This window comes from Lactobacillus sp. XV13L, assembly GCF_059900875.1.
Genome location: NZ_JBWXGD010000001.1, coordinates 115,343 through 172,257 on the forward strand (window position 1 = coordinate 115,343; position 56,915 = coordinate 172,257).

56 protein-coding genes and 1 other RNA gene (2 of these 57 running past the window's edge) are annotated in these 56,915 nt (G+C 51.6%); 12 read left to right on the plus strand and 45 right to left on the minus strand.

The features are described 5' to 3' along the window. The 7 genes from AC2JF6_RS00550 to AC2JF6_RS00580 form a co-directional block, all read right to left on the minus strand. On the minus strand, nt 1-208 hold the 5' end (the start) of the coding sequence (locus AC2JF6_RS00550) for a formate--tetrahydrofolate ligase (protein ID WP_500728794.1). The gene continues 1,469 nt to the left of window position 1, outside the view; the window shows 208 of its 1,677 coding nt (coding positions 1-208); it begins with the start codon at nt 206-208; the stop codon falls past the left edge of the window. Nucleotides 209-478: 270 nt separating this feature from the next. After that, on the minus strand, nt 479-811 hold the full coding sequence (locus AC2JF6_RS00555; RefSeq protein ID WP_500728795.1) for an acyltransferase: 333 nt from the start codon (nt 809-811) through the stop codon (nt 479-481). A 10-nt stretch (nt 812-821) separates the two neighbouring features. Beyond that, nucleotides 822-2,051 carry a metallophosphoesterase family protein gene (locus tag AC2JF6_RS00560; protein ID WP_500728796.1) on the minus strand — a complete coding sequence of 410 codons (1,230 nt, stop codon included), beginning with the start codon at nt 2,049-2,051 and terminating at the stop codon, nt 822-824. Beyond that, complete coding sequence (locus AC2JF6_RS00565) at nt 2,032-3,174, minus strand: THUMP domain-containing class I SAM-dependent RNA methyltransferase (protein ID WP_500728797.1); 1,143 nt, start codon at nt 3,172-3,174, stop codon at nt 2,032-2,034. The genes AC2JF6_RS00560 and AC2JF6_RS00565 overlap by 20 nt, the downstream gene beginning before the upstream one ends. A gap of 65 nt (nt 3,175-3,239) precedes the next feature. Beyond that, nucleotides 3,240-3,606: RNase P RNA component class B (gene rnpB, locus AC2JF6_RS00570), an RNA gene on the minus strand. 26 nt (nt 3,607-3,632) lie between these two features. Further along, a complete protein-coding gene (locus AC2JF6_RS00575) occupies nt 3,633-4,067 on the minus strand; it encodes a DivIVA domain-containing protein (protein ID WP_500728798.1) in 435 nt (144 codons plus the stop codon). A gap of 94 nt (nt 4,068-4,161) precedes the next feature. Next, the gene (locus AC2JF6_RS00580; RefSeq protein ID WP_500728799.1) at nt 4,162-4,728 is read right to left on the minus strand and encodes an SLOG family protein; all 567 of its coding nucleotides are present in this window, start codon (nt 4,726-4,728) and stop codon (nt 4,162-4,164) included. A 69-nt stretch (nt 4,729-4,797) separates the two neighbouring features. Between AC2JF6_RS00580 and recU the strand changes: the two genes are divergently transcribed. After that, the gene (gene recU / locus AC2JF6_RS00585) at nt 4,798-5,430 is read left to right on the plus strand and encodes a Holliday junction resolvase RecU (RefSeq protein WP_500728800.1); all 633 of its coding nucleotides are present in this window, start codon (nt 4,798-4,800) and stop codon (nt 5,428-5,430) included. Then, entirely contained in the window at nt 5,420-7,726 is a 2,307-nt protein-coding gene (locus tag AC2JF6_RS00590; protein ID WP_500728801.1) for a transglycosylase domain-containing protein, read from the plus strand. Before recU ends, AC2JF6_RS00590 begins: the two co-directional genes overlap by 11 nt. Before the next feature lie 73 nt (nt 7,727-7,799). Here the strand turns inward: AC2JF6_RS00590 and nth are convergent, their stop codons facing one another. The 7 genes from nth to AC2JF6_RS00625 form a co-directional block, all read right to left on the minus strand. Then, nucleotides 7,800-8,429: an endonuclease III gene (nth, locus tag AC2JF6_RS00595; RefSeq protein WP_500728802.1), complete on the minus strand. Its 630-nt coding sequence runs from the start codon at nt 8,427-8,429 to the stop codon at nt 7,800-7,802. Next, complete coding sequence (locus tag AC2JF6_RS00600) at nt 8,429-9,073, minus strand: DnaD domain protein (RefSeq protein ID WP_500728803.1); 645 nt, start codon at nt 9,071-9,073, stop codon at nt 8,429-8,431. The genes nth and AC2JF6_RS00600 overlap by 1 nt, the downstream gene beginning before the upstream one ends. A 79-nt stretch (nt 9,074-9,152) precedes the next feature. Beyond that, on the minus strand, nt 9,153-10,451 hold the full coding sequence (gene asnS, locus AC2JF6_RS00605; protein ID WP_500728804.1) for an asparagine--tRNA ligase: 1,299 nt from the start codon (nt 10,449-10,451) through the stop codon (nt 9,153-9,155). A 53-nt stretch (nt 10,452-10,504) separates the two neighbouring features. Further along, nucleotides 10,505-10,999 carry a hypothetical protein gene (locus tag AC2JF6_RS00610; protein WP_500728805.1) on the minus strand — a complete coding sequence of 165 codons (495 nt, stop codon included), beginning with the start codon at nt 10,997-10,999 and terminating at the stop codon, nt 10,505-10,507. Continuing rightward, nucleotides 10,986-13,778, minus strand: coding sequence for a helicase C-terminal domain-containing protein (locus tag AC2JF6_RS00615; RefSeq protein ID WP_500728806.1), 2,793 nt, complete (start codon nt 13,776-13,778; stop codon nt 10,986-10,988). Before AC2JF6_RS00615 ends, AC2JF6_RS00610 begins: the two co-directional genes overlap by 14 nt. Before the next feature lie 14 nt (nt 13,779-13,792). Then, nucleotides 13,793-17,395, minus strand: a complete 3,603-nt coding sequence (gene addA, locus AC2JF6_RS00620; RefSeq protein ID WP_500728807.1) for a helicase-exonuclease AddAB subunit AddA — start codon at nt 17,393-17,395, stop codon at nt 13,793-13,795. Then, on the minus strand, nt 17,395-20,865 hold the full coding sequence (locus AC2JF6_RS00625; RefSeq protein ID WP_500728808.1) for a PD-(D/E)XK nuclease family protein: 3,471 nt from the start codon (nt 20,863-20,865) through the stop codon (nt 17,395-17,397). Before AC2JF6_RS00625 ends, addA begins: the two co-directional genes overlap by 1 nt. A 76-nt stretch (nt 20,866-20,941) precedes the next feature. Between AC2JF6_RS00625 and mvk the strand changes: the two genes are divergently transcribed. Genes mvk through fni form a run of 4 tightly spaced genes read left to right on the plus strand, consistent with a single transcriptional unit; the run spans nt 20,942 to nt 24,952 of the window. Then, entirely contained in the window at nt 20,942-21,850 is a 909-nt protein-coding gene (gene mvk, locus AC2JF6_RS00630; RefSeq protein ID WP_500728809.1) for a mevalonate kinase, read from the plus strand. Further along, the gene (gene mvaD, locus AC2JF6_RS00635; protein WP_500728810.1) at nt 21,850-22,809 is read left to right on the plus strand and encodes a diphosphomevalonate decarboxylase; all 960 of its coding nucleotides are present in this window, start codon (nt 21,850-21,852) and stop codon (nt 22,807-22,809) included. Before mvk ends, mvaD begins: the two co-directional genes overlap by 1 nt. Nucleotides 22,810-22,843: 34 nt before the next feature. Next, nucleotides 22,844-23,926 carry a phosphomevalonate kinase gene (locus AC2JF6_RS00640; RefSeq protein WP_500728811.1) on the plus strand — a complete coding sequence of 361 codons (1,083 nt, stop codon included), beginning with the start codon at nt 22,844-22,846 and terminating at the stop codon, nt 23,924-23,926. Between the two features lie 9 nt (nt 23,927-23,935). Next, entirely contained in the window at nt 23,936-24,952 is a 1,017-nt protein-coding gene (gene fni, locus AC2JF6_RS00645; protein ID WP_500728812.1) for a type 2 isopentenyl-diphosphate Delta-isomerase, read from the plus strand. Between the two features lie 71 nt (nt 24,953-25,023). On the opposite strand, the gene AC2JF6_RS00650 is transcribed toward fni, so the two are convergent. The 4 genes from AC2JF6_RS00650 to AC2JF6_RS00665 are packed head-to-tail and all read right to left on the minus strand — an operon-like array spanning nt 25,024 to nt 28,908. Further along, nucleotides 25,024-25,812, minus strand: coding sequence for a Cof-type HAD-IIB family hydrolase (locus AC2JF6_RS00650; RefSeq protein WP_500728813.1), 789 nt, complete (start codon nt 25,810-25,812; stop codon nt 25,024-25,026). 10 nt (nt 25,813-25,822) lie between these two features. Beyond that, nucleotides 25,823-27,211, minus strand: a complete 1,389-nt coding sequence (locus AC2JF6_RS00655; protein WP_500728814.1) for an RsmB/NOP family class I SAM-dependent RNA methyltransferase — start codon at nt 27,209-27,211, stop codon at nt 25,823-25,825. Next, nucleotides 27,204-28,169, minus strand: coding sequence for a hypothetical protein (locus AC2JF6_RS00660; protein ID WP_500728815.1), 966 nt, complete (start codon nt 28,167-28,169; stop codon nt 27,204-27,206). Before AC2JF6_RS00660 ends, AC2JF6_RS00655 begins: the two co-directional genes overlap by 8 nt. Next, complete coding sequence (locus tag AC2JF6_RS00665; protein WP_500728816.1) at nt 28,159-28,908, minus strand: SAM-dependent methyltransferase; 750 nt, start codon at nt 28,906-28,908, stop codon at nt 28,159-28,161. The genes AC2JF6_RS00660 and AC2JF6_RS00665 overlap by 11 nt, the downstream gene beginning before the upstream one ends. An 82-nt stretch (nt 28,909-28,990) precedes the next feature. On the opposite strand from AC2JF6_RS00665, the gene lepB reads away from it, so the two are divergent. Continuing rightward, the gene (gene lepB, locus AC2JF6_RS00670; protein WP_500728817.1) at nt 28,991-29,569 is read left to right on the plus strand and encodes a signal peptidase I; all 579 of its coding nucleotides are present in this window, start codon (nt 28,991-28,993) and stop codon (nt 29,567-29,569) included. Between the two features lie 62 nt (nt 29,570-29,631). Further along, nucleotides 29,632-29,823, plus strand: coding sequence for an LBP_cg2779 family protein (locus AC2JF6_RS00675; protein WP_500728818.1), 192 nt, complete (start codon nt 29,632-29,634; stop codon nt 29,821-29,823). A 104-nt stretch (nt 29,824-29,927) separates the two neighbouring features. On the opposite strand, the gene AC2JF6_RS00680 is transcribed toward AC2JF6_RS00675, so the two are convergent. The 8 genes from AC2JF6_RS00680 to AC2JF6_RS00715 all read right to left on the minus strand — a co-directional run bounded on the left by AC2JF6_RS00680 (nt 29,928) and on the right by AC2JF6_RS00715 (nt 36,889). Beyond that, nucleotides 29,928-30,776, minus strand: coding sequence for a hypothetical protein (locus tag AC2JF6_RS00680; RefSeq protein ID WP_500728819.1), 849 nt, complete (start codon nt 30,774-30,776; stop codon nt 29,928-29,930). Nucleotides 30,777-30,897: 121 nt separating this feature from the next. Continuing rightward, nucleotides 30,898-31,749, minus strand: a complete 852-nt coding sequence (locus tag AC2JF6_RS00685) for a hypothetical protein (protein ID WP_500728820.1) — start codon at nt 31,747-31,749, stop codon at nt 30,898-30,900. A gap of 147 nt (nt 31,750-31,896) precedes the next feature. Next, nucleotides 31,897-32,742 (minus strand): hypothetical protein, encoded by an 846-nt coding sequence (locus tag AC2JF6_RS00690; protein ID WP_500728821.1) that lies wholly within the window; start codon nt 32,740-32,742, stop codon nt 31,897-31,899. Nucleotides 32,743-32,744: 2 nt separating this feature from the next. Then, nucleotides 32,745-33,449 (minus strand): ABC transporter ATP-binding protein, encoded by a 705-nt coding sequence (locus AC2JF6_RS00695; protein ID WP_500728822.1) that lies wholly within the window; start codon nt 33,447-33,449, stop codon nt 32,745-32,747. Nucleotides 33,450-33,459: 10 nt separating this feature from the next. Continuing rightward, the gene (locus tag AC2JF6_RS00700; protein WP_500728823.1) at nt 33,460-33,813 is read right to left on the minus strand and encodes a GntR family transcriptional regulator; all 354 of its coding nucleotides are present in this window, start codon (nt 33,811-33,813) and stop codon (nt 33,460-33,462) included. A gap of 347 nt (nt 33,814-34,160) precedes the next feature. Next, on the minus strand, nt 34,161-35,405 hold the full coding sequence (pepT, locus tag AC2JF6_RS00705; RefSeq protein WP_500728824.1) for a peptidase T: 1,245 nt from the start codon (nt 35,403-35,405) through the stop codon (nt 34,161-34,163). 10 nt (nt 35,406-35,415) lie between these two features. Further along, a complete protein-coding gene (locus AC2JF6_RS00710; RefSeq protein WP_500728825.1) occupies nt 35,416-36,213 on the minus strand; it encodes a Nif3-like dinuclear metal center hexameric protein in 798 nt (265 codons plus the stop codon). Further along, nucleotides 36,206-36,889, minus strand: a complete 684-nt coding sequence (locus tag AC2JF6_RS00715; RefSeq protein WP_500728826.1) for a tRNA (adenine(22)-N(1))-methyltransferase — start codon at nt 36,887-36,889, stop codon at nt 36,206-36,208. Before AC2JF6_RS00715 ends, AC2JF6_RS00710 begins: the two co-directional genes overlap by 8 nt. Nucleotides 36,890-37,019: 130 nt before the next feature. Between AC2JF6_RS00715 and AC2JF6_RS00720 the strand changes: the two genes are divergently transcribed. Beyond that, nucleotides 37,020-37,460, plus strand: a complete 441-nt coding sequence (locus AC2JF6_RS00720) for an 8-oxo-dGTP diphosphatase (RefSeq protein ID WP_500728827.1) — start codon at nt 37,020-37,022, stop codon at nt 37,458-37,460. A gap of 114 nt (nt 37,461-37,574) precedes the next feature. Here AC2JF6_RS00720 and AC2JF6_RS00725 read toward each other — a convergent pair whose 3' ends face one another. The 18 genes from AC2JF6_RS00725 to rpsU form a co-directional block, all read right to left on the minus strand. Further along, nucleotides 37,575-38,075 carry a hypothetical protein gene (locus tag AC2JF6_RS00725; RefSeq protein ID WP_500728828.1) on the minus strand — a complete coding sequence of 167 codons (501 nt, stop codon included), beginning with the start codon at nt 38,073-38,075 and terminating at the stop codon, nt 37,575-37,577. After that, nucleotides 38,068-38,667, minus strand: coding sequence for an ATP-binding cassette domain-containing protein (locus tag AC2JF6_RS00730; RefSeq protein WP_500728830.1), 600 nt, complete (start codon nt 38,665-38,667; stop codon nt 38,068-38,070). Before AC2JF6_RS00730 ends, AC2JF6_RS00725 begins: the two co-directional genes overlap by 8 nt. Nucleotides 38,668-38,679: 12 nt before the next feature. Continuing rightward, complete coding sequence (locus AC2JF6_RS00735; protein WP_500728831.1) at nt 38,680-39,264, minus strand: hypothetical protein; 585 nt, start codon at nt 39,262-39,264, stop codon at nt 38,680-38,682. Nucleotides 39,265-39,267: 3 nt separating this feature from the next. Then, nucleotides 39,268-40,119, minus strand: a complete 852-nt coding sequence (locus tag AC2JF6_RS00740) for a hypothetical protein (RefSeq protein ID WP_500728832.1) — start codon at nt 40,117-40,119, stop codon at nt 39,268-39,270. A gap of 155 nt (nt 40,120-40,274) precedes the next feature. After that, nucleotides 40,275-40,820 (minus strand): hypothetical protein, encoded by a 546-nt coding sequence (locus AC2JF6_RS00745; RefSeq protein WP_500728833.1) that lies wholly within the window; start codon nt 40,818-40,820, stop codon nt 40,275-40,277. 2 nt (nt 40,821-40,822) lie between these two features. Beyond that, a complete protein-coding gene (locus tag AC2JF6_RS00750; RefSeq protein WP_500728834.1) occupies nt 40,823-41,650 on the minus strand; it encodes a hypothetical protein in 828 nt (275 codons plus the stop codon). A gap of 112 nt (nt 41,651-41,762) precedes the next feature. After that, nucleotides 41,763-42,359 (minus strand): hypothetical protein, encoded by a 597-nt coding sequence (locus AC2JF6_RS00755; protein WP_500728835.1) that lies wholly within the window; start codon nt 42,357-42,359, stop codon nt 41,763-41,765. Nucleotides 42,360-42,431: 72 nt separating this feature from the next. Further along, nucleotides 42,432-43,298, minus strand: coding sequence for a helix-turn-helix domain-containing protein (locus AC2JF6_RS00760; protein WP_500728836.1), 867 nt, complete (start codon nt 43,296-43,298; stop codon nt 42,432-42,434). A gap of 519 nt (nt 43,299-43,817) precedes the next feature. Next, the gene (gene rpoD, locus AC2JF6_RS00765; protein WP_500728837.1) at nt 43,818-44,936 is read right to left on the minus strand and encodes an RNA polymerase sigma factor RpoD; all 1,119 of its coding nucleotides are present in this window, start codon (nt 44,934-44,936) and stop codon (nt 43,818-43,820) included. A gap of 13 nt (nt 44,937-44,949) precedes the next feature. Then, the gene (dnaG, locus tag AC2JF6_RS00770; protein ID WP_500728838.1) at nt 44,950-46,764 is read right to left on the minus strand and encodes a DNA primase; all 1,815 of its coding nucleotides are present in this window, start codon (nt 46,762-46,764) and stop codon (nt 44,950-44,952) included. Nucleotides 46,765-46,786: 22 nt separating this feature from the next. Further along, complete coding sequence (gene glyS / locus AC2JF6_RS00775) at nt 46,787-48,853, minus strand: glycine--tRNA ligase subunit beta (RefSeq protein ID WP_500728839.1); 2,067 nt, start codon at nt 48,851-48,853, stop codon at nt 46,787-46,789. Further along, complete coding sequence (glyQ, locus tag AC2JF6_RS00780; protein WP_500728840.1) at nt 48,846-49,763, minus strand: glycine--tRNA ligase subunit alpha; 918 nt, start codon at nt 49,761-49,763, stop codon at nt 48,846-48,848. The genes glyS and glyQ overlap by 8 nt, the downstream gene beginning before the upstream one ends. Before the next feature lie 240 nt (nt 49,764-50,003). Further along, complete coding sequence (gene recO / locus AC2JF6_RS00785; protein WP_500728841.1) at nt 50,004-50,759, minus strand: DNA repair protein RecO; 756 nt, start codon at nt 50,757-50,759, stop codon at nt 50,004-50,006. A 2-nt stretch (nt 50,760-50,761) separates the two neighbouring features. Continuing rightward, nucleotides 50,762-51,670 carry a GTPase Era gene (era, locus tag AC2JF6_RS00790; RefSeq protein ID WP_500728842.1) on the minus strand — a complete coding sequence of 303 codons (909 nt, stop codon included), beginning with the start codon at nt 51,668-51,670 and terminating at the stop codon, nt 50,762-50,764. Further along, complete coding sequence (gene ybeY, locus AC2JF6_RS00795) at nt 51,670-52,194, minus strand: rRNA maturation RNase YbeY (RefSeq protein WP_500728843.1); 525 nt, start codon at nt 52,192-52,194, stop codon at nt 51,670-51,672. Before ybeY ends, era begins: the two co-directional genes overlap by 1 nt. After that, complete coding sequence (locus tag AC2JF6_RS00800) at nt 52,194-53,150, minus strand: PhoH family protein (RefSeq protein WP_500728844.1); 957 nt, start codon at nt 53,148-53,150, stop codon at nt 52,194-52,196. The genes ybeY and AC2JF6_RS00800 overlap by 1 nt, the downstream gene beginning before the upstream one ends. A gap of 21 nt (nt 53,151-53,171) precedes the next feature. Further along, complete coding sequence (locus tag AC2JF6_RS00805) at nt 53,172-53,615, minus strand: GatB/YqeY domain-containing protein (protein WP_500728845.1); 444 nt, start codon at nt 53,613-53,615, stop codon at nt 53,172-53,174. Between the two features lie 140 nt (nt 53,616-53,755). After that, nucleotides 53,756-53,932 carry a 30S ribosomal protein S21 gene (gene rpsU / locus AC2JF6_RS00810; protein ID WP_046306945.1) on the minus strand — a complete coding sequence of 59 codons (177 nt, stop codon included), beginning with the start codon at nt 53,930-53,932 and terminating at the stop codon, nt 53,756-53,758. Between the two features lie 178 nt (nt 53,933-54,110). On the opposite strand from rpsU, the gene AC2JF6_RS00815 reads away from it, so the two are divergent. From AC2JF6_RS00815 to AC2JF6_RS00825, 3 genes are all read left to right on the plus strand, one after another. Then, entirely contained in the window at nt 54,111-54,941 is an 831-nt protein-coding gene (locus AC2JF6_RS00815; RefSeq protein WP_500728846.1) for a pyruvate, water dikinase regulatory protein, read from the plus strand. Between the two features lie 45 nt (nt 54,942-54,986). Next, nucleotides 54,987-55,529 carry a peptide-methionine (S)-S-oxide reductase MsrA gene (gene msrA, locus AC2JF6_RS00820; RefSeq protein WP_500728847.1) on the plus strand — a complete coding sequence of 181 codons (543 nt, stop codon included), beginning with the start codon at nt 54,987-54,989 and terminating at the stop codon, nt 55,527-55,529. A gap of 152 nt (nt 55,530-55,681) precedes the next feature. After that, nucleotides 55,682-56,560: a YitT family protein gene (locus AC2JF6_RS00825; protein ID WP_500728848.1), complete on the plus strand. Its 879-nt coding sequence runs from the start codon at nt 55,682-55,684 to the stop codon at nt 56,558-56,560. A 293-nt stretch (nt 56,561-56,853) separates the two neighbouring features. Here the strand turns inward: AC2JF6_RS00825 and msrB are convergent, their stop codons facing one another. After that, nucleotides 56,854-56,915 carry the 3' portion of a peptide-methionine (R)-S-oxide reductase MsrB gene (gene msrB / locus AC2JF6_RS00830; RefSeq protein WP_500728849.1) on the minus strand. 370 nt of this gene lie beyond the right edge of the window, so 62 of the gene's 432 nt are visible here — the last part of the coding sequence; its start codon lies off the right edge, out of view — the gene reads right to left on this strand; its stop codon occupies nt 56,854-56,856.

The following is a 56,915-nucleotide window of genomic DNA, read 5'->3' on the forward strand; positions in this document are numbered from 1 at the left end:
CGCCGGCCGGAGTGGGCGAGATTGACGTGACCAGGATCAGCTTGCCTAAGTGCCCGTTGGCAAGGGTCGACTTGATCGCTTGCCAGTTCACCTTGGCCTTGTCCCGGCCATAGGGTTCAATGTCGCTTTCACTCAAACCCACCGCTTTTGCTATTTCATTAATCGGTAATGCGTGTGCTTTCTGTGCAATTTTAATATCTGTTTTCATTGCGCATGCCTCTTTCTGTATAAATCTAAACTACCATTTTAACCATTGTCCTTTTCAATTTAGAATTTAGGTGCCACCCTTTCATTAACTACAGTTTCTATGGCTATTATAGCAAAGATTGACCAAGATTCACTCTTTCCTGATTAGTTAAAACAAAAGAAAAGGCCACGACGCGAAATCAGTCATGACCCTTCTTAATTATGATTTGCCGCGCAGAAAGTGTTTGCGCAAAAGTCAGCACTGGTCAAAGCTTGCCCACCACGGCTGCCACTACTTTTCAATCCTTAGCAAGTAATATTTTTGCGGTTCAAGTCCCTGCACCTCGTACACGCAAAACCGGCGCCAGCGACATGTGCGTTTTGGGGCCCGCTTAAGTGCGCGCTTGGCCCTGAAGGGCAGCTTCAGCGTGTCCTTACTCCAGTACGAATTCACGTACGTGTAGACAGCCAACAACACAAACAAGATTCCGCACCCGATTGCCGGCCAGTTAAAGCTGCTGGTGCCCTCATATGCGATAATCAGACTGGTGAAGAGGACAATCAAAAGCCAACTAAAATAGATTAGGCCAACCCGGCCCCAAACGACGTAGTGCTTCTTAGCCATCTGTTTCTCCTTAATAAGTGATCTGAAGCGCCAAGTTGCTGTGGCTGCTTATATCATACAGCGTCTCGAGGTAGCTGCTAAAACGCGGATTCTGTGCAACCAGCGTCTTGTATTCCACAGACGAGTATAAGCGGCTAAGCGTCTTTTTGCTAATGTGGTTATGCCCGGTAAAGTAGTTGTAGTTCATCTCAATGAATAAGCGGTTGACTTTATGAACAAGCGGTGATTCGGCCTCCCCTGCGGGCTCGTTTACGCTTGAATTGGTGGCCAGGTTGCGCAGCTGGATGTTCTTGAGGTAATCATGAAAATGGGCCAACGTGTGATTTTGGCGTTCTGCTTCGGTCAGGTACGGCGTCATATTGAACGTGTGGCGCTTGTACTTAAGCGTATCTGCCCCTACTTCCACAATGCCGTAGGCCTGGTCGTACGAACAGAAGCTTGATGTGACCACTTCTGTTGTTGGCGTGCACTTCTGGGGCTCCATGATGTTCTGGGCGTGAATGTGACCCGAAAAGGCCACCTTGACGTTGTACTCACGGCATAATTGCCGGACAACGGCCGCATTGTTCAAGACGAAGCCCTGGTTAACCGCCGGATTGTGCACGTACAGGTTGTGGTGCATAAATAAAAGCGGCCGCAAGTGGTGCTGGCGTGCATATTCAAGCTGCTGCCTGAGCCAGACAATCTGGTCTTCGCTTATCTCGCCGGCAGTCTGCGGCGCGGTAAACACCTCTTTGTGGCCGTAGATGTTGGAATCCAGCAGCAGCATGAGGTAGTGGGGATTGAGCTGCACGCTGTAGGCCAGGGAATTGCGGTCCTTTTGCATTGCCGCCCCATACGACTGGTGAAAAATCTCCCGCCACTTGCCGGGGCTGATTTGCTTTGTATAGAGCTGGTCGTTGCCCTTAAAGGCGCGTGCCCACCCGTCAAAAACATCGTGGTTTCCGGGCAGCACCAGCAACTTGGTATCCGTTAGGCCGCTGAAGATTTTCTGAAACCTCCGGGCAGAAACAAGCTCACCGTTAAAGGTAATGTCGCCCGTAACAACGAGGGCGGCCGGCTTTTTCTCGTTAAGCAGCCTGCAAAAGGCGGCCAGGGCCGTCTCCTGGTATGCCAGATCCTTGCCCTGGCTTGTATCCTGAATCTGACTGAAGGCCGCACCGTTGTCGTGCAAGCTGTCTGCAATCAGGTGGGTGTCGGAAATTACCCAAAATTCTGCATTAGTCTTGTCTGTGAGCACTCTTTTTCGCCGCCCAGTACTGGTAAAAGTCAACCCGGAGGTTGCCGTTGAATAGTTTGCGCTTCTTCGTTGCCGTTTTGCCGAAGCAGGCTTCAAAATTGGGGTCACCCACCAGGTAATACTGGCTGAAACTATCGTACTTTAATAGTGCCTCCCCCATCTGAGCATACAGTTGCTCGGCCGACTGCCTGTCTTTGAGCCGTTTGCCGTAAGGTGGATTAGCGATAATCACGCCGTTTTCCAGGTCGGTTTGAAAGTCTTTGACCGCGACCTGCTTAAAGTAAATGTCTTGCAGGACGCCCGCATTGTTGGCGTTTAGCTTGGCAATTTCCAAAACGGACTGGTCAATGTCGCAGGCCCAGATAGGCTGCGCCAGCGGTTTCACCGCGCTCCTGGCCTCTTCAAGAATTTCATCGTGCAGCTTAGCGTCAAACCAGTCGAAGTCGTCAAAGGCAAACTTGCGCCAGGAGCCGGGCGCAATGTTTCTGCCAATTAGTGCAGCTTCAATCGCCAGGGTGCCCGAACCGGTCATTGGGTCGATTAGGGGGTGGCTGCCATCGTAGGGCGTCAGTTTGATCAAGCCGGCCGCAAAGTTCTCCTTCAAAGGGGCACCGCCGTGTTCAATCCGGTAGCCCCGCTTGAAGAGGCTCATCCCGCTGGTATCAAGCGAAATGCGCGCCACGTCTTTGTAAATGTGCACGTCGAGCGGGTACAGGCTGCCGCTCTCCGGCAAAAAGCCGCGCCGGTGATACTGGTCTGACATCTTGTTGACGATTGCTTTTTTGACAATTGACTGGATGCCAGGCTCCGAGTGCAGTTTCGAGCGCACCGAACGGCCCTGGACGGGGAACTTGGCGTCGACGGGCAGTAGTTCTGCCCAGTCGAGCGCATAGACCTGCTCGTAGAGGGTATCAAAATCGGTTGCCGTAAACTCCTTCAAAAGAATCTTCACCCGGTCTGCCGTCCGGAGCCAGACATTGGTTCTGACGATATCCTCTTGATTGCCCGTGTAAAAGACGCGCCCATTTTCGGTTCTGGTCTCGTAGCCCAGTGCCTGTAATTCCTTGGCCACGATGCTTTCAAAACCAGCACCCATTGTTGTGTACAGTTGATAATTTTTCATCTTGTCTCTTTCGTTCATAAAAAAGCGCTGAGCCCTTTGAAAAGCTCAACGCTGCCTGTGCAAATTCCTATAAGCCACGTTCTGTTCGGGCAGTTCTGGCCAAAACCGCCTTCAGCAGCCATCTATCTTTGCTATCAAGATAGCAATCCAACCTTTGGTTCAGTTCCCCAGGTTGAGACGCCCCCACCAAATTTGGGTTGCACGCTCGCAGGGTTTACCTCGTTCCACCAGCAGCGTTTCCACTGCTGCTCCGTCACTGTGGCACTTTTCAGAATATTGGTGCATATCAAAAAGACTTAGCACGTTCTTCGCCGTAATCATCACAATCCTTTAGCTTGTTGGGCTAAATACGAACACTACAGGCATCGCAGCCTGTGCGTGCGTGGACTTTCCTCAGCTTGACTTTAAGTCAAACCGCGACTGCCCAAAATTTGCACTATTAACAATTATACCAGAGCTTACTGTTTTTGTAACCCATAAACTCGTTGCTCAAGGTTGTAGACCTTGCGCTCCAGCGTTGAAATGCGCTGGATGATGGCCATGTTCGTTGAACTTTCACTGCGCACGGCGGTCTCTTTATCCTCATCAGCGTGCAGGGCAGCGGCCTTTTGCGGCGCATATGTCTTAACGTTTTCACCGGCAAGGGGCGACATTTTGCGTGTCTTCTGCAGCTGCACGGCGTTCTCCTTGTGCTGGCTATCCATTAATTCACCCTGCAGCTTACCGATTTGGCCGTACAAATCCTCGATAATCTGCTCGAACGTATCGTAATCCGCAATGACCTGGTCTAAAAAAGCGTCCACTTCCTCGGGATCGATGCCCTTAACTTTTGTTCTAAATTGTTTTTTTAAAATATCCTCAGTGGATAATTTAACATCATTTAAATCAGCCATGATAACGTCAGCTCCTTTATCAATCTTTCTTAATTTTAGCAAAAAGAGCCGGCACATAAAACCGCAAAAACAAGTTTACGAAAAGATTTAGGAATTATTCGTCAAATTCGTCCTCCTGTTTTGACTGGTACTCCTGTGCTGCATCCTGCAGATCGTAAAAATCGATTAATTCTAGGGGATAATCCTCGTTTTCCTGGTATTTTTTGATTAAATTGTAATCGAACTTAGGCTTGCCGGGGCTTTCCGGATCATAAATCATCAGGGCCCGGTCCGTGTGCAGCAGCATAAAGTTCTGGTAGTTCCGCAGCTGCACGGGGCTCTGGTAGGGCTGGTTGGACGTCGAAGCGAAAAAATCCACCTGGCCCCTTAGGCGCAGAAACTTTTCCTGGTTGGCCTCATTCCAGCGGTGCGCGAACTCCTCGTAGGGGACGATGATTGAAACGCGCAGCGGAAATTCCTTGCGCAATTCGAGGGCCACTTCGCTGGCCCACTGCTCCACGCCCAGGTTGGCGCCCGTGATCAGCCAGTCAAGCTGACCGTTTTCAAGCATGGCGCGCAGACGATTTGCAAGCGCAAATTTGATGACCGTGATTTTGGGATCTTTGTCGCCGAAGGTATTTAATTCATAATTGCGGTATCCGGTAACCCATAGTCGTTGCATAGTGAAAGAGGTGGCTCCTTGTTCAAAAACTTTTCCTTTATTGCTATAATGCTAGCAGGAGTGAGATTGATGGTCAAATATCCAAGTGGCAGTTCTGCTGCTTTTCGTAAATCTGCCAATAATTCGGAGATAAAGCACAAACGCCAGCACAACAAGAACGTTAGTTTTTCTGACCGGGGGATGACCCTTGAACAGATGATTAACGAGTCAAATAAATATTACCGCCTGAAGGGAATTGCAGTTGTGCACAAGAAGCCGACGCCCATCCAGATTGTCAAGGTTGACTACCCGAAGCGATCGCGGGCCGTTATCAAGGAAGCGTATTTTCGCCAGGAGTCAACAACGGACTACAACGGCGTCTACAAGGGCTATTACCTTGACTTCGAGGCCAAGGAAACCAAAAACAAAACCAACTTCCCCCTGAAGAATTTTCACGAACACCAGATTGTCCACCTTGCGGAATGTTTGAAACAAAGGGGCATCTGCTTTACAATTATCGGATTCACGAGCCTCAACCGCTACTTCGTCAGTCCGGCGAGCGCAATCATCAACGCATGGTGGACCAAGGGCAAAAGCTCGATAACGTTAAGCGAGGTCGAACACTGGTCAATTGAATTGGCGAGTGGCTTTCAGCCTACCCTGCCGTATTTGAAAGCAGTGGATCAATTTATCGCAGATAGGAAATTAGATAATGGCGAATAAAAAACGGACATCACGACAAAATTACCGGCAAAACCTGCCTAAGCCCTTTTGGCGGCGCGCAGTCAAATGGACTTTCCTAGCAATTTTTTTGCTGCTGCTTTCGGGGGTGGGCTTATTTGCCTACTACGCAAAAGACGCACCGAACATTAGCCGCACCCAGCTTGAAAGCAGTGGTTCGTCGGCGTTTTACACGTCCAACGGCAAATTTTTGCTCTCGCTTGGTTCGCAGAAGCAAATATACGTCAAGGATGGTAAGGACATGCAGCTATTAAAGGATGCGGTTGTCTCGGTTGAAGACAAGCGTTTCTACAAGGACAACCTCGGGGTCGATCCAATCAGAATCGTGGGCTCGCTTTTGACCAACGCCAAGAGCCAGAGCATTGCAGCCGGTGGATCCACGATCACGCAGCAGCTGATTAAGCTGACCGTTTTCTCGACGAACGCGCCGGCCGAAAAAACGCTTCGGCGCAAGGCCCAGGAAGCCTGGCTGGCAATGAAAATTCAGCGTGAGTATTCCCGCGATGAGATCCTGGAATTCTACATTAATAAGGTCTACATGAATTACGGCAACTATGGGATTGGGACCGCCGCCGATTATTATTACGGCAAGAAAATCGGTGAGCTGAGCCTCGCCCAGACCGCCCTGCTCGCCGGCATGCCCAACCGCCCCACGGCCTACAACCCCTATGTGTACCCCAAATATGCCAAGTACCGCCGCGATATTGTCCTCAAGGCAATGCTCAACAACCACAAGATTAGTCAGGCACAGTACAGCCAAGCAAAAAAAGAGAGCGTTAAAAGGGGCCTCAAGCACCATAGCCAGCGGAAACGATCGAACCTGCGCCAAGTTGACGATCCCTATATCAAGGAAGCTATTTCTGAGGTCAAGGACAAGGGCTTTGACCCCTACCGCGACAACCTGAAAATCACGATCAATATTGACCAGAATGCCCAAAATAAGCTGTACGAGTTGGCCAACAGCGGCCAGGTGCCGTTTACCAATGACCGGATGCAGATTGGGGCGACGGTCGTTGATCCCGCAAACGGCCACGTTGTAGCCATCCTTGGCGGCCGTCACCTGCCCTCCTCTGTCCAGCTGGGACTAGACCGGGCGGTGCAGACAAGCCGATCCACGGGTTCGTCGATAAAGCCTGTTTTGGACTACGCACCGGCCATCGAATACCTTAACTGGTCCACGGCGAAGATGCTCGATGACAGCAGGTATGTCTACCCTGGGACAAACATTCAGCTTTATGACTGGGACAACCGCTATGAGGGCCTGATGAACATGCGGCACGCGCTAGAACAGTCCCGAAACGTTCCGGCCGTGAAGACCCTGCGCGATGTCGGCGTCCAGCGTGCGGCCAAGTTTGCGCGCAAGGTTGGCATCAACGTTCCTAGGGATGCAGGCCTTTCGGTTGCAATCGGCGCCGATGCATCCAGCCTGCAGATGGCCGGTGCCTTCAGTGCTTTTGCGACACTGGGCGTCTACCACAAGCCCCAATTTGTTTCCAAAATTGAAACCCCCGACGGCCTGACCAGAAATTATGATTCGGCGGGCATCCGCGTGATGAACTCGGCCACGGCCTACATGATTACGGACATGCTCAAGGGAGTCATCAAGGTCGGCTCCGGAACCAGTGCCCAGATCAGCGGACTCTTCCAGGCAGGCAAAACCGGTTCGGTCAAGTACTCCGACCAGGACCTGGCCCGCTATCCGGGCTACGGTTCAACTCCCAAGGATTCTTGGTTTGTAGGCTATACCCAAAGCTACGTCATCGGGGTTTGGACCGGTTACGACAACCTGAAGGACGGTACCATTGCGGGAATTGGACAGCAATCAGCCCAGCTTTTCTATAAGAACATGATGACCTACCTGATGCGCAACAAGGAAAACGTTGACTGGCAGAAGCCAAGCTCAGTAATTAGGGCCCGGATTGCGCGCAACTCCAATCCGCCCGAGGTCTCCCCAACGGGCGAGTGGCAGCTCTTCGTGCGCGGACACGCGCCAGCGGGGATCGTTGATGACACCAGCACTTACAGCGGGACCGGACGGTGGACAAGCAGCAGCAGTTCGAGCACTACCACTAGCACGCAGACCGGTCAAGCACCTGGGCGAAACAAAGACAGTTCTGCCAAGAAGCAGAACGATGCCGATGAGGAAAAGACAAACGCTTCCCAGGATAACGCAAAGGACAATGATGGAAAACCGGGTGCGGATAGCGACGAGCAAAAGCCCGGCGCAGGCGATAGCACAAATGGGCAAAGCGGCAACTCCTCTAAAGACAAGCAATAAAAACTCCATACTACGAGACGCTAAAAAGCCGCAGCAATTATAAAATTGCTGCGGCCTTTTAGTTGATTTTTTGCTACTTCTCCTGCAGGTAGGTGTAAGGGTCTTCCTTGTCCCGCGCCGTCATCGAGTAGCGGCCAAACAGGATCAGCGCGTGGTGCGTGTGGATCCATTCGTCCGGGAGCAGAATCTCTTCCAGTCTTTTTTCAACCTGCAGCGGCTTGGCGTTCTGGGGGACAATGTGGAAGCGCTTGGAAATCCGCGCAACGTGCGTGTCGACGGCAATGGCGGGGATGCCATAACCGTCGGCCAAGACCACGTTGGCCGTCTTCTCGCCCACCCCCGGCAGCGCAACCAGGGCTTTTTTATCCGCCGGGACTTCACCGTGATACTTGTCAACCAGGATTTGGGCGGTCTCCTTGAGGTGCTTGGCCTTAGAATGGTAGAGCCCGATCTGGGCTATGTGGTCCTCAATCTCCTTAATTGGGGACGCCGCCAGTTCTTGGGGTGACGGGTAGTCGGCAATGAAGCGGGGCATGATGCGGTTCACCATCTTGTCGGTAGTCTGCGCGCTCATCAGGACCGCACACAGCAGGTGAAATTTGGTGTCCCACATCAGCTCGCTCTTAGCGTCGGGATACATCTCGTTGATGGTCCTGAGCACCCTGCGCGCTTCTTTCGTACTAATTAATTTTTCTTCCGACATTACCTGTTCCTCTGTAAAAATTTTTGCACTTCGCTGGTGGTCTTCAGGTTATGCCGCTGCCAGTTCAGAAGTATGCGGTCAACGTACTTTAAGCTGTAAGCCTGGGCCAGAACGGCTTCCCGCAAAGCCAGCTTGATGATTTCCGGACTGTAGTGGTCAACGTTGAGCCATGCAGCGACTTCTTCGCGCTCGATGGGGCTAAGGTAGCGGCCAAATTCTATTTCAAATTGGCGCAGCAGCTGCTTTAATGGACTATTGTCGAGTCCTGCCGCCGCCTTACTTTTGCCCGCGGCATCCTGCGTGGCGCCACCAGCATTTTTGGCCAAGATATCATCAAGACTGGAGTAAAGCGGGTTAAGGTTATAGCGGTTGCCAATCCTGTTCTGGCTGTCGGTCACTTGGTCAATCTGGACGTACTTGCGCTCAATCAGCTTCTGGATGATGCTGGCAACTTCAATCGCAGACCAATTCGTGTTTGCAGCGAGCTGCTCGTTGGACGGAAAGCCTTCACCTTTTTGGGCAAAGGCTTCGAGCTGAATCAGCATCAGCACTTCGGCATCGCTGAGCTTAAGCTGCGGGTAGTATGCCAGCAGGCCATTCGATAGCGTTGTAAACCCCAGCATCCGGTACTCATTATAATGCACGATAATTCTCCCCTTTTAAAAAAGTTGAACTAAAACCTAGTTCAACTTTTTAGTATTATTTGCTCATGTGGTTTTAAGCCTATGGCTTTACCCGGTTGATCATTCGTGGGAACGGAATTGCTTCGCGGACGTGATCCAGCTTGCAGATCCAGGCAATTACGCGTTCAAAGCCCATGCCGAAGCCGGAGTGCGGGACGCTGCCGTACTTGCGCAGGTCCATGTACCAGTCATAGTCATCTACGTTCAGTCCCGCTTCTTCAATCTGCTTTTTCAAAGTATCATAGTCGCTCTCACGTTCCGAGCCGCCCATGATCTCGCCGTAGCCCTCAGGAGCCAGGACGTCCGCACAGAGGTATTCCTGCGGATTATCGGGGTTCTTCTTCATGTAAAACGGCTTGATTGCGGTGGGGTAATTGACAATGAAGAACGGCCGGTCAAATTGTTCAGAAATAAAGGCCTCGTCGGGTGCACCGAAGTCGTCGCCCCACTTGAAGTCACGGCCATCATCCTGCAGCATCTTGACCGCATCATCATAAGATAGCCGGGTGAAGTTGCCCTCTGCGGCCGGTTCCAGCTTCTTAGGGTCGCGGTCAAGCAGTTCCAGCTCGTACTGGCAGTTTGCCAATACCTGCTTGACCACATATGCCAAAAAGCGCTCCTGAATATCGAGGGATTCGTCTTGGTGCATCCAGGCCATCTCGGGTTCCATCATCCAGAACTCGGTCAGGTGGCGTCTGGTCTTAGATTCTTCGGCCCTAAAGGTGGGACCAAAGGTAAAGATTTTGCCCAACGCTTCGGCCCCAACTTCGCCATAAAGCTGACCTGACTGGGACAGGTAGGCATCGCCGCCAAAGTATTCGGTGTGGAATAACTCAGTTGTGCCCTCAGGCGCAGAGTGCATGAAGATCGGCGCATCAAATTTGACAAAGCCCTCCTTCTCAAAGAAGTCAACCGTTGCCTTATAAATGATGTTCCTGATGCGCATAATTGCGAAGGGCCGCCGGCTACGCAGCCACAGGTGGCGGTGGTCCAGCAGAAACTCGATGCCGTGTTCCTTGTTGCCAATCGGGTAGCCCTCATTGTTGGTGACTACGTCAAGGTCAGAAATCTGGATTTCATAGCCAAAATGCGAACGCTCATCCTTGTGAACCGTCCCCGTAATGTAAAAGCTGGCCTCCTGGTGCAGCGACTTGGCCGTTTCAAAGGTCTCATCCGTAACATCATTTTTACGCAGGACACCCTGGAAAAAGCCCGTACCGTCACGCAGCTGCAGGAAGGCTATCTTCCCGCTCGAACGCTTGTCCGTCAGCCAAACATGCATCTTGACTTCTTCGTCAACGTGCTTAAAGCAATCTTCAATCGAAATTAATTCTGTCATAAGTTTTGTTCCACTTCCCATATCATATCAAAACAATGATACCAAAAAAAAATTTAATTAGCGACCTTAGCAAGCAAATTTCCTGTTTTAAATTCGTACAACCGGTAGTAGTAGTTGCCCGCGGCATCCTTGGAGGCGACCTCCCAGACGGCCCGCCCGCGGTACCAGCCGAGGTTGACCTTGGTGATCTGCACGTGCGGGTTCTTAGCAGCAAATTTATTCCTGATGGTCGTTTCGCTCACGCCCCTGCGCGCCGGGATAAGGTGCCCCTGTTTGTGCGCCGGCAGGTAGATAAAGTAGTACCAGGTCCGGTCCTTCGATTGTCCCACCAGGGAATAGCTGTTGACCCCGCGGTCCAGGTGATAATTCTTGGCCACGTGCCTGATCGGTGTTTTTTGCAGGGCAATGGTATTGGCTGCCCGGGTTTCGCTGCGCACGGGGTTGGTTGCCCGGTAAAAAACCGCCAGCGCCCCGAAGTACAGCACTACCAGTGCTATAACCAGCCACATGACAAATTTTAGTGTCTGTCTCGTATCATCTTTTATCATAGTTATCCAGCTTGTTTCGTAATTGTTTTAAAGTAACCTTTTGGGTTTTCACCGGGATTGCCGCTAAGAACGCCTTGCCGTAATCCTTGTTCCAAATGCGTGAATCCAAAATCAAGAACTGCCCCTTGTCATCTTCGCCGCGGATTAAGCGGCCCATTCCCTGCCGGAAGCGGATAACCGCCCGCGGCATCGTGTCGGTCTCAAAGACGTTGGCCCCGTGGTCCTGCAAAAGCTTTTGCCGCAATTTTACTTCCGGCTGGTCGGGCGACTCAAACGGAAGCTTGCCGGCAATCACGAGGTCAACCCCGCATTCGTGGAAGTCAATGCCCTCCCAGAAGCTGTCGGCTCCGAGGATGAGCGCTTTTTTGGCGATGGCAAAACGCTTGGTTATCCGGTTGTTAGAGCCGGATACGCCCTGTGCAAGGATTTCAAAGTCGCGCAAACTGGGCGCGTTCAGTATCATCCTGAAGACCTCCCTGATCTTATCGAGGTTCGTCATCAGTACCAGTACGTGTTCTTTGCGGCCGAGGTCATTCTCCAGAATGTGCGCAAGAAGCTTGTTGTAGCGGGGACTGTTGGCATCGGGCAGGTCCTTCACCGCCAAAACCTCCAGGTGGTCATCCAGCTTAAACGTGCTGCTCCCGATGTACTCCTGCGGGGCCAATTCGCTGAGCGCAAGCTGCTTGACGGTAAACGCAAAGCTATTCGCACTGGTCAGCGTTGCGCTCACAAAAGAAATATGGTCAAACCGGTTATAAATTTGCTTCAACTCATCCGTTGAATCCAGCATGGTCCAGCTCAGGTTGGCACTCAGCGGGTCCTGGGGATCCGTCAGGCTGACGATAAAGCCCTCGTGCTCTAGGTCTTTTTGCTTATGCAGCAGGTCGGATAGCTGGTAGCCCTTGGCGATGTAAAAGTCCAACCGGTCAATCTGCTCGACCAGTTCATTCAAAAAGGCGTCCCGCTCCGTATTTGAATTATCGGTTTCATTGTCAAGTTTAAACAAAATCTGGTTGGTTTGCTCGCGGACCGCCTCCAACTTACGCTGAAATTCGGTCAATTTAGACCTAAACTTTCCCTTTGGGGGGAATAGGGCCGCCGCTTGAAAGCTGAGCAGCATGTTGCCGTTGGGCAACACGTTTTTCCCCAGCGCCTTGGCCTTCTTCGAACTGAGCAAACGCTGCAGCTGGTTGAGCACATGAATCAGGTTCAAAATCGCCGGGTTGAGCTTCTCAAGCAAAAAGTTAAACTGCACGTCGTTGCCGTACTGGTTGAACACGCTGTCATCCGTGTAATACAGCAGGCTGCGCAGGTGGTTTAAAACGCCCCAGAGCGATTCAAACTGGAAGGAGTCGTTGCGCGAACTGATTACGCTGTCGACAAAGCGGTGGGCCTCATCGATCACCAGGTACGGGTTCTGCCCCCAGATCATGTCATTGTAGTGGTTGGCCAGGTATGCGTGGTTGGTGACGAGGATGTCCGCCTGTTCCTGACGCTGCCGCGCCAAGTTCCAGAAGTCAACGCCGGCAAAGGTGCTGGCAACGCGTGCATCCCCCGGATGGCTGATCTGCGCAAACAGGGGCGCACGATAGCTGGTTAGCTGCAGTTCATCCAGGTCCCCTGTCTGGGTCTCGGTCAGCCAGACCAGGATGCGCATCTGCAGGATCAGCGCCGTCTTATTGGATGTCCCCTGGTAGAGGCTGTGGTAAAAGCCGTCAAGGTCAAGGTAGTGGCTGCTCGACTTGACCACCTCTGCCGTCAGATCCAGACCGGTCACCTTGACCAGTTGGGGTATTTCCTGGCTGATTATTTGATTTTGCAGGATTTTCGTTGGCGTTGCGACGACCAGCTTGCGGTTTGAGTACAGGCGGTAGGCGTATGCAAACAGGTAGGAAAAAGTCTTGCCCGTGCCGTTGGGTGCCTCAACTAGCAGTGCTCGCTGCTTGGGCTGCGCAAGAAAGTCATTAATGCGGTTGATCAGGTCAACCTGGGGCTGCCTGTAGTTGATCTTGCCCTTAAAAAGCCTGCGCTTCTCCTTATTGGACTTTACAAAGGCGGTTTCGGATGCGGCTTCTTCCCTGCCTATTCTGGTCGTCTGCTTTTGCAAAACAACGTTGCGCACCTGCCGGTACTCCTTGCCAAGCGGCCGCTTCTGCTTGCGCAGGTCGTCGGCAATCGTGGTGAAGACCCAGGACGTGTCACGCGTCAGCCCGTGCCCGAGCGAACTGAGCGTGTTTAACGTCGCCTGCGGCAGGGCCTCCAGCCTGTGGAGTGCCCGCAGCAGCAAGATCGCCGTCCCGTACGCGTCGGAGTCTGCCTTATGCGGATTCAGGTGCTTGATGTCCAGCTGGCTGGTCAGGTCGCTTAACTTGTAAGACGGCTCGGTCGGAAAGGCAATCTTGGCCAGTTCAACCGTGTCAATGGCGCGGTTGGCCAGGGCCTCGTAGCCATTCTGCATGAGCTCATAGTTTAAAAAGGGGAGGTCAAAGTTAACGTTGTGGGCAACAAAAACCGTTCCCTTGAGTATCTTGATAATCCGGGGCGCAAAGTAGGAAAAGTCCTTCTGCTTGGCAACGTCCGCGTTATGAATGTGGGTCAGGTTTTGCACCGCTAGCGGAATATCACGGTGCGGGTTGATCATGAACGAATAGGTCTTAACCACCTGCAGATTCTTGATGATGGCGCAGCCAAACTGGATGATGTGGTTGTCATCTTCCCGTTGGGTCCCTGTTGTCTCCAAGTCCACAACAGCAAAGGTATCCTTAGCAAATGAAGTCATTTTTTATCTTTCCCTTACTTAATCTCTACAACACTTTTAGCGCCCAATAGAATCAGGTACTTGTGGGTCACGTGTTTGCCCGCAAAGTAATTCAGCGCCTGCTCGTACAGACGCAGCTGGCCCGTGTACTTTTGCTTGATTGCGGCGATGGACTGCTCTGGGTGTGCGGGGTCAACGTAGTCTGTCTTGTAATCAAATAATATTATGCCATCATTTTCAATGAAATAACCGTCAATTGTACCATGAACCAGAATTTTAGCCGTCGGATCGCTGAATTCGCCAAACAGGCTGGAGGCGGGCAATAAACTTGAAAATTCGACTTCGCGCTTAAGCTTTTCAGGACTCTGCCAAAATTCGGCGGTAAAGGCGCTGTGGACGAACCAATTGATCTGGTCCTTGCGCAGACTGGGCACAATCTCGGGGTTAAGCTTGTTGTGCTTCACCAGGTCCTTAATCTCGGCGTCAAGCTGCTCGTCGTCGCCCCTTCCCTTATAGTCGTAGTACTGCAAGAGCAGGTGCATCGCGGTCCCGATTTCTGCACCGGTAAACTTGGTTTCAAAGAGAAAGTTGGGCTTGGTATCAATCGGCTGCAGGTAGCGGTTGGTCGAGGGCAAGAGGCGGGCATTTTCAAGCTCACTCTCCACCGGGTCGTTGAACGCCTTCTTGATCTCCGAAACGGACTGGTAAGCCGTCGTCCGGCTAGCATCCTTAAAGGCGTACTTAAAGGCGTAAAGACGCCTGGCCGTCCTGTCTAGCAGCGCGTTATCGCGTTCCGGTTTAACTGGCTTGTCCCCGATTGTTTCTTCGGCTGCAATTTTTTCGTCTTGGTAGCGCAAAAACAGGAGGTCCTCACCCTCATCCAGGACTCTGGTTACGTCTTTGATCGACTGGCTTATGTGCTGCTCGAAGCCTACTGTTGGCCCGATGAAACTCATGGGGCTCGTTGCGCCCAGCTTGCTGGAAAGCGTCATCTGCCCTGCCCTGTTCTGGTGCTTCCACGTCTGGATGTTTTTGGGCAGGTTCTTCACGTCAGCGACCAGGATCAGCTTCTGCCGGGCGCGGGTCATGCCGACGTACATTATCCGGGCCTCTTCCTCCAGTATCTGTTTCTTTTTAGCAATATTATCGACCGCCTTGAGCAGCGTGTCGGCACGGTAGTGTTCAAGGCGCAGGGTCAGACCCACGTTATCGGAATTAATGATGTAGTTGCCGCTCAAATCCCGCGTCTGAAAGCGGTGCTGCATCCCGATGTAGAACACGATGGGGAATTCCAGCCCCTTCGCGCCGTGTACCGTCATCAACCTGACCGAGTCGCCTGCCTCCTTATTAAGCAGCGGCTGGGCCAGGTCCTTCTGGCTGCGGCGCATGCGTTCGATGAAGTTGATAAACTGATAAAGTCCCTTAAAGCCGGCACTCTCATAGGAAGCGGCACGCTCGTACAAAGACTCCAGGTTAACCCGGCGCTGCTTGCCGTTGGGCAGTGCAGTCATGATTTCCAAGAGGCCGGTACGCTCGTAAATGCTCCAGATTAGTTCGGAAATGCGGTGCGTGGTCGCAAACTGGCGCAGGTCCTCCAGCTGATTTAGGAAGTCCTTGACCTCCTGGCCCAGTGGATCATGAACCGCAACGTAGGCCGTCAGTGCGCTGTAGAAGCTCGTGTTTTTGCTGTGAACCCTGATCTGGGCCAGGTCAGACTCCGTAAAGTTGAAAAGGGGCGAGCGCAAAACAGCCACCAGCGGGATGTCCTGGTCGGGATTATCGATTATCCGCAGGTAGTTCATGATAACCGTCAGTTCAAGCGTCTGGAAGTAATTTTTGGCATCGGTCACCAGGAGCGGCAGGTCGTTCTTAGCAAACTCCTGCATAATTGCTAGATTGGCGCTGCGGCTCCTGGTCAGGATTGCAATGTCGCTGTACGCGAAGGGCCGAGTTGTTTTAAGGCCGGCATCATAGACCTTCAGGTGCTCATTTTTAAACTGCTTGATGCGGTTGATTACCATTGCAATCTCCGCTGAATCGACCTCCTCGTCCTCCGGGGCCTCCTTGTTTTGCTCGTGGTAAATGATTTCCGCGGCGTGGGGCAGGTTTTGGGGGTAATAGTCCGCGCCCAGAACCAGCCGGCCCTCCTTAGCGTAATCGATGCCGCCAAAAGCAGGCGTCAAAACGCCGGAAAAAATCTTGTTGACCAGGTCGATCACCGGCTTAGTGGAGCGAAAGTTTGCGGACAGCAAAATGCGCTCTGCCCCCTTGTTTTCCTTCTTGGCCGTCTCCTGGTACTTGTGCAGAAATAGACCGGGGTCGGCCTGCCGGAAGCCATAGATGGACTGCTTGACGTCACCCACCATGAAAAGGTTGTTCTGCCCGTCTTTTTTAACCAGCTGCAGGATTTTTTCCTGCAGGGCGTTGATGTCCTGGTACTCGTCGACCATGATCTCGGTGAACTTGTCCTGGTAGAACGACCGCGCCATCTGCGCGGCTGACGTGTCCTGACTAAGGATTTGGTAAGCCAGCTGTTCCATGTCGCTGTAGTCAAGCAGATTTTCCGCCCGCTTAAGCTGGCCGAAGCGGTCAATCAGGGCCAACTCGGCCTTTGTGACTGCGGACATGATTTTTTGGCCGCGGGCCAGCAGCTCAAGCTGCTCCTGTTCGCTTGTTGCGTAAAAGGACGTGAACGACGTAAAGACCTGCTCAGCGGCTTCGTCCTTAAGGTCGCGGCACTCTTCATAGAAGTCCTGGATGTCCTCATCCCACTTGCTGGATTTGCGCATTCCACCGGTGAAAACGCAGCTGCGCAGATTCTCACGCTGCTTGTCGTATGCTTCATCGTCAGCGAGGCTTTTTATGTAGCGTATGAGGCTACCACTAAAGACCGTGAGCGTCTTATTCACCTTGGCCAATTCCGTGGTCGCCATCACCGGGTCGCCTGCAAGCTGGTCCACTCTTTGCTGCAAACTGGTAAAAGTGGTCAGGAGGTAGGGCTTGACCTTATCCTGCCACAAGCTAGTCTCAACCACCGCTGCGCCAGTCTCGTATTTTGCGGCCAAACCCTTGAGCCAGTCGCGGTAATCCGGTTTGGCCATCGCGTAGTCGTACAGGTCGAGCAGCAGGTTCTGGGCTGATTCGGCGTCCCTATCGCCGGCAAAGTTATTGTAAAAGGCAATAAAATTCTCGTCCCCGTTCTCCAAAAATTCCGCCTCAACCTCGCGCAGCGCACGTTCGCGCATCAGCTCCGCCTGGGTTTCATCGGTCAGGATGCTGAACCCGGGATCAAGGTCGATGACGTAGTAAAACCGGTGAATGACGTCCAAGCAAAAGGCATCAATCGTTGAGATGTTGGCCGTATCGACCAGGTTGAGCTGGCGACGCAGGTAACTCGTTTCGCTGCTACGGGCCATCTCCTCTTGCAGCACTGTTTTTATGCGGTCCTTCATTTCCTGCGCGGCTGCCTTGGTAAAGGTCACCACCAGCAGGCGATCGACATCCGTTCCCGCCAGAATCTCCTGCAGCAGGCGCTGCACCAAGACCGTGGTTTTGCCGCTGCCCGCGGAGGCGGAAACCAGAACGTCCAGGTTCCGGTCGTCAATTGCTTTTTGTTGTTCCTTCGTAAACTGGGCCATTATTCGTCTCCTTCCCCTAGTTTTTCCCTGATTTTTCTAAGCAGTTCCTTCTTCGTGAGGCCGCCAATCTGGTGGTACTTGTTTTCTTTGAGCATTGCATCAAAAAAGAAGATGTCGCGGTAGTCGGAATACGATAAAGCGTTGATGCCATTGCCATATTTGTACGGGTTAAGCCGGATTCTGCCCGATAGGATCTGGCTGGAAGCCTCCTTAATTAGTTCCTCGTCGTACTTAAGCAGCAGCTTGAGTTCCTCTGCGCTAAAGGCGTTGCCGCGAAAGCTCAGGCTACTGTCCTTTTTTGAATTGACGCCGGAATAAAGACTTGATGACGTGCCGCTACTCTTGAGGTCGGGCTCGGCGTCAAGCATCAGGAGCTCATCGTTGGTCATCACGCCCGTGTACTTCAGCCGCATCTTGCCGTCCAGATTGGGCTGCTTAAGCTGCAGGCTGCTGGTGTACAGCTCTTTGCCGTTCAGCCGCTCGGTCTGCCTGGTGACGGTCTGGTAGAATGCGCCCAGCAGGTCGAGCTGCGCGCTGCCCGCAAAGAAGCGTTTGTTTTGGGCCAGCACGTCAAGGTATGACACCATTTGCAGCGCGATTCCGTTGTAAAAAAGGCCAAGGTTAAACTTCTTGGCCGATGACTTGTAGTCGATCACCTGGGCCAAAACACCGTCTTGATCCGGCTCCTGGGCCAGATCGACCCGGTCCATTTTGCCGCGCAGGTTCACGTAGTGCTCGCCGGCCAGATCAGGAACCCTAAAGTTGAGCCCCTTAACCTTTTCACCCGGACCAAAGCTCAATTCGGAATACCGGGCACGCAGGGGCGTCTTTTGAACCGCACGCTGCCAGTTAAACGCCACCTTGGAGGTGGTTTGATCGAGGCACTTAAACAAAAATTGGTTGAAGGGATCGTTGAGCAGCTGTTGGTAGCGGGCCTCCTCCTTCATGGTGGAACGCACTTGCTCGAGCACGTGCTGCAGGGTCACGCTGTCAATTTCTGCCAGGTCCAGCGCGCGCTTATCTAACTCCTTGACCAGCAGGTCGAAGGTTTCGTGGAAGTAGTTGCCCGCCTGGATCACGTCTAATTCATTTTCAAAGCGCTTGTGCAGGCGCAGCCCGTAGTTTAGGAAGTACTCGTACGAATTTTCGTAAAAAGTTTCCAGTTGGGACACCGATGAATTCAGGTTGGGCCCGTACAATTCCTGGGCCAATTCCGCCCCGATATCGCCGGGTTCATTAACAAACTGGCTGGCCTTAAGAATCGCCGCCGTTTTCTGCGGCAGGTAGCTGCGTGTCAACTGCAAGAGGTCAGAGACGTCTACCGCTGCTTTGCTTTGGTTGAGGTAGGTCAGGTAGCCCAGGCTGGCCTCAGGATTGGTCAAAAAGCCCAGCAGGTCCTTCTTCTCCTCCGGCAAGTTGTGCTGGTTGAATTCCGGGGCACCGGCCTTTTTGATCCGCTCATAGTAAAGGGAGGGCGCGATTGCCTCGTTATCCACGTTGGCTACCGGACACGTCAGGTACACCTTGTCCTGCGCAAGCGCCAGCGAACCGCCAAACTGGTAGTTCTGGTCAAGGTTGCTCAGCTGCTGGTGGTCCTCGATATAGGAGTCTTCGCCGAAGTCTGGACTCATCCGTTCCAGGTTTTCCGTGCTCAAAAGGCCCGGCGTGGTCTCGATCTGGGGCAGGCCCGTGCTGGTCGCGCCCATGATGAAGACCTGCTTGTAGCCGCTGACCTGGACAATCCCGGTTTCGGAAAGGTTGACGGCGTCCATCGTCGAAGGGATCTGTGCAAAGGCTGCTTCCTTGAAGCCGTTGATGAGGACGTCAAAAAATTGGCCGGCATCGAACTCGTCCGGGTTGATCAGCAGGTAGTCGTGGAGCAGGCTGATCAGCAGGTCCCAAACCTGTTCGGACTGCCGGGCCTGCTGGAGGTCGCCCCTTTCCTGGGCGTCTGCGCGCCATTTTTCAAGCGTCGCCGGGACGCCCGTACGCGTCAAGAAGTTGAAGAAAATCGTGATGGCCTTCTGCGTGTCCGCCTCCTTGTCCATGGCGGTTAAAACACGCCCGATCCGTTTGACGAAGTAGTCTTTGAGCTTGCCGATTTTGGCCACCTCGGCCGGAAACTGATCAAGGCGGATCACTTCGGCCGCAACGTAAGTCGAAAAGTCCCGCTTCCATAGGTTGTGGTTGATGCCGTGGGCCAGCACAAAGTTTTCCAGTTCATCAACATCGTGAATGTACGCGGCGTCGTTTTGGTACCAGTCGGGAATGATCAGCTGGGTTTTCATCACCGTGAGCATGCTCTGAGTCTGCAGCGGCTTGCGCAGAAGCTGCGCGACGCTCTCAATCAGAACGACTAGGGGGTGATATTTCATCTCCTGCTGCAGGTCATCGAAGAAGGGAATGTGGTTTTGCCGCAGGATTGGGGTCAAATAGGTCTCGTATTCGTGCAGGTTGGGAGCCAGCACGAGAAAGTCGCGGTAGCGGTAATGCCCCAAAGCCACCTGCTGGTAGATCGTGCGCGCAACGAAGTAGGCCTCGGCGTAACGGTTGTCTGCACGCACCAGCTGCACCTGGTCGAGGCTATCGGGCGTATTGATTGCGCCGGTCCAAAATGCGTTCAGCAGCTCACGCTTCGTGGGGTTAGCCGCTACGGGCGTCTTCTCGACCGTATAATTGAGGCTGCGTTTCTTAATGAAGTCGACCAATTGACCGATGGTCTTTTGGATGACGTAGTCATAGTCGCCTGGCTTGGGACTTGGGTTGAGGTCGCCCGTCTTGGTTTTAAACGCCAGGGTCACACTGTGCGCGTGCAGCATCAAGAGCTTGATCGTCAGGCATTCCTGTAGCGAAAAATGGGAAAAATCAGAAAAGTAGAAGTCCGTCTGCCCCAAGTCCGTCCGGCGCGCCAGGTATTCGTTCAGCTGCAGCTGCACCTCGTTGGCGGTGGAAAATTTGCCGGTGATTGCGGCAATGAAGGCGTCATAAATAACCTTGAGGTCTGCCACCTTGGCCTTGGTCTCAGGGTCCATGTGGCTGTCGTCCAAATCGCCCAGGTCCACGTTGCCCTCACGCACCTGCAGTATTGTGTCGTAGAGCTGCTTGACTAGGCCGGGCGTAACCACCTTGAACAGGTGCAGCTTGTCTTTTTCCTGTTCAATGATTTTTGCTAGTAGCATCGCTGCGGCCGCATCATCGAGCTGGGTGGGCAAGCCGTCCGGCGCATCACGCAAAAAGAACCACGCCAGGCGCGAAAACGACAGCACCTGCAGGTTTTTAACCGCGGCGTCAGCGGTATCTTGCCTCAATGCCAGCCTGTCTATTGCCCGCACTTCTGTGGTAAACTTAATGTGATTAGGGACAATGACAAAGGTTTTGTGTTCAGGCAGCCGCTGGTAATTTGTGACTGCCCGCTCTAGAATTTTTTCTTGCAGGCGATCCGTCTGCCGACCGACTAAAATCTTGATCATTTGTTCTCTTCTCCTTTGCTACTTATTTTAGCATAGGACAACAAAATTTTTTCAAACATTAAGGATCTTAAATAAAATGAAATGCTCTTATTTAGCACACGGCAAGGTCATCCTGATTGGTGAGCACGCGGTCGTTTACGGCTATGACGCGTTGGCAATGCCCATCAAGACGCTGCACATTAAAACGACGGTTGAGCCGGCGGGGGCAATGTGGATGGACACGGCGTGCTATCACGGCCCGTTCTTCGCGGCTCCAAGCGAGTACGATGGGCTCAAGTACGTGGTGAAGACGACGCTGGCAAAGACGAACCGGCCCGAAGCGCTCAAAATCACCTACACCGGTAAAATTCCTACGGAACGCGGGTTTGGCTCCAGTGCCACGGTGGCGCTGGCAACAACCAAGGCGCTGGACGAATACTTTGACCTCGGCTTGTCCCCAAACGAGGTCAGCGCCATTACCAACCACGCGGAGACAATCAATCACGGCAAGGCCTCTGGTCTGGATGCGGCCGCCGTTGACTCCGACCACCTTATCTTTTTTAACAAAGAAATGGGCGCCAAAACGCTGGCGGCACAGCTGGGCGCCGTGCTCCTGATCATGGATACGGGCGAATTGGGCAGCACCAAAGAGGCCGTGGCCCAGGTTCAGCGGCAGGTGGAAAAGCAGGAGAAAGCGCGCGCTCGGCTTGCGCACCTGGGGCAATTGACAGACGAGGTCAAAAAGGCCTGGCTTAGGCGTGACCAAAAGAGCGTTGGCCACTGCTTCACCCGCGCCCAGGCGATTCTGCGCTCGTTTGCGCTGTCCACCGCCAAGATCGACGAATTGGAAAAAATCGCGCTGGCCAACGGTGCGCTGGGCTTCAAGCTCTCGGGCAGCGGCCTCGGCGGCATCGTCATCGCCCTGTGCCCCACGCGGGCGGTTGCGCGCGCAATTAGCGCCAAGAGTCAAAAGATTGCTGCTGACAGCTGGATTGAGGAGATTTAATGAAAAAAACCGTTCGTGCACACACCAACATTGCGCTAATCAAGTACTGGGGCAAAGCCGACGCCCGGTTGCGCCTGCCCTTAATGTCCAGCCTGTCAATGACGCTGGACCGTTTTTATACGGATACGGCGGTTTCCGCCAGTGCCGAAAAGCACTTCTATTTGAATGGCGTCGAACAGGTGGGCCGGAGCCGCCAGCGCGTTTTTTCCTACGTTAAACTGCTGCAGGAAAAGTTCGGCGTGAGCGGCAACTTGACGGTCACGTCGACCAACCACGTTCCGACCGCGGCCGGCTTGGCATCGTCTAGCTCCGCCTTTGCGGCGCTTGCCGGGGCTTTTTGTGCTTATTATGACCTCCACGTTGACCGCCGGGAACTGTCCCGCCTTGCCCGCTTGGGTTCCGGCTCGGCTTCTAGGTCGGTCTACGGCGGCTTTGCCGTCTGGCAAAAGGGCGAAAGCGACGCCTCGTCCTTTGCCTACCCGCTGGACGAAGAGCCCCAGATGGACCTGCGCCTTCTGGCCGTTGAGCTAGATGATAAGCCCAAGGACTTGCCTTCTACTAGCGGCATGGAGCAGGCGCAAACGTCGCCCTTCTTCAAACCGTGGCTGGCACGCAACGACCAGGAACTGGCGGCGATGATCGCGGCAGTCAGGGCAAGCGACTTTACGGCCCTGGGCCAGCTGGCCGAATTGAATGCAAACGAGATGCACGCGGTCAACCTAACCGCGTGGCCGGACTTCACCTACTTTGCGCCCGCAACGTTAAAAGCAATTGCCCTGGTTCAAAAACTGCGCCGTACCGGGATTGAATGTTACTACACGATTGACGCCGGACCCAACGTCAAAATTCTGTGTCAGTTAAAAAATGTCAAAGAAATTACTAAGCAGTTTGTATCAGAATTTGAGAATGTTAAGATAGTAATGCAAACTTTTGGTCCTGGTCTCTTATATCTGGACTAGTTACCGTATTAATGGATTAGGAGATTAAATTCTTTTGATAACAGAACAAGCACCCGGAAAATTATATGTTGCGGGTGAATACGCCGTTTTAGAAGCCAACTGCCCCGCAATTTTAGTTGCGGTCAACCAGTTTATCCGCGTTTCAATTACTAAAACCAACTCTGCCACGGGTCTGATTCACTCGAAGCAATACTCCCAAAACTCGATTCACTGGGCCAGGCGGGGCGCCAAGATGGTGATTGACAACCGGGACAACCCCTTCGAATACATCCTGGCAGCCATTTCATACACCGAGCGCTTCTGCATTGAACAGAAGATCAAGATGAAGCTCTATGACCTCCACGTCAATTCCGATTTAGACTCAGCCGACGGCAAGAAGTATGGCCTCGGCTCAAGCGCTGCCGTTACGGTGGCAACGGTCAAGGCAATCTTGCGTTTTTACCACGTTCCCTTCACTAACGAACTCGTTTATAAATTATCCGCCATTTCGCACTATTCCGTTCAGGGCAACGGTTCTGCCGGCGATATTGCAGCAAGCGTCTACGGCGGGTGGATTGCCTACCAGACCTTTGACAAGGCCTGGCTGCGCCGAGAACTGGCACAGAAAACGCTATCGGCGGTCGTCAGCGAAGCATGGCCCGGACTGAAAGTCCAGCTTTTGACCCCGCCAAAAGGCATGAAACTGATCATTGGGTGGAGTCAAAAGCCGGCATCGACCTCGCGCCTGGTCGATGAAACCAACGCCAACAAAGCCGCGCTCAACAATGAATACAAGGATTTCCTCAGTTTATCCAGGTCGTGCGTGTTGAAGATGGTTGACGGTTTTGAAGAAAATGACATCAAGCTGATCAAGAAGCAAATCAGGGTTAACCGCAGTCTTCTGCAGCACTTTGCACAGATTAACCAGATTGCAATCGAGATTCCCCGCTTATCCAAATTGATCACCATCGCGGAGGCCTTCGGCGGAGCGGCTAAGACTTCTGGTGCCGGCAACGGCGACTGTGGAATCGTCATCGCTGATGAGACTACCAACGTTAGCGCACTTGAACGGGAATGGCGCCAAAACGGCATCATGCCGCTGGACTTTCACGTGCACCAGGCAAAAGCCACGCAGTAAGGAGAAGATATGTCTGTAAGATCTGAACGCAAAGAGGACCACCTGCAGTTAGCCCAAAAATTTTACCAAGCGGACAAGGCCAACAGCTTTGACCAAATGCACCTGCTCCGTCCGGCCCTGCCGGAAACGCGGGTGGAGCCCCGCGCAATTGCAACGACGATGTTTGATAAACCCGTGGCCGCCCCCTTCTTCATCAATGCAATGACCGGCGGATCAAAGAAATCTTTTGCCGTCAACCGGTCCCTGGGAAGAATTGCAGGCGCCGCACACATCGGACTGGCCTTGGGCTCAGCCAGCATTTTGGTGAAGGAGAAGGAGCAGCTGGACAGCTTCTCGGTTGCGCGGACGGAAAACCCGGACGGGGTGGTGCTGGCCAACATTAACGCCAAGACGAGCCCCAAGGATGCACAAGAAATCGTTAGCGCACTTGGCGCGGATGCCCTGCAGGTGCACTTGAACACCGTGCAGGAGATTGCGATGCCTGAGGGCGAGCGTGATTTTTACTGGCTGGATAATCTGCAAAATCTCCGCCAGACGCTTACCGTGCCGATCATCATCAAGGAAGTCGGGTTCGGCCTGGATAGTGCAAGCGTCCGCCTGCTGCAGGGCGCGGGCTTTACCATGTTTGACGTTGCCGGCAGCGGTGGAACCAACTTCGCGCAGATTGAGAACGCACGCAACCCGAGCGACCTCTCCTACCTCGAAGACGTCGGTCTGCCCACCGTCATTTCCGCCCTGCAAGTCGCACAAGAAGGGGTCGACTTCATTGTTTCCGGCGGCGTGCGCAACCCGCTGGACGTCTTTAAGGGGCTCTGCCTCGGCGGCAAGTTTGTCGGCATCTCCAACGTCTTTTTGCAGACGCTGCAGCAAAAAGGTGCCGCAGGCTTGCTGCACGTGATCATGAACTGGCAGCAGGAACTGGCCGGTCTGATGGCCGTCTACGGGCAAAGCGACCTGAGCGCATTGACCACGATTAAGAAGTATTACGACTGGCCGCTGAAGAATTTGCTCGACCAATTGGTTTAACTTTACATAATAAAAAATATGCTAAGCAATTTTTGCTTAGCATATTTTTTGGTCTGTGCCGCAATAACGGCTTAATTGTTCAGCATGTGCCAAATTTCCCTTTGAACCGCGCTGTCGTTGCTTGAACCGATTACCCGGCCCGCAGCCCTTTTGGCACTTGGCAGCGCCGTCGCGGTGGCATAGCTGCGGCCGACATACTTGAGCATGCCGACGTCATTGCCGCTGTCCCCAAACGCGGCCATCTCGCGCGGATTAATGTTGAATTTGGCGGCCAGGTACTTGAGGCCGGCGGCCTTATTCATGCCCTTGGTCGACATGTCAATGGATGTTGCGGAGCCGGATACAAAACCAAGCTGCGGGTAGTCCCGCTCGAGTTCCGCCAGCATGGACGGCATCTTGGGGGCGGCAACGGAAAACGTCGCCTTGAAAATTTGGTCGTCGAGGTGGTCAAAGTCAGAGACAACGGTCAGCTTGTCGTAGTACTTTTTTAAGTCCCGGGCGTAATCAGCACCGGCACTGGCAAGCACATACGCACTCGCAAGCCCCGACACCGTCACCCTTTCATCATGCTGCCGCGTTATGTGCAGGATGGTCCGCCAGTTTGCATCCGACAGGCATTCAACGTGGATGACCTGGCGCCCCTGCGCGACCAGCGCCCCGTTTTCCGCCACAAAGTAAAGCTTATCGGCCACCTTGGGGAAGCGTGCGTACAGGTTTTCGAACTGGTTGCCGCTGGCAACCACGAACTTAATGCCCCGCTTTTGCATTAGCGCGAATTCCCGCAGGAAAAGCTCTTCGTCATAGGTCTTATCATCGGTCAGCCAGGTGCCGTCCATGTCTGTTGCAATTAATTTAATCATTCGTAATCCTTCAATCCTTCTTCAGTATCCGCAGGCCCTTGGGGTAAAAGTTCTTAAGGACGCCGCTTGCAGTAAGCTTGCCAAAAGAAAAAATCAAACCACGGCGGCTCACCAAGACGAAGCCGCGCAAGGTGCTCGAAGCAAGGACGGTCTCACCGTGCAGGTAATGCAGGTAGTCCTCCTCCCCCAGCTCGACCACGCGGCTCTGCGCAACTTGCGCCAAAACAAGCGCCAGCTGGTGGCCCGGTTCAAACCGCTTTTTCTTTAAGACGCCCAGCTCCAGACCGTTATTCAGCACCCTAAGGTGCAGGTCGCCAGCGGGCAGGGCAGGAATAAAGACGTGCCCCTGACTGACCTGGCTGGTCTTGCGCCAATCAGCCAGGCCTAACGGCAGGTTGAACGGGCCCAGCACTGCGTTCACAAACTCTGCTTCCTCCCTAGCTAACCCGCCCGGCGGGGTTTTGCGGCGCTGCTTCTTGCGCGGTCCGACTAAAGCCTGCTCTACAGAATCCGGCAGCACGAGCTTGGCCACGAACTGGCCCTCGCCAATTCCCGCATTAGGCCAAAAGCGCAGTGCGCCCGCCACGGCTGTTTCTCCTTGGGCCCATTCGGGGTGGCCGTGGTCAACGCGAATACCTTTTAGCTCAACCGGTTTGACCTTGAAGCCAAATTCAGCAACCAGCCAGGCCACGATCTGCTCGTCTTCCTCGGGCGCAAACGTGCAGGTTGAGTAGACCAGCGTCCCGCCCGGCTGCAAGCACTTTACGGCCTCTGTCAGTATTTCCTTTTGCCGCCGCTGGCACGTTAAGACGTAGTCCTGCGACCAGTAATCGGTGGCCTGCGGGTTTTTGCGGAACATGCCCTCGCCGCTGCACGGTGCGTCCACGACGACCTTGGTGAAGAAGCGCGGGAACCGGCGGGCCAGGACTTCCGGCTTCTCGCTTGTAATCAGGGCATTGGCTACGCCCCAGCGCTCGAGGTTTTCGCGCAAGACGCGGGCACGGGGACGGACAATCTCATTGGCAACAAGCAGCCCCTCTCCCTGAAGCCGTTCGCCCAGGGCCGTGCTCTTGCCCCCCGGGGCGGCACAAAGGTCGAGCACGCGTTCACCCGGCTGAACGTCCGCAATTTGGGCCGGGTACATCGCGGCTGGTTCCTGCGAGTATACCGTTCCGCTGACCCACTCCGGATCCTGACCCTGGACGTGCCCGTACCAGGCGTTGGCAACCGCGGGGACGGGCCGCTCTAAGGGGTAAGCCACATTCTGCTGGGCCTTCAACGGGTTTATCCTGAAGGCCTTTTTTGGCTTTTGTGCAAGTGCAGCCAAAAAGCTGGCGGCGCGTTCTTCACCCAGTAGTTTGTGGTACTTTTGAACAAAGTCTGCTGGTAAGTTAAGCATCGTGATTTTCCTTTCGCAATAAGTGCAAGATACTGCAGCCGTAAGTGCAGGCAAGAACCAGCCAGAAGCCCAGTAGAAGCCCCAACAAGTGCCGCGGGTTTGAGAAAAACGCCCGCCAGCACAGGAAAAAGTATGCGGCAACAGCCAAAAGGGCCTCTGTTAGTACCATGCGCACGCTGCGGTTAATTAGCCAGTTTTGCAGGAGACCACCGCTCAGGTGCGTCTGCTTGACCGTCTCCCAGTCGATCAGCGCCAAGAAGACAGTGCAGGCCGCGCTGATCACGGTGAACAGCAGGATGACTAAAATTTCCCGGATGACCGAAAAACGGTGAACCTGGTGGTTCCTAACGAAGTCCGGCGTCTTGATGCGGGCACCGTAGTGCGCGGCCACGCGCCTGATTGCCCGACTCGAACCGTCAACGATGATATCATAATTTTTCAGTTTGAACCGCCCCGTCGGCTGCTGCGGCCCCGTCGTGAGGTAATAGCCATTTTGCTTCATCTGCCGGTAGTGCTTGAGCGTGCCGACAACGGTGTAATACGTGCCGTTTAAAACGACGTACTGGTTGCCCTGCGTTTTCATGACCTTCACTTTTGCGTTCAGACCCAGCACGGCAAAGGAGACGGCGCCCTTAAAGTCGTCAACGGAGAAATAGCGTCCAGACTCCGTCGGCAGCTTGACCACGTTATGATTGGACCAGATTAAGGTCTGCTTGGTTTTGCCCCTGCTGACCAGGTGGACCTGCATTTTGTTTTTAGGGTAGTGCTTTTGCAGGTAGCCCAGAAACGACGAGACGGGCTGCTTGGTCCGCACGTTGAAGTAGCGCGTGTTGTTGCTGAGGCCGTAAGCCTCAAGCAGCTGGTCGGCTGCGCGCGACTGCACGTTGGAGAGCATGCTGCCCGCACCCAGAAGCAATAAGAAGATGGCTATAAGTAAAATTGTTTTTTTAAATTTCATGTTTTATCTCAAAGGCTTGTTCGTTAATAAAATCAAAACTGCGCAGTGACCGGTTTATCCGGCGCAAGGCCGGGCTTGTGCCCAGACGGGCCGTTTGCCAAAAGGTCGGTGAATTGGTCGCGCCCCTTTTTTCGCCAATAAAAATGAGGTGGGCCCCGGGGTTGTATTTTTCCCAGGCCGCAATCGCCTGCATGTCGCTTTTATTGAAGTTGGGAGCCCACGAGCAGATAATCAGCTGCACGGATGAAAAGCGCCTGATTGCGCTTGGTGCGTCGAGCCTGACGACCGGGTGACAGGGTTCATGGCCCGTTGCGGACGTTCTGGCCCACTCAAAAGAATCCGTTGCGACCGTCGCAACCCCCGCTTCGCTCAGTGCCTTGCTCCAAAAGCCGTTGCCCGCCATGATTTCCAGGCTGGAGATAACGCCCAGCTGCTTAAACAGCCGGGCCGTGACGCGGTTGGGCACGGACCAAACGCCGTAGTGAACGGATAAAAATTGCCGCAGGCCGTTGAAAAGATGGTTGATAACGTCAAGCTGCCGCCGCTTGGCCTCCCCCACCCGGCTGGCGATTTCTTCCAGCTCATCGGGCATCAGGCCCAAAGGGTCGGAAGCCGCCGGTAGAACCTGCTGGCGGGCCACGTGGGAAATTATTTGGGCAACCTCTTGCGCCTGCTCGTGCACCTGCCGGTCGCCGATGTCCGCGTCTAGTTGATTGATTTTTTCTAAAAATTCTGTCATATTCGAATACCTATAATGATTTTACCATTCAATCGGCCGGATTTCAGTTATAATAAAGAGTAACACAATAAAGGAGAATATTATGGTCAAAAAAGCAATGAAGAAACGAGACGAGGAAGAAGAAAGCCTAGGCAAGTTTTTGCTTGACGTCGTCGTCATGATGGCGGTCATCCTGGGTATCTTTTACCTTTTATTCACCTACGTGCTCTCGAACGATTACGTATCCGGCCCGTCCATGCAGCCCACGTTTGAAAACAGTGAGCGGCTGATTTCCGTGCGCCACTTCACGCCCAAACGCAACGATGTGGTTGTCCTGCTGGCACCAAAGGCCGCCAATGACGCGCCAGGTGCCCTTTACATCAAGCGCATCATTGGACTGCCGGGCGACACGCTTGTTTCTAAAAATGACAAGATGTATATTAACGGCAAGCTCTTCCCCGAGCCCTACCTCAATAATCCCCTTAAAAAGGCGGCCAACGAAGCCGGCCAGACCTATACCACGAACTTCACGGTCAAGGTGCCCAAGGGCTACTACTATGTGATGGGTGACCACCGCGACATTTCCCGGGACTCGCACATCTTCGGACCCGTGAAGCGGGAGAATCTGGTTGGCAAGGTCAAGTTCAGGTACTGGCCGTTCAACCGGATTCAGGGCTTTTAAAAACTACCGCCCTTTAATTTTCGTGGCCTTTTCGCTAAAATGGAGATGAAGGAGAATTTATTATGAATCAGCAAACTGAAGAATTGTCCAATGCGATTATTGATTATCAAGTCAAGCATCACGTCACTGATACGGACCTGGCCTTTGCCTGCCACCTGTCAGTCGAAAAAATACACGCAATGAAGGTCGGCGAAGGCGAATTCACGCCCGAAGAAGTCAACCAGCTGTACGACTACCTGGCTGCAAGCCACTAGTTGTTCATTGCATTTTAAAGAGCCCTCAAGTTGAAGCTTGGGGGCTCTTTTTAAGTGGCATGGTATTTGCGGTTGGGCCCCTCTTAATAAAGCGGCGCAGCAAATCAGTTCTGTGTTCGGGACTCGCAGAATCTGCTCATCAGGAACATGTTGGCGGCCAAGAACACGAGGTCAAGCGCCAGCATGAGACCCAGGCCAAATCCTAATCTGGAGTTGTCATAGTTGCCCATCAGGTAATCAAACGGCGAAGCAGCAAGGTGGTGCAAGAAATCGTTGCCCTTAACGAGGAGCCACGCAATGAGAATAATTACCACAAGACGCACGGTGCGCAGGGCGGCCTGACTGGAGACGTTGGGCAAAAAATCCACAATCGCGTTGCTGGAAATACCCAAAAAACTAATCAGGAGGTAGGCCAAAAGGCTGATTAAAACGAGCAGCAGCAACAATTCGACGAGCCGAATGGCCAGGTCTTTGCTGAAGTCGGCCCGCCGCAGCGCAATTTGGATGTTTCGCAAATCTTGCCCCATTAGCCGGTGAAAATCCGCGTCCGTGAAGTACGCTGCACAAAACAGGCCGCCGATTGACAGAACGTTCAGAATCCCGTAGTAAACCACGGCAATGAAGGAACTCAGAATGTTGTCGACGTAAAACAGGCCGTCATTGATTGGCACCAAGCGGTAGGTCTGGTTGCGGCTGGTCCGTTCGTTGGCAAAACACGTGATAAGATAAAAAACCGGGACAAAGGCCAGTGAAAGACTGGCAAAAATCGTTAGGAGTTCCGGAAAAAAGCTGTTGGTGTAATGACCCTCAATGTATACCCTAAACGAACCCGAACTAAGGCCCGATATGACCACGATTGCCAAAGCACCGACGAACTGAATGAGCAGCAGCGAATGGGCCCGTCTGGCCTTTGACCTAAATAATTCGGTAAACAAATGATTAAAAATTGTCATTTTTTCTCCTTCTAACACAATTCTGAAAAACCGTGGTCCTCTTCTCAATTAATCGTCCGCCCGTATTAACAAGCACGCATACCAGTGCGCAGCGGGCCGCTTGCCTGACTCTATTGCCAGATCAATTTTTTGCGCGTCCTTCGAAAAAGCGGCTGAATAAGAAGACGGATGCGGCCAGAAAGACGAGGTCAATGGTCAGCATGATCGCGTTGGACAGTCCCAGGTCGACCCCGGAATTGCTTCCCAGCAGGAATTCAAACGGCGAGACCAGGATGTGCATGATGATGTTTTCGGCCCGTAAAAACAACCAGGCCATGAAGATAATCAGTATCAGGCGCACCGCGTTAAGCACCGTCTTGCTCGACACGCCCGGCAGGAAGTCCAAAATCGACTGGCTGGAAAAGTTTATCAGGCTGAGCAAAAAGTAGCCAAACAGGCCGGTTAAGAGGACCAGCAGCAGCAAGGCCATGAAATTAAAGACGGCCGCGCTCGGGATGCCGTAGTGCGTGATACTGTTTATCATATCGGGTATTCCAGTGCGATAACTGGAATTAACCGCCAGATTAATGCCGAACAGCACTGCCATGACCAGAACATTCAAAAGCACGTAGTAGACGAAGGTGACCAAAGAACTGAGGATGTTGGCCAGGTAAAAGCCGGCGTCGCTGAGCGGCGTCAAGCGCATCGTCTGGCTGCGATTGATGCGCTCGTTGTCAGTGCAGGTGAGCAAATAAAAAATAAAGCAAAACAGCATGGCAAAGACAAAGTAGAAGGCGAGCAGGCCGGAAAAAAAGTAGGTCAGGTCGATGCTACCGATATAAACATGCCGGAACCCCGTCATATGATTGCCCATGTTGTCGAAACTCAGGATGCCGATAACCGGTACCCCGACCAGTTGAACCAGCAGCATGGCGTATGCCTTCTTGCTCTTCAGCCTGAATAATTCTGCAAATAAACGTCTAAAAACAGCCATTGTTCTTTCTCCCCTTAGTAAAATTCCCCGTAAAAATGGTTAATGTGCCCCTTGTGTGCCCTCATTTTTCCAAATTCTCTTCTCCAGCGGCCCTTTCTCCCTGAGCCGTGAACAACCTTTTGCCGTGCGGTGTCCGTTCAGCTTAGATTAATTCTTTTCGCGGGTTTCGAAAAACCGCCCGAAAATGAAGATGTTAATCGTCAAAAAGACGAGGTCGATGGCCAGCATGATAATGATTGCAAGCCCCAGTCCGGAGTTTGTGCGGTCGCCAATGCCCAATACGAAATCAATCGGCGAGGTAATGATAATCCGCAAAAAATCGTTGGCCTTGATCAGGAGCCAGGCAATGAGAACGATCAGCACGCCCCGGATTACCCGCAGCGCCGCACGACTTGAAACTTCGGGCAAAAAGTCCAGAATCGCGCTGCTGGAAAAATTCAGAAAGCTGACCAAAAAGTAAACCAGAAAACTGGCCAGGATCAGAAGCATCAACAGGCTAAAAAGCTGGAACATGATCTCCTTGTCAGACGAAACCTGCCCGATAATCCTTCTTAAATCCGTCATGTCGGTCTGCAGCATCTTATGAAAGTTTGCATCCGTCAGGTACGATGCAGCGCTGAGCAGGACAATTGCTAAGACATCCATAATTCCGTAATAGGCTAAAGCGACAAAGGAGCTCAGGATATTGTCGGCGTAAAACAGGCCGTCTTTAATCGGGGTCAAGCGAAAAGTTTGGCTGCGGTTGGTCCGTTCATTGGCAAAGCACGTAATCACGTAGAAAACGGGCACAAAAATGAGCGCCGAATAGGAAAAAATCTCTAAGGACCGCGAGAAGAAGCTAGAAAAGGTTGCTCCGACAACATATGATGGGTTGTCCAAAAAAGAAATAACGACCATTGCGATGACAGCCACAGCCTGAATTAATAGCATTGAGTGGGCCCTTTTTGCCTTCGACTTAAACAGCTCGGCAAACAAACGATTGAAAATAGCCAATGTTATTCACCGTCCCTTTGGTAAAGCCCCTCGTAGTAATCCTCAACACTAACGTTATTCGCCCTGATCTCCTCGGTGGACTTGTGCGCATAAATCGTGTTGTCCTTGATGATGACCACCTCATCAAGCAAATTGGCAATTTCATTGACAAAGTGGTCTGAAATCAGGATTGTGGCCTTTTCTTCCTTCCACAGGATAATCGAGTTGATGATCTTCTTGCGGGCCATCGCGTCGATGCCGGAAAAGGGCTCGTCGAGCAGGTAAAGGTCGGCTTTGCGGGCGAAGGTCAGGGCAATCACCAGTTTTTCCCGCATCCCCTTGGACATCTGCGACAGCCGCATCTCTTCATCCAGCTTCATGAACTGCCGCAATTGTTCAAATTCTTCTTTGTCAAAGTCCTCGTAAATGACCTCATAGAACTTAACAATGTTCTTGATTTTGGTTGAATTGTTAAAGCCGGTCAGGCCATCCGTGAAGGACAGGTGGGCCTTGCGCTCCGCTTCCTTGAAGAGGCCGCTGACGGCAACGCTGCCGCGGTAGTTCTTGGCAATACCGGCAATGATGCGCATGAGCGTGGTCTTCCCGGCCCCGTTTTCACCCAAAAGAGCGACAATTCTGCCCGGCTGCAGCGCCAGATTTATATCCCGCAAGATTGTTTTCTGATTTTTCTTGTAGGTCAAATCCTTAATTTCTAAAAGATCAGTCATAATAATGCTCCTAATTCAAATACTTGCTTAAAATCGTCTGGATCTGTTCATCCGTGACGCCTAAGGCATTCATGCTTTGCACGAACTTGGCTAATTCATCGTTGATTAGTCCCCGCTTAGTTTTTTCAAGCAATTCCGTGTCCTCCGTGACGAAGTTGCCCTCGCCGCGTTTAGTATATAGAATTCCCTCAATATTCATCTGCTGCAGCGCCCTTTGAACCGTATTGACGTTTACCGTCAGCTGCAGCGCCAACTCACGCACGGAAGGAATCTTCTTGCCGGGCTGCAGCTTGCCGGTAACGATTTGCCGGTAAAGATACTGCTCGATCTGTAGATAAATGGGAATGTTATCCTTGAATTCCACAAGTTCACCATCCTTTTTACTGTATTATATCTCTAATACACAACTATGATAACGCAGTTTGTGCCTTTGTGCAATCTTTTTAATCAGTGCGGGCCCGTAATTGCACGCGCCACCTTAAACATTCTTCAAGAAAATTTCACTGTTCCACGTAGTGGAGCATTTGTCCCGAGGCAAGCAAAATAGCCCCCAAAACCACTTATGGCAGCGATTTTTAGGGCTATCTTAATTTCTTAGACTAATTGTGCATAATTTTAAAAAAGCGGGCACAGGCAGACTTAGCCTTATTCACCGGCATTCCTGCTCTCTAATTATTTTCTCGCAAAAGTTAAATTATGTGCGTTTTTGTTTCACTTTGAGGATTTCGTCGCATTCATCTGCACCATTCTGATCATAACGTCCACGGCCTTGTACATTGATTCCAGGACCGTATACTCGTAGCGCCCGTGCATGTTTTCCTCGCCCGCAAATATGTTGGGGCACGGCAGTCCCATGTAGGTCAATTGGGAACCGTCGGTGCCGCCGCGGACGGGCTCCTCGTTGATCGTCAGGCCTTCGGCCTTGTAGGCGGCCCGCGCCAGGTCAACGATGTTCATCCGCTTGGCGAGCTCATCGGCCATGTTGTAGTACTGGTCCCACATCTTTAGCGTTAGCCGCTCGGTGCCAAACTCCTGGTTCATCTTCTTAACGATTGACTTGACCACATCCTTGCGCCGCTTAAGCCCGTCCCGTTCGAAGTCGCGGACAATGTAGTCCAGGTGGGCGTGATCAACGGTCCCCTCAAAGTTCATCAGGTGAAAGAAGCCCTGGCGGCCGTCCGTCTTTTCCGGTACCTCGTCTTGCGGCAGCTGGTTCTGAAAGTCGATGCCCACCTGAATGGCATTGATCATCTGACCCTTGGCTTCGGCCGGGTGAACGTTAACGCCCTGGATGTCGAGTCCAAACTGGGCGGCCGAAAATGTGCCCCAATCGAGCTTGCCCGGCGCTTCCCCGTCAACGGTGAAGGCGAAGTCGGCGCCAAATTCCGCAACGTCGAAGTGGCCAGCGCCTGTTCCGATCTCCTCGTCCGGCGTAAAGGCCAAGCGAATCTTGCCGTGCTTGACCTCGGGGTACGCCAGCAGGTATTCCGCAAAGGTGACGAGCTCCGAGACGCCGCACTTGTCATCGCCGCCCAGCAGCGTGTCGCCGGAGGCGGTAATGATGGTTTGGCCGCGGTAGTTCTTCAGGTGCGGGAAGACCGCCGGATCAAGGTAAAAGTCGGATTCGCCCAACCGAATCTTGGACTCGCCGTCGTAATTTTCGTGTACCTGCGGGCGAACGTTTTCCCCGTTAAAGTCGGCCGTGTCGCAGTGAGCCAAAAAGCCCATGACCGGCACGTCGGCGTCTATGTTGGCCGGGATCTCGGCAATCACGCAGCCCGCCTTCTGGTTGTAGTGGACGTCGCTCAGCCCCAGCTCTTCCAAATCGGGCATGATGACCTGCTTTTGGAAGTTTTCCTCCCGAGCGGTCGACGGGAAACGGCTTGCGTGCTCGTCGGAGCGGGAATTGACTTTGACGTACTTGATGAATCGCGGTAGTAAATTAGGGTATTCCATATTTTTCTCCTTAAACTAAATCCTGGAACGGATTGGTCGAAACTTGGGACACCTCAACGGGAACGTCCCAGCCCTCCTGAGTGGCCCAGGCGCTCATCTTCTCGGCCACCTTTTCCTTAAACAATTTTTCCGTGTAGTGACCGGGATCAACGACGGTCAGGCCAGCGGCAATCATGTCGTGGCCGGTGTGGTAGTACACGTCGCCGGTGATGAAGGCGTCGCAATGCTCCTTGAGTGCCTGACGCCAGTACTTGCCGCCGTCGCCGCAGATGAAGCTGACCCGGGATATCGGCTGCGGGCTATCTGCAGCAATCAGTCGCACCATCTTGATGCCCATCTTGTCCTTGACGTAGTAGGCAAAGTCGCGCGCCGACATTGCGTGCGGCAAAACCCCCTTGCGGCCAATCGCGATGCCGTCATCGTCCAGGCAGAAGGGTTCGACAGCGGACAAGCCTAATTCTTCGGCCTGCCAGTCGCTGGAGCCGTCCTGGGCCTTGTCGGAATTGGTGTGAATCGCGTAGACGGTGATGCCGTTTTTGATAACCGCGCCGTAGATGGCATTCTGCGGGTCGGCCAGGTCGAGGTTGGCTGCGGGCCGAAACATTAACGGGTGGTGACTGATAATCAGGTTGGCGCCCCGCTTGACCGCCTCCTCAACGACCGGCATGCGGACATCCAGGGTGGTCATGATCTTATTCACGGGCTGGTCCATCGAGCCGATTTGCAGTCCGACGGGGTCGCCCGCACTGGCTATCTCTTCTGGAAAGTGCTGGCGCAGAACCCGCACCACGTCTTTAACTTTAATCATGCAATACTCCTTCAATCATCGTAATCTCCTCTTCCACCTGCTTGATGTGTGCCCGGTCCGGCTGCTTGGCCTTTTTGAGGCTGGTCAGAAGCTGGCGGTGGTAGGCGAGCTGGCCGCGCCACTTCTCTTCAAAAATCGGGCCCTTGGCCCTAAGCAAAAACGGGCCGAAATAAAGTTCCGCCGGACTCAATTCTTTTCCTGCCGGCGACTTCTGGGCCTTGATTAGCTCGTACACGTGGCCCGCTTCGGCGACAATCTTTTCCGCCGTAATCTGGTAGCTGTGTGCCACCAGCCACTTGCGCACGCCGCACTCGCCCACGTTGGGTTCGAGCACAAGGGTCGCAAAAATGAAGTCCTTGTTCCATGCATCGTCTAAAATCGTGGTCATGAGCTTGCCGCCCATGCCCGCAATGACCACCGTGTCGATCCTGTCCTGCGTCGTAATCGTCGCAAGGCCTGCACCCAGTCTGGTACTGATCTTGTCTTCAAGACCGGCGGTGGCAATATCTTCTTCGGCATTGGCCAGAGGGCCCGCCGCGATGTCGCTGGCGATGGCGAAGTCAACCTTGCCCGTCTGGACGAGCGCAATGGGCAGGTACGCGTGGTCCGTGCCGATGTCGGCAACGCGGCTGCCCGGCTCAACCATCTCTGCCAACTCGTTTAACCGTAAATTCATTTATCAATCCTACCTTCTACTGGTAAATTTTAGCATAATATCCGGCCGGTTGGGACGCGAATTGTCCCCTGGCGACTACTAGCCGAAGAGCGCTATAATTAATTAATGTTTTGAGGAGGAAAAACAACCAATGGATAGAACAGAACCAGTTACTTTAACCAACATGTGCATGATTACGCGCAATGACCAGATCTTGGTACTGGACCGCAATGACCCCACGTGGCCGGGTCTAACCTTTCCCGGCGGCCACGTTGAAAGCCACGAGTCCTTCTACGATTCGGTGGTGCGGGAGGTCAAGGAAGAAACCAACCTCACGGTCGAGCACCCACGCCTGACGGGAATCAAGCAGTTTTACGATGATAACGACCGACGCTACATTGTCTTCTTCTACACCGCCGACAAGTTCCACGGCACCGTCAAGGCCTCAAGAGAGGGCAAGTTGACCTGGATGACCAGGGACGAACTGCTTCACCAGAAGCTGGCCTACAACTTCGACCGCGACCTCTTCGTCTACTTCAACGACCACATCGACGAGCACATCCTCGACGGCGAGCGCGACGAGTTATTCTAAAGCCAGCCTGCGTATTGAGCCGGCCGCAAGCAAATACAAGAAAATAATTGGGCCGGGCACCAGGAACACGCTTTTTCGTTTGCCAATAACAAAATGCATGATTCATTCTTTGAATCATGCATTAACTTTGTATAAGACCAGGCGCACGCCCAGTAAAACCGCAAAAACGAGCACGTTCTGCAGCAAGAGTGGCCAGCGGTAGGCCGGAAACAGCAGCAAAAACAGCCAGACAGCCACCATTAGGGCCAAGACCCAAAGGGAATTGCCCAAGTTGCCGGGTGCCAGCGCAAACAGGTGCACGCCGATGAACGGCAGCAGGTACTGCCAGTCCCGCGGCGCCAGTTCCGCCGCCAGCGCCCTAACCCGCGTCTTGCGGATGACTAGGAAATTGCTGATGCCGTTGATTTCGCTTCGCGGCAGGATGATCGACGTGTAATCAAAAAACAGGGTGCTGATGCAGAGTAGGGCCAGCTTCAGCGGCTCTTTGATGAAGCCAAAACTGAGCTGCCACATCTGCGGCACCGACAGGTAGAAGTCGTGCCAATTCTGCCGGGCAAGGACAATCAGCAGTGCCGAAACGACCGCATAAGCCCAGAACGCATGCTTCTTATTCATCGCGCAGCATTCCATTGCGCAATAGCAGTTGCTGGTCGTAGGCAAGTCCATCAACATGATCATGGCTTGCCACAATGACCGTCTTATCTTCCTGCTTCAAGCGCTTTAGCAGCGTCACGAACTGGCCAATGCTCTCCTGATCAATCCCGCGGGTGGGCTCATCGAGCAGGATGATGTTCTGCTCTTCCATGACCGCCTGAATGATGCCCACCTTCTGCCGCATGCCGACGGAGTAGCTGGCGATTGCATGCGTGTCATCGGGGTCAAGCTCAAAGTAGTGCATGAGTTTGCGAACACGCTCTTCGTTGAAGCGGTGGTTGAGGTTGGCCAGAAAGTGCAGATTGGTCATGGCCGACTCGTACTCCAGAAAGCTGGGGTTCTCAATGAGCGCGCCCAGTACATCGCCTTTGCCAAGTTCAACCTTGCCGCCGTCGGCTTTTAAGAGGCCGGTAATAATCTTGAAGATGGTGGACTTGCCCGAGCCGTTGATGCCCGCGATGTGAACGAGCTGGCCCGGCTGCACACTCATTGACACGTCCCTCAGGACCACCTTGTTGCCAAATGATTTCTTAATTCCTGTAATCTGTAACATTCTACTTCTCCCTTAAAAACCACCATAAATATGATGAATTGTTCGGTAAACCTCATCATACATAGGACTGTAATTAATTAGCAGGCTCTTTTCAAGATAATAATGGTACGCAAGATCCATTATAAGAGCTATAAGTAATAAGACATACGGATGAGGTAGTTCATATGCCCCGACCAACAGCCAGCTTAAGACCAGAAAAACCGCAACGTGGAGCACCAGGAGTTCTGTCCCGATAGTCGGGTTGCCATACTTAAATAGGGGGAAATCCGTCAAAAAGTACGGTCCGAAGAGACCGAGGAAAAACACCATGCAGTAGACAGTAGCCAGTCCCAGCAGACGCACAGTCATCCACCTTGTCTTCTGCCTCACGCCAACAAGCAAGTTAACGCGGCGAAAAGTAAGTATTTGACTATAAAGCAGAACTAAGACAGCCGGTTGTAAATATAATGATACCATATGCGCATTGAGGAAAGCGTTGGGCAATTCCATGGTACCGGGGTAGTTGCGCATGATTAGAAAAATGCTACCCGCTATTCCTAAAAGAGCTATCACAAGCCCGACCTTGATCGGGCGACGAGAAATGCGTTTAAATTGCATAATTTAGCCCAGCTTTCTCTGATGCTTGTACCACAGGGTGGTCAGGACTGCGGCAACTGCCAGGTAAATGAAGACAGCAATTAAAAAGGCTAAGGCAGAATTTATTGGAGGAGCTTGACCTGCAAAGCTATATTGCCCTGGTGCAGTCAGATTGTAGAAAAACCAGGTAAACGCAAACGTCCGCCAGACTACGCTGTTCATATTCCCAAGTGTAGCCAACAAGACCAACGCAAGACCCAAAATCGGACCAAGTGCGATATAAAAGGCAGTCTTACGAACGTGAAGACCAACACTAAAAATAAAGACGGCGAAGACGCCCCAGCCAATGGCTGCCAAAATAATATATAGGCTTAAATCAACGAATTCATTTAGCGAAAAATAACCTGATCTAGGTCCCGGAGCCAATTCTTTAGGGATAGTTTTAAAAGCAAAGGGATAGTAAAACCAGTTAATCAATCCTATTTGATAAAGGTTAGTAAACAAAGATAAAGCGGCTCCACTAAAAAAAGTTGTGGTTAACCCTTTCTTCAAAAAAATCTTATACCCTATTCTCTGTTGAACAGCACTAAACATATTATTATTTTTTAAGTAGATGAAAACACCGGCTCCTATAATCGTAGCTAGTATCATCATAATGACATCGATCACGACACTATCATCGCCACCACCAGGCTGCAATGAAAAGAATAAGTTGACAGATACATCGGAAACCTTGCCGGCTTTGGGAAGAATTCCTTGTGCGTCTTTAATACCTACAAAAGCTTGCCAGGTAAGCGGAAGCAAAAATAGTATGACAGCAACTATAATTATTTGTTTGGTTCGTTTTAGCATTATTACTTTTACCTTTTTATCCATAGTTTCAAACGGTTTTATTATTCGCTAATTGCATTAAGAAAAGCAGAATCCTTAAAGCGAAAAAACTTTTTCTTGGCCTTTGCCAAATGATTTCTTAATTCCTGTAATCTGTAACATTGTGCTTCTTCCTTAAAAACTATCATAAATATAGCGAGTCATTTTATTGTCTTGGTGTAAGCAAGCATGAACGTCTGCTCAATATAATAGTGATATAACAAATTAAAAATAATAGTCATGATGAGCAACAAATAAGGGTGTGGTGAATCATAAGCCCCTACCAAAAGCCAAGTTAAGAATAAAAGTACGAAAAAATGGAATAATAAAAGTGCTGTACCAAAAAGTGGGTTGCCAAACTTGAATAAAGGATAATTGGAAAAAGGATATGGCACTAATAATCCGATTGCAAATGAAACACAATAAATCGTGGTGAGGACAAAAAGGCGGATTGTCATCCATTTTGTTTTCTGCCGTACGCCAACCAATAGATTAATACGTCGAAAAACAAGTATCTGGGTAAAAATCAAGGCCAAGACAATTGGCTGCAAATATAAAGAAACCATGTGCGCAGAGAGATAAAAAGTCGGCAAGTCCATAATCTGAGGATCATTATTTGCTATCAAATAAACACTTCCCGCGGCTCCTAGGACAAAGATTAAAATCCCAATTAAAATGAGACGGCGGGTCAGTCGCTTAGCTCTCATAATTAGCCTAACCTCCTCTTCCGTTTATGCCAAAAACTAATTAAGCATGCGGCAACGGCGAGGTAAATAATGACGGCAACGACAAATGCAAAGGATGAACTAATTGGTGGAGCTTGACTCACAAACGTATATTGTCCCGGTGCAGTTAATGTATAGAAAAACCAGGAAAAAGCAAAAGTACGCCAAACCTGGCTGCTCATATCGCCCAACAAAGCTAGCAATACTAAAGCTAAGCCCACAATTGGACCGAGTGCCAAATAGAAGGCACTCCTTTGCACAAAAAGTCCAATACTAAAAGTTAACACGGCAAAGACGCCCCAACCGATAGCGGCAAAAATGATGTATACACACAAGTCAAATAATTCATTAGTTGAAAAGTAGCCTGGTCTATATCCAAAAGCTTCCATTTTGGGCAGTTTTTTAAAGACAAATGGATAATAAAACCAGTTAATTAATCCCAGTTGGTAAAGATTAGTTAGTAAAGATAAGGCAGCCCCTGCTAAAAAAGTTATGACAACCCCTTTCTTTATAAAAGACTTATAACCAATTCTCTGTTGAATTACACTAAACATATTGTTGTTCTTCAAATAAATGAAGGTATAAGCTCCTATAGTTGAAGCTAAAATCATCATGACAACTGATATAATGATGCTCTCATTACCTCCATTAGGTTGTAGTCCAAAAAACAAATGAACAGACACATTAGATGCTTTGCCAGTCCTCGGAAGAATTCCTTGAGAATCCTTGATACCAGTAAAAGTTTGCCAAGTAATCAAAAGGAGATACAGCATTACGGCAATAACAATGAATTTTTTGGTTCGCTTTAGCATTACTTTACCTTTCCTACAATAATCATGAATTACCTCTATATAATTAAATGACACACCTTAAAAACAAAAGGGGAATATCTTCCCCTCAAGTAAAACACTAGGTACCAAAAAATTATTTATTATCTGCGCTAAAATGAAACTTGATGTAGGACCCACTAGGATCGACAGGGCTGGTTCTTACACCGCCATAATAGTGTAAGCCAACTCTTCCCGTGTTATTTCCTGCATGTGTTGTTTGATTTACATATAAGCCGGTTGTATCCGACCTTTTCGCACCCTTATTGTTTTGTAACCGTACTTTATATCCAAATTGCGCAGTCTGAGCGTCACCGTTAAATGATGCATAGTTAGAATTGGTCCTCTTTATATTAGGATAATTTTTGTTCATAGCCCATGCACCCCAGGGTTTCGTGCTTACATTTGTAATTGTCCATGTACCTTTTGCTCTTGTATCTATACCTTCAGTACTTACTTCAGTATCGTTTGTATTCGTAGGTACTTCAGTATTATCTGTATTGGCGTTTGAATCGCTAGGTGTATCTGCAGCTGCCGCAGCAATCGAAGTCCCGCCGACTGCTAATAGCATGCTGGCAGATAACATTACCTTGCCCCAAAAGTTATGTTTTAGTATTTTACCTCCTAATAAAGCTAAATTAACAGTGATCTTTGTACAAATATTAGTCAAGAGACCTTTGTGCGGTACCGTCATCCTCTTGATAAGTTAAATATACTACTTGACAAAATAAAAACTTGCCGAATTCCCAAATTAGGGAATTTATTTTTAGTAAAGCTGCTTGATTAGCGCTAGGTCATTGCGAAATTCTTGTTTGAGATGATCCATGCTAAGGGCATTTAGTCCCGAAGAGAGGCGTTTTAGCAGCGCCGCATTCCCCTTTTTGATATATTGCAGCAATCCTGTCAGAAATTGTATTTTCAGTTTTATTACCGGCTTAGAATCAGGAATTTCTACCGTTCTTGTTGCTTTAAGCAATTTTTGGGCATAAGCCCAATCCTTAGTCATTAGTGCATAATCTGCTTCCAGCAGGCTTTCTAATACATCACTGTACCAACTATGTTCATCAAGCCGTTTTTCTTTAGCGAAGTCGATTAAATGAAAGGAAAACTTGTAAATACTCGTTGCATCGAACAGTAAGGCCGTCTTGCCCAGAAGGTAGATGTTCTCATAGCTCCAATAGTTGTGGTCGGCAACAATATGAGCGAAATATAATTTGATCTTTGTCTGCGCACGCTTGGGCAATAGCTTTTCACTAGTCAGCTTTTGATAATAATTGCAAGCTATTGCGGCTTTAAACAAAGCCTTTTTGCTGGCAGAATTTAGTTGATAAGACTTGCATGCTGCAAGGGCACAATTTTTTAAGTAATTAACTTGCCTTTTGTTATATGGATCCAGAATTTCTTTAATATTTAACTCTAAAATCGAAAAATCATTTTGATTGATAAATTCAACCGGCTGAATGTGATTTTTTGAAAGTAGCTGCAAGACTTTTTCCCATGCTAGGTCGCCGCTTCCGGTTTCCCAGCGCGCAAGTGCCGATTTAGAAACCACTCCCGTGGAAGCTTCAATCAGACTAATATTCATTTGTTTTCTAATCCGCCGAAATTTGGGACCATATTTTCCCTTGCACATTTAAAAATCCTCATTTCGCATACTGGTTTGCAAGATGTACTACCCTGTTGACGCAGCCTGGTTGCTTAAGCCAAAACATGATTAATTTACACTGTGTCTGGTTCCGACGTTACTCTGCATCACTATTTTTGGTCAACATCCAAAATATTAAATTAATAAAATCCATGCTAAATCTCCTCTGGTAGTTAATAAATATTGAAATACAATATTAGAAACACTTATTACATTTCTTTACTTAAACTTTAACACAAGTCTGCATTTAAAAGTGTGCCACCTTTGCACATTTATAGCAGTTTAAATTTATTGCAATTTGCAAATAATTTTAGCCAAACTAGAGGCGACCGAATTAGCAAACGGATTAAAGGCGGAGGTGGAGGAATACCTGCCGTAGAATTCCCCCCCATCTTTTAAAGGCCTACCCTTGCGATTTAAAACCAAGCAAAAAGGACCAACCTGCACTTTCGTGTACAAGTTGGTCCTTTTTATGCGTATTTTGAATTTTAAATTACGGCAAGGAACTTAATCCAGGAAGTCCCGCAACTGGTTCGACCGGCTCGGGTGCCGCAATTTGCGCAGCGCCTTGGCCTCAATCTGTCTGATCCGTTCGCGGGTCACGCCGAAGACCTTGCCAACTTCTTCCAGCGTGCGCGTGCGGCCGTCGTCCAGCCCGAAGCGCAGACGCAGGACATTTTCTTCCCGGTCGGTCAACGTGTCCAAGACCTCTTCGAGCTGCTCCTTGAGCATTTCGTATGAGGCGTGCTGCTCGGGACTCGTTGCGTCCTTGTCCTTGATGAAGTCACCCAGGTGGGAGTCGTCTTCCTCGCCGATGGGCGTCTCAAGCGAAACGGGCTCCTGGGCAATCTTCAGGATGTCGCGCACCTTGGACGTCGGCATGTCCATCTCGGCGCCAATTTCTTCCGGCGTTGGTTCCCGGCCCAGGTCCTGCAACAATTGCCGCTGAATCCTGATCAGCTTGTTGATGGTTTCAACCATGTGCACCGGAATCCTAATGGTCCGGGCCTGATCGGCAATGGCACGCGTAATGGCCTGACGAATCCACCAGGTGGCATAGGTCGAGAACTTGAAACCCAGGCTGTAGTCGAACTTGTCAACGGCCTTCATGAGTCCCATGTTGCCCTCCTGGATAAGGTCCAAGAATGACATGCCGCGGCCGACGTAGCGCTTGGCAATCGACACGACCAGCCGCAGGTTGGCTTCAGCCAGTTCCTGCTTGGCCTCCTCGTCGCCCTTTTCGATGCGCTTGGCGAGGGTTATCTCCTGGTCGGCCTTTAACAACGGGACCCGACCGATCTCCTTCAAATACATGCGCACGGGATCGTTCATCCGCACGCTGGACGGAGCCGACATGTCTTTTAATTCGGCCTTTTCAACGTCTTTTTGCTTTTTGAGCGCTAATTTTGAAGGCTCGCCCTTGTCATCAACGATGCTGATGCCGTTGTCCTCGAATTCCTGGACCAGCTGGTCGACGGCCTTGCCCTTCAACTCGTAGGGCTCAACCATGCGCGCAACAAATTCTTTTTCGGTAATTGCTTTGTCTTTTTTGACGTCCTTGACAACTTCTTTGACTAACTTATCCAGCGAAAGCACTTCGCCGTTAGTTTTCTTCTTTTCTGTCACTATAAGCCCCCCTTTAACCCTGAATTCTCTTTAACTGCAAAATCTTTTGTGTAATTGTAATGATTTCACTTGTATCCGTCTTTCTTTTCGCATCCTGCAATTCATTCATCAACTTCCGCAGCTGCTCGTTGACTTGCCGCAGTTCCAGTGCGTGCACTTGCTCATCAATTTCACGGTCAGAAAAATCCTGGGGCATGTCAGTCATTTCAGCATTTACTATTATACCTTGAAGTTCCGCAGGAATAAAATTTAAGAAACCACTGGTGCTTGGATTTTCTTTCCCTTCACTAAAATTTAACCATAGTTCCGCTAACTTTTGGTAATTCTGATCTGGAAACATAAACTTGCCGTCCAGCAAATAATTCCGCGCGTGTTCCGAGTGCATAAACAAGTATAACAGTCTTGTCTGCACCGGGTCCGTATTGACGCTGCCGGAGGGCGGCTCTTCTTCGGACTCAGGTGGGATATCGCCAGGCGCAAACGGCGCCGGCTCCCCCACTTGATTGCCTTTGTGCCGCTGGGCGGCGTTGAATTGCCGGCGGTAACGCAGAAGGTTAACCTTGAGCGCATCCCGCGACACGTTCTGTTCCCGGGCCACCCTGTCTACGTACAGATCCTGTTCGACCGGATTGGCCAGCTTGGCTATTTCCCTGATCGCCTCATCAAGGTAAGCCAGCTTCTCACGGTCATTGTCCAGGTTGTATTTTTGCGCCAGGCGCTTTAGGAAAAAGTCGGTCGGCGTCAGCGCACCCTTGACCTCGTCGCGGTACTTTGTGGCCCCGTACTTTTTAACGTACTCATCCGGATCCAGCTTCTCGGGCAGAACAACCACGCCGATGTTGAAGCCCCCGGCCTGGGCAAACATCTTTGCCGCCCGCTCTTCGGCGTGGACGCCCGGATCGTCACCGTCATAATTAATAACAATGTTTTTGGTAATCCGCCGGAGCAGGTATACCTGCTGGTCGGTCAGGCTCGTGCCCATCGAGGCAATTCCCGACGTGATTCCGGCTTTGTAGGCTGCAATCACGTCCATGTAGCCCTCGTACAGGATTAAGTGGCCTTCGGCGCGGGCCGCCTTCTTGGCCTCGGCAAAGTGAAAGAGCGTCTTAGACTTTTCAAAGATCTTTGTTTCGGGGCTGTTGACGTACTTGGCCTCTGTCTTCTCATTCGACAGCCGCCGGCCCGAAAATGCAATCACGTGGCCGCCTTCGCTATCGAGGGGGAACATCAGGCGGTCGCGAAAGCGGTCAAATATCTGACCATCCCGGCCTTCGACAAACAACCCGCTGGCCCTGAGGTCTTCGTCCTTGTACTTGCGTTCGCGCATATAAGTCAAAAGCAGGTTGTTCTGGCGCGGCGCGTAGCCCAGGCGGAAGTGGTCGATGGTATCTTTGTCCAGCCCCCGGCTATGCGCGTAGTCGAGCCCGCGCCGGCCCGCGTTCGTTGAAACCAGCACCCGGTGGTAGAATGCGGCCGCTTCCTCGTTGATTTTAACCAGCACGTTCGTGTACTTGTTTTTTTGCTGCGTGAATTCCTTAATCTCAATGTGAGCAAATTCGGCGGCCTTCTGCACGCTTTCGGGAAAAGTCATGTTTTCCTTTTCCATCAAAAAGGTAAAAACGTTGCCGCCCTTGCCGCAGCCGAAACACTTGAAGAACTGCTTGCCCTCACTAACGGTAAAGGAGGGCGTCTTTTCCTGGTGGAAGGGACAAAGGCCGACGTAGTCCTTGCCCTTCTTCTCAAGTGCGACGTACTGGCTTATCACGTTGACGATATTAACGTTTTCGCGCACCTGGTCAATTGTTTCCTTAGGAATTAGTCCCGCCATTCTCTCACCTGCTTTTTTAGACTTATTTTGTCACTAGTTTGCTCAAGTCCCCTAAGCGGCTTGCCAGTCGTGCCACTGCGTTAAGCTGAGCGAGCCGATTGTTGCGCAGGGCCTCATTCTTGTCCATGATCATGTTGGTTTCGAAGTAAAGGTTGACGACCGGCTGCAAATCGACAAAGCCATCGTAGAGCTCATTCAGATTGATAACGTCCTGAAGGTTCTTAATGCCCGCATCCAGGTCGCTCTCGCTCGTATTCGTGAACAGGTCGGGGTTAACGGGGTCCTTGCCCTTGTACTTGGCCTTCTTCAAAATATTGTTGATGCGGATCAGGCTTTCGATTACCGGCTTGAACTTCTCGTCATCATGGTGCAGCTGCAAGACTTTGGCCGCCGCCAGGATCTGAATCGGGTCCTGCTGACTTGAAGCAAGAACCGCATCAATGATGTCGTACTTAAAGTTGTTCTTCTGCAGGTACTGGTTGATCCGGTCCCGGATGAAAGCAGCGATTTCCTCGTCCTGCTCGCCCCTCTTCGGAAGTTTGGCCGGTGTCTGACCGCTGAGTGCAGTGATGATTTCCGGCAGCACCTCGTTAAAGGCCAGCGACCACTTTTGGTTAAGCAAAATGCGAACAATGCCGTAAGCGTAGCGGCGCAGCGCGTACGGGTCGTTCGACGAGCTCGGGATCATGCCGGCCGCAAAGAACGTGATGATTGTGTCCAGCTTGTCGGCAATAGACAACAGCGCCCCAACCGTTGATGCGGGCAGGTCGCCCTCTGATGTAGTCGGCATGTAGTGCTCCTTGATGGCAACCGCCACGTCTTCCTTTTCACCGGCAAGACGCGCGTAGTGCATGCCCATCACGCCCTGAAGCTCCGCGAATTCACCGACCATCTGGGTAACGAGGTCAAACTTGTACAGTTCGCTCGCCCGGTCAAAATCGGCAGTAGTCTCCTCGTCTAGGTTCCACTTTTTAGCCAGCAGGTCACCGATGATGCGGACACGCTGCATCTTTTCGGACATCGAGCCAATCTTGTCGTGGAAGGATACGTTGTCCAGTTTTTTGACGAAGTGACTCAGGGGGTACTTGCGGTCCTCATCATAGAAGAACTGGGCGTCGTCCAGGCGGGCCACCAGCACCTTTTCATTGCCGGCAACAACGTTCTCAAGGAAGTCCTTGTTGCCGTTGCGCACGGCGATGAAGTGGTTGATCAGCTCCCCTTTTTGGTCATAGACTTCGAAGTAGCGCTGGTTGTCCTTCATGGACGTGATCAAGACCTCCTGGGGCATCTGCAGGAATTTTTCATCGAAAGAGCCCGCAAACACGGTGGGGTATTCCACCAGGTTGGTCACTTCCTCAAGCAGGTTCTTGTCCAGCTTAATCGTCCAGTTGTTCTTCTTAACCAGCTTGTTCATCTGGTCGACGATCATTTCCTTGCGCTTGCTTGCGTCCACGATGACAAATTGATCGCGCAGCGCATCCTCGTAGTCCGCCGTATTGGCCAGGACCACGGCGTTGCCCAGGAAGCGGTGCCCGGCAGTTTTGCGCCCGGCCGTGACGTCCAGCGCCTTAACCGGAATAACGTCGCTGCCGTACAGCGACACGATCCAGTGCACCGGCCGGACGAACTCAAAGTCATGCGAATCCCAGCGCATCTTGGTGGGGAAGGTCATTGCTTTGACAACGTCGCTCATCCCCAGCAGGATATCGCTCGCCTTCCTGCCCTCCTTTTGAACGTGCACGTAGGCGTACTCGGTGCCCTTTAACTCTTCAAAGTAAATGTCATCGGTCGTCATGCCCTGACCGCGGACAAACCCCTGGGCCGCCTTGGTCCAGTTCTTATCCTGGTCCAGCGCAATCTTCTTGGCCGGGCCCTTTTTGACCTCATCGATGTCGTCCTGCTTTTCAGCCAGGTTCTCGACGAGGATAGCGAGCCGCCGCGGCGTTGAGAAGGATTTAACGCCCTTGAATTTGAGCCCGTTTTCCTTTAAAAACTTTTTGGTCCGGTCAGCCAGCTGCTCCACGCTGCGCGTCACAACGTGTGCCGGCATCTCTTCTGTTCCGATTTCGAATAAATAATCTTTAGTCATTTTCAAGCCCCGCTTTCTTCTTCTCGGTGTTCTTTAACAGCGGAAAGCCCCTCTTTTCACGTTCCTCAACGTAGCAAACAGCCACTTTATGTGCCAGGCTTCTGATGCGTGCAAGGTAGCCCGCACGTTCCGTTACCGAAACCGCGCCGCGGGCGTCAAGCAGGTTGAAGGTGTGGGAACACTTCAGAATATAGTCATAGGCCGGCTGCACCAGGCTAAGACCGATAAGCTCCTGGGCTGTTCTTTCGTACGCGTCAAAAAATTTGATTAGGTCTTCCTGGTTGGACTTTTCAAAGGCATACTTGGAGTTTTCGTACTCGGCCTCCTTGAAGATGTCGCGGTAAGGAACGCCGCTGCCCCACTCCAGATCAAAAACAGAATTGACGTCCTGGATATAGGAGGCAAGACGCTCCACGCCGTATGTGATCTCACTCATGGTCGGCTTCACGTCCAATTCGCCAACCACCTGGAAGTAAGTAAACTGGCTGACCTCCATGCCGTCCAGCCAAACTTCCCAGCCGACACCGGCACAGCCCATTGAGGGGTTCTCCCAGTTATCTTCGACGAAGCGGATATCGTGCTCAAGCGCGTTGATGCCCAAAACCTGCAGGCTATCCAAATAATACTGCTGGATGTCCTCCGGGGCCGGCTTCATGACCACCTGAAACTGGTGGTGCTGAAACAGCCGGTTGGGGTTGTCACCGTAGCGGCCATCAGCCGGCCGCCGTGACGGCTCAACGTAGCACGCCTTCCAGGGCTCGGGACCTACGGCCCGCAGGAAGGTGTAGGGGCTCATCGTGCCCGCGCCCTTTTCAACGTCATACGACGGCATAATCATACAACCCTTGGAAGACCAAAATTCTTCCAGTTTAAAAATCATTTCTTGAATAGTTAATTTTTCCTTTGCCATTTTCTTCCTCCCTGCATCAGGCCATAAAAAAAGCCTATGCATCATTGCATAGGGACGAGGTTTAATCGCGGTTCCACCCTAATTCAGGGATATTTCCCTGCTCTCACTTTTGCTTGGCTAGGGGTGCCTTTTCCCAGGTGTCCTCGCACTATCTGACACTCGCTTGCTGGTACTTTTTAATTCCCCATCTTCGCCAAAATACACTGATATTTTACCATAATAACGCAGCAATCTAAAGTTTTACGCGAATAAATTCAGCTCATCCAAAAACTTCTTAGTCTTGAGGTTCAGGTCGATCGTCTCCTGGTAGATGCGGTCAATTGCCTTGCGCGTACTCTTCTTAACTGCCGGCGTAATTGCGATTGAACCGAGGCGCTCAAACGGAATGAGACCGATTGTCCGCAGCACCGCGGTTGCACGCGGCTCCAAGTGCAGCCGCCCAGGATCAATATAGAAGTGGTCGCTGCATAAAACGCCGCCGTGCCTAATCGAATAGTCAAAGTCGCCCCGGTCGCGGCCACAAACGAGACAGTGACGCAGTTCAGGCTCTACCCCATAGGCCGCCAGCATCTGCATCTGCACAATCTGGGTGATCATTTCGGGATCTGCCCCGGCGTTGATTTTCTGGAGCGCAAACCGGGCCAAAGCCCCGTACTTGCCCAAATCTTGGTATTCAATGAAAGCGTGGTCAATCAGGTCCAAAACAAAGGACGCGTATGCATTCTTCGTCAGGTCCGTGAACACCCCATCCAGCTGCTTAACGTTCTTGTAGGTCCGCAGGTTGCTCAGGCCGTGGCCGCTCGTGTAAATTACGTAGGTGCCGTAGGAAAAATTAAGCAGGGCCGCGCCCAATTTTGACTTGGGCTTAAGTGCCCCGCGCGCAATCACCGTAATGATGCCGCTATTCTTGGTCAAGAGCTTGGCCAGCAAGTCGGCCTCCTGGTATTTTTGCCGCTTAAAGACGAGCCCCTCGACCTCCTTAAGTTCACGTGCCACTTCTAGGACAGGTCCTTCTTATTATAGCCAATCTGCTTCAAAAATACGGGGTCCGCGCGCCAGTTGCGCTGGACTTTGACCCAAAGCTTGAGGTTAACCTTCTCGTCCAAGAGGTCCTCGATCTGTTTGCGCGAATTAATGCCAATCTGCTTCAGCATCTTTGCGCCCTTGCCGATAATAATGCCCTTCTGGCCGGATTTTTCGACGTAAATGGTTGCCTCAACTTGCAGCTTGCCCTTGACATGCTGGTTCATGCGCTCAACCCAAACGGCGGCCGCGTGTGGCACCTCTTCGGCGGTCAGTGCGAGAATTTGTTCGCGAATAAGCTCCGCAACCATGAAATACTCGGGCCGGTCGGTAATCTGGTCGGGCGCGTAAAATTCGGGCCCTTCAGGCAGCTCATCGTTTAAGAGCTGAATGAGGTCACTGACGCCAACGCCCTGGGTAGCAGAGATCGGCAAAAATTCCTGAAAGATGTCCATTTTTCTGTAGTCGGCGATTACCGGCAGCAGTTCATTCGGGTGCACCTGGTCAACCTTGTTGATCACGAGGTAGACGGGGACCTTGACCTGCCTGAGGAGGTCGGCGATGTACTCGTCCCCCTTGCCCGGCGCCGCAGGCTCAACCATAAACAAAATCAGGTCAACGTCGTTCAGGCTGGACAGACTGGCCTTGTCCATGTAGTTGTCGAGCTCGGCGTGCGGCTTGAAGATGCCGGGCGTGTCGACAAAGACCACCTGCATGTCTTCTGACGTGTAGATGCCAGAAATCTTGTTGCGCGTTGTCTGCGGCTTATTCGAAGTGATGGCCACCTTTTGACCAACGAGAAAGTTCATCAGCGTGGACTTGCCCACGTTGGGCCGGCCCAGCAGCGCAACAAACCCGGATTTGTGTTTTGTGTTTTCAGACATTATTTACCTCTGCCTTCATCTAGTTGTTCGGGGTATAGCGGCAACCCGTAGTCCTTTAGGACCTTGCCCTGAATTCCAAACATTTTCTTCGCCTCGGCCGGTTCGATATGGTCGTAGCCGTTGAGGTGTAAAAAGCCGTGCACCAGGGTGTAGCCGAATTCGCGCTTCCAGCCCGTACCGTATTCTTCGCTGTGCTGCCTAATCACACTGGGACACAAAAAGAGGTCCCCGATATCTTCCTGAAAGTCGGCATCGCCAGTAAACGCGGCCAGGTCAAGTCCATCTGTGCCGTCCTCAATGGCAAATGAAATGACGTCGGTCGGGTGGTCTTGACCGCGAAATTTTTTGTTAAGCGCGTGGCTTGCATCAGCATCAACAAAGTTAATGCTCATTTCCAAATTGTTTTCTTTGCCGATTTCTTTTTTTGCAAGCAGCAGGAGCCGGGTAATCCAGTCCTGCCAGTCAAAATCTTGGCTCTGCAAGAAAGCAGCTTCATCGTTAAACGTGATATCAATCGGGGCCATTACTTGCGTTCTTCTTCCTTTTCATAAGCGGTGATGATTTTGGCAACTACCGGGTGACGCACCACGTCATTGGCGGAAAATTGAATAAACTTAATCTGTTCGATATCCCTCAGAATGCGCTGTGCGCTAATCAGCCCGCTGTGCTGGCGGCCGGGCAGGTCCACCTGGGTCATGTCGCCGTTGACAATCATTTTTGAATTGAAGCCCAGACGGGTCAAAAACATCTTCATCTGTGCATCCGTCGTGTTCTGGGCCTCATCCAGAATTACGAACGCCTCATCGAGTGTCCGGCCACGCATGTAAGCAAGCGGGGCAACCTCGATCACGCCCCGTTCCATCAGGTGGTCCGTCGTGTTGGTGCCCAAAATGGCGTTGAGGGAGTCATAAATTGGCCGCAGGTACGGGTCAACCTTTTCCTTCAGGTCCCCCGGCAAAAAGCCCAGCGACTCGCCCGCCTCAACGGCCGGACGGGTGAGCACGATCCGCGCAACCTCGCCGCGTTTGAAGGCGGCGATTGCACAGACCACGGCAATGAATGTCTTACCGGTTCCCGCAGGTCCGATTCCAAAGACGATGTCATTTTTCTCAATGGCCTCTACGTACTTCTTCTGCCCCATATTTTTGACCCTAACCGGCTTGCCTTTAGCATCCCGAATTAAAATCTTCTTGTAGAGGTCAGGAAAGTACTCCGTCGTGCCCTTGTCTGCCATCTTCATCGCACTGACTACGTCCGGGGCGCCAATATTAATATTGGCGCTGACCACGTTGTCGAGTGCCTGCAATACCGCTAGCACCTTGCTTGTCAGGCTGTCACTGCCGTCAATCACAATCTCGTTGCCGACATCGGTCACAGTGACGTCGTAGTTTTCGGCAATAAGGTTGAGGTTGCCGTCATTGACACCCACTAATTTTTGGATGTTCTCAGGATTCCTAGGAATAAATTGGGTTTGGACCAAGTAAATGCTCCTTTTCTTCTCTTAATTAAGCCGGCTCTGCACCGCGCTCGAAGCAGCCTTGCCATCGGCTCTGCCCTTGATTTTAGGCATCAGCAGCTTCATTACCTTGCCGAAGTCGGACTTGCTGGTTACCCCAGCTTCGGCGATTGTTTCGGCGACAATCTTATCAAGTTCATCCGCAGACAGCTGTTTGGGCATGTAGCCTTCAACAACCGCTAGTTCCTGCCTGGTCTCGTCAATGAGGTCGGTGCGCTTGGCCTTGGTAAAATCGGCAAGCGATTCCTCACGCTGCTTCTTTTCCCGGTTGAGTACCGTCAGTTCTTCGTCTGCAGTCAATTCGTGGCCGACCTTAATCTTCTCGTTCATCAGGGCCGACTTGATCATCCGCACCGTGTTCAGCCGGATCTTGTCGTGGGCCTTCATGGCGTCCTTCATGTCCGCCGTAATCTGTTCTGCTAAACTCAAAATAACTCCTTCTTTCTAAAATAAAGCTAGGTAAATTATACCAAATCTAGCTGCCAGTATAAACTAAATAACCACTTTAAAAACCTGTTTACATTAAAAAAGCGACCCCTATCTTCAGATAAGAGCCGCTTTTCTAAAAACTAATAATGTTTGCGTTTGCGAGCTGCTTCAGATTTAAGCTTCCTACGAACACTTGGTTTTTCGTAGAATTCGCGCTTACGGTATTCTTGCAAAGTACCACTTCTGGAAACGGAACGTTTAAAACGACGAAGAGCATCATCAATAGACTCGTTTTCGTGAACGACTGTCTTGGCCATATGTGATCCCTCCTTCCATTTCTTGACGTTGCCGCCATGGATTTACTTAATTATACCAAACCATATTGAGCGGTCAATAAAAACTACAAAGTTTTTTCAAAATATTTTTAGTATAGTTGCGGTTAACCTGTTAATAGCCCCTACTAAATTGTATAATTAAATAAAAAAGGAGCTTAAAATGGCAGAAGAAACACCCAAAGTAGAAGTAAACATAATAATTATTTCCGATTCTGCGGGCGACACCGCCTTCAATAACGCGGTTGCAGGCGCCGCCCAGTTTCCGGACGCACAGATCAACTACAGGCGCTACCCCTTCATCTTTAACCTGGAAAAGCTAGACGAAACGCTCGCGGAAATTAGCAATTACCCCAACCTCGTCATTATCTACAGCCTGGCGAAGGACAGGATGCAGATTCCCGTCATCCGCTTTGCCCGTGAGCACCACGTTCAGAGCGTCGACATCCTTTCCCCCGTTACGGAAGCAATTCAGAACACGACCGGCATGAAGCCGCTGCAAAAGGTTGGCGCCCAGCACAGGATGAACCAGCAATACTTCGACCGCATCTCGGCCCTGGAATTTGCCGTGATGTACGACGACGGCAAGGACCCCAAGGGCTTTTTAGAAGCCGACGTTGTCCTGCTCGGGGTTTCGCGGACGTCCAAGACCCCGTTGTCGCTTTTTTTGGCCAACAAAAACATCAAGGTTGCAAACCTGCCGCTGGTCCCGGACACCCACATCCCCAAGGAAATCTACAAGATTGACCCCCAAAAAATCATCGGCCTGACCAATGACCTGTCCGTTCTTAATGAGTTCAGGCGGGAGCGGATGATCTCCTACGGCCTGAACCCGGATACCACGTATTCCAATACCGATGCAATCAAGAAGGAACTTGATTCTGCCCAAAAATTATATGACCAGTTGGGCTGCTTCGTGGTCAACGTGGCCCACCGCTCAATCGAGGAAACGGCTGCCCTGATCATGGACCACCTCGGCATCGAGGACCAGTAGAACACTTACTTAAACTTATATCGCTATTGCCCAGGAGGTAATGAAATGACGGATAAACAAACAAATACTAATTTAGACACGGCCATCTTTGCCGGTGGCTGCTTCTGGTGCATGGTCCAGCCCTTCGACACGCTGCCTGGCATTGAGGCAGTCGTATCCGGCTATACCGGCGGCCACGTCCCCAACCCCACCTATGAACAGGTCGCAAGCGGTGTAACGGGTCACGCCGAAGCCGTTGAAATCACCTACGATCCCCAGGTCATGCCCTATTCCAAGCTTTTAGACTACTACTGGCAGGTAACTGATCCCACCGATGCCGGCGGGCAGTTCCAGGACCGCGGCGATAGCTACCGGCCCGTGATTTTTTATAACTCGCCCGCACAGAAGGCTGCAGCCGAAAAGTCGAAACAGGACCTGGCCACAAGCGGCAAGTTCGACCAACCGCTTGTGACGGCAATTGAGCCGGCCCAGCCCTTTTACCCGGCCGAAGACTATCACCAGGACTTCTACAAGAAGAACCCCGGCCGCTACGAGTTGGAAGAATCCGGTGGACGGGCGGCGTTTATCAAGCGGAACTGGCATAAGTAGCAAATTGAAGATCAAAAACATTAGGCAACCGCATAAAGCACGGTTGTTTTTTACACTCGCGTTAAAAAAGCAATTTAATGTTGGTTCTGTCCCCATTGTTTGGTAAACTAACTGGGTTTAGTGGTTAGAACTTCACAAAGGACTAAAAATAAATGGATCAACTTGATAAATTTAACCGGCGCTACAGCCTGCTTTCTAAAATTTCTGCGTCGTTTTTCTACTCGCTTGCGGTCGCCGTTGCGCTCAACTTTTTCTGGGAACCCGGCCACATGTATTCATCCGGCGTTACGGGCTTTGCGCAGTTGATTAGCACCCTGAGCCGGCGCTTTTTGCCCTTTACCCTGAGCACCTCGGTAATGTACTTTGCCCTCAACCTGCCCCTGCTGCTGCTGGCGTGGTTCAAGATTGGGCACAAGTTTACCTTTTTTACCATCATCACCGTCATCTTAGGCTCCTTCATGATGCGGGCGATTCAACCCATCAACATGCACGTAGATCCCCTCGTCTGTGCCATCTTCGGGGGGATGATCAACGGCCTCGGTACCGGCTTTGCACTCAAAAACGGTATTTCCACCGGTGGGCTCGACATCATCGGAATCGTCATTCAGAAGAAGACGGGAACGAGCTACGGCAAAATCAGCATACTAATTAACATAGTGATTATCGCTGCGGCCGGCTTCACCTTCGGCTGGAAGCCGGCGCTGTATTCCGCCTTAACCATCTTCATCAACGGCCGGGTGATTGACGCAACCTACACCCAGCACCAAAAGCTGCAGGTGACGATTATTACGGAGCAGCCGCAGGCCATCATCGATGGCATCCAGGAAAAAATGCACCGCGGCATCACGATCTTCCACGATGTCGAGGGGGCCTACAGCCACATTGAGAAAAAGGTCCTAATTACCGTCATTGACCGCTACGACATGTACGACATCCTGCAGATTGTCAAAAAAAGCGACCCCTACGCCTTCATGAGCGTTACCGAGGTCGAACGGGTATACGGCAGTTTCAAGGAACAGAAAATCGTCTAACCCAAAAGGGCTGTACTACGCAGAAAAAGTGCAGCCGCGCTAATTTATTGCCTTTAACCAGAGGACGGGCCCGCGGCAGCAAAAGCAGGGTCCGCCTTCTTAACTTGATCTTAAATCCATAATGGCTAGCTGCCTGGTCTTGGCAAAGATAGTCGCGTTGTGTCCCCCTAGTGGGAAACCGCAACGCAATGCACCGGCATGCGCGTCCCCCTGAACCTCCAGCAAACTAACGCGTGCCCAAAACAAAAAGCAGGCTTGTCTGCCTGCTCTAAGATTTGACCAATTCAGTAACGCTAATCAAACAGTTGCCTGTAGTCGCCGTAGCCCTCTTCTTCCAGATGATCATACGGAATAA

Excerpts from the sequence above, each read along its gene's own strand:
- AC2JF6_RS00730 (WP_500728830.1), bottom strand. The coding sequence starts at position 38,667 with ATGTTACAGATTACAGGAATTAAGAAATCATTTGGCAACAAGGTGGTC.
- AC2JF6_RS00565 (WP_500728797.1), bottom strand. The coding sequence starts at position 3,174 with ATGAAAAATTATCAACTGTACACAACAATGGGTGCTGGTTTTGAAAGC.
- nth (WP_500728802.1), bottom strand. The coding sequence starts at position 8,429 with ATGTCGGAAGAAAAATTAATTAGTACGAAAGAAGCGCGCAGGGTGCTC.
- addA (WP_500728807.1), bottom strand. The coding sequence starts at position 17,395 with ATGGCCCAGTTTACGAAGGAACAACAAAAAGCAATTGACGACCGGAAC.
- AC2JF6_RS00660 (WP_500728815.1), bottom strand. The coding sequence starts at position 28,169 with ATGAAATTTAAAAAAACAATTTTACTTATAGCCATCTTCTTATTGCTT.
- asnS (WP_500728804.1), bottom strand. The coding sequence starts at position 10,451 with ATGACAGAATTAATTTCGATTGAAGATTGCTTTAAGCACGTTGACGAA.
- AC2JF6_RS00715 (WP_500728826.1), bottom strand. The coding sequence starts at position 36,889 with ATGAATTTACGGTTAAACGAGTTGGCAGAGATGGTTGAGCCGGGCAGC.
- AC2JF6_RS00750 (WP_500728834.1), bottom strand. The coding sequence starts at position 41,650 with ATGCTAAAGCGAACCAAAAAATTCATTGTTATTGCCGTAATGCTGTAT.
- AC2JF6_RS00680 (WP_500728819.1), bottom strand. The coding sequence starts at position 30,776 with ATGACAATTTTTAATCATTTGTTTACCGAATTATTTAGGTCAAAGGCC.
- AC2JF6_RS00625 (WP_500728808.1), bottom strand. The coding sequence starts at position 20,865 with ATGATCAAGATTTTAGTCGGTCGGCAGACGGATCGCCTGCAAGAAAAA.
- AC2JF6_RS00615 (WP_500728806.1), bottom strand. The coding sequence starts at position 13,778 with ATGACTTCATTTGCTAAGGATACCTTTGCTGTTGTGGACTTGGAGACA.
- AC2JF6_RS00665 (WP_500728816.1), bottom strand. The coding sequence starts at position 28,908 with ATGACAGAATTTTTAGAAAAAATCAATCAACTAGACGCGGACATCGGC.
- msrA (WP_500728847.1), top strand. The coding sequence starts at position 54,987 with ATGACGGATAAACAAACAAATACTAATTTAGACACGGCCATCTTTGCC.
- AC2JF6_RS00755 (WP_500728835.1), bottom strand. The coding sequence starts at position 42,359 with ATGACGGTACCGCACAAAGGTCTCTTGACTAATATTTGTACAAAGATC.
- era (WP_500728842.1), bottom strand. The coding sequence starts at position 51,670 with ATGTCTGAAAACACAAAACACAAATCCGGGTTTGTTGCGCTGCTGGGC.
- recU (WP_500728800.1), top strand. The coding sequence starts at position 4,798 with ATGGTCAAATATCCAAGTGGCAGTTCTGCTGCTTTTCGTAAATCTGCC.
- AC2JF6_RS00655 (WP_500728814.1), bottom strand. The coding sequence starts at position 27,211 with ATGCTTAACTTACCAGCAGACTTTGTTCAAAAGTACCACAAACTACTG.
- glyS (WP_500728839.1), bottom strand. The coding sequence starts at position 48,853 with ATGACTAAAGATTATTTATTCGAAATCGGAACAGAAGAGATGCCGGCA.
- AC2JF6_RS00575 (WP_500728798.1), bottom strand. The coding sequence starts at position 4,067 with ATGGCTGATTTAAATGATGTTAAATTATCCACTGAGGATATTTTAAAA.
- AC2JF6_RS00580 (WP_500728799.1), bottom strand. The coding sequence starts at position 4,728 with ATGCAACGACTATGGGTTACCGGATACCGCAATTATGAATTAAATACC.
- pepT (WP_500728824.1), bottom strand. The coding sequence starts at position 35,405 with ATGGAATACCCTAATTTACTACCGCGATTCATCAAGTACGTCAAAGTC.
- AC2JF6_RS00695 (WP_500728822.1), bottom strand. The coding sequence starts at position 33,449 with ATGACTGATCTTTTAGAAATTAAGGATTTGACCTACAAGAAAAATCAG.
- AC2JF6_RS00710 (WP_500728825.1), bottom strand. The coding sequence starts at position 36,213 with ATGATTAAAGTTAAAGACGTGGTGCGGGTTCTGCGCCAGCACTTTCCA.
- AC2JF6_RS00760 (WP_500728836.1), bottom strand. The coding sequence starts at position 43,298 with ATGTGCAAGGGAAAATATGGTCCCAAATTTCGGCGGATTAGAAAACAA.
- AC2JF6_RS00740 (WP_500728832.1), bottom strand. The coding sequence starts at position 40,119 with ATGGATAAAAAGGTAAAAGTAATAATGCTAAAACGAACCAAACAAATA.
- fni (WP_500728812.1), top strand. The coding sequence starts at position 23,936 with ATGTCTGTAAGATCTGAACGCAAAGAGGACCACCTGCAGTTAGCCCAA.
- AC2JF6_RS00745 (WP_500728833.1), bottom strand. The coding sequence starts at position 40,820 with ATGAGAGCTAAGCGACTGACCCGCCGTCTCATTTTAATTGGGATTTTA.
- AC2JF6_RS00685 (WP_500728820.1), bottom strand. The coding sequence starts at position 31,749 with ATGGCTGTTTTTAGACGTTTATTTGCAGAATTATTCAGGCTGAAGAGC.
- AC2JF6_RS00650 (WP_500728813.1), bottom strand. The coding sequence starts at position 25,812 with ATGATTAAATTAATTGCAACAGACATGGACGGCACCTGGCTGACCGAT.
- AC2JF6_RS00735 (WP_500728831.1), bottom strand. The coding sequence starts at position 39,264 with ATGCAATTTAAACGCATTTCTCGTCGCCCGATCAAGGTCGGGCTTGTG.
- dnaG (WP_500728838.1), bottom strand. The coding sequence starts at position 46,764 with ATGGCGGGACTAATTCCTAAGGAAACAATTGACCAGGTGCGCGAAAAC.
- glyQ (WP_500728840.1), bottom strand. The coding sequence starts at position 49,763 with ATGGCAAAGGAAAAATTAACTATTCAAGAAATGATTTTTAAACTGGAA.
- AC2JF6_RS00675 (WP_500728818.1), top strand. The coding sequence starts at position 29,632 with ATGAATCAGCAAACTGAAGAATTGTCCAATGCGATTATTGATTATCAA.
- AC2JF6_RS00610 (WP_500728805.1), bottom strand. The coding sequence starts at position 10,999 with ATGATAAAAGATGATACGAGACAGACACTAAAATTTGTCATGTGGCTG.
- mvaD (WP_500728810.1), top strand. The coding sequence starts at position 21,850 with ATGAAAAAAACCGTTCGTGCACACACCAACATTGCGCTAATCAAGTAC.
- AC2JF6_RS00720 (WP_500728827.1), top strand. The coding sequence starts at position 37,020 with ATGGATAGAACAGAACCAGTTACTTTAACCAACATGTGCATGATTACG.
- AC2JF6_RS00825 (WP_500728848.1), top strand. The coding sequence starts at position 55,682 with ATGGATCAACTTGATAAATTTAACCGGCGCTACAGCCTGCTTTCTAAA.
- AC2JF6_RS00725 (WP_500728828.1), bottom strand. The coding sequence starts at position 38,075 with ATGAATAAGAAGCATGCGTTCTGGGCTTATGCGGTCGTTTCGGCACTG.
- AC2JF6_RS00555 (WP_500728795.1), bottom strand. The coding sequence starts at position 811 with ATGGCTAAGAAGCACTACGTCGTTTGGGGCCGGGTTGGCCTAATCTAT.
- lepB (WP_500728817.1), top strand. The coding sequence starts at position 28,991 with ATGGTCAAAAAAGCAATGAAGAAACGAGACGAGGAAGAAGAAAGCCTA.
- mvk (WP_500728809.1), top strand. The coding sequence starts at position 20,942 with ATGAAATGCTCTTATTTAGCACACGGCAAGGTCATCCTGATTGGTGAG.
- ybeY (WP_500728843.1), bottom strand. The coding sequence starts at position 52,194 with ATGGCCCCGATTGATATCACGTTTAACGATGAAGCTGCTTTCTTGCAG.
- AC2JF6_RS00815 (WP_500728846.1), top strand. The coding sequence starts at position 54,111 with ATGGCAGAAGAAACACCCAAAGTAGAAGTAAACATAATAATTATTTCC.
- AC2JF6_RS00590 (WP_500728801.1), top strand. The coding sequence starts at position 5,420 with ATGGCGAATAAAAAACGGACATCACGACAAAATTACCGGCAAAACCTG.
- rpsU (WP_046306945.1), bottom strand. The coding sequence starts at position 53,932 with ATGGCCAAGACAGTCGTTCACGAAAACGAGTCTATTGATGATGCTCTT.